The following is a 45,333-nucleotide window of genomic DNA, read 5'->3' as shown; positions in this document are numbered from 1 at the left end:
GGCCCTACCGCTCCTCGGCCGAACGAACCCAGGCCGTCGCAGCCTGGACCGACGCCTACAACCTCGATCGCCCACACTCCGGCATCGCAGGCCTCACACCCTGGCAGCGTGTGAACAACCTTCTTGGAAACGACAGCTAGGTCGCGGCCCCGCGCGCCGCCCCGTCCGTCATCGGGCCTCGTGGATGGGCAGTTTTAGCTCCAGGTTCGAGACCGCGATCGAGAACACCCCGTTGGAGGGGCGCAGGAAGGGTGCGTCCCGGCCCAGCAACTCGAGCTGAGCGAAGTGGCCGGGCGCGAAATGCCAGCCGTTCGCGGAGAGCTGGAAGGTCTGGCGACCGTTCGGCGCCTTCGGATCGATCCGGTAGGCGCCGCGCGCGACCAGCGTCTTGGTGTTGGTCACAGGATCGATGTCGACCAATCGCCCGGCAATGTAGGCGAACTCGCCGGTGACCTTCAGGTCGGCGGTCACCGTCGGCGATCCGAGCAGGGTGTAGCCCGATCCGGTGGGGGTCGGCAGCCGGTAGGTGGCGACGCCGCGCCCCTCGTCGGCCGCGGGCGCGGTCGTGCAGGACAGGCCCCCGGACACCGGGTCGAACGCCTTGGACACCTTGGGATCGCCGCCGGCGGACAGGATCGTCTGGGTCGGCTTGGCGCTGAAGCTGACAACGCCGGGGTGAAGGGCCGCCCAGGTCGCCGCGGTGTAGGGACCGCCGGACGGGGCGCTCTTCGGGCAGGTCTGGGTGAGCGCGGTCACGTCCGTCGCAGGCTGTGGCCCGGCCCCCTTGAGGTAGTAGGCCAGGAACGCGTGGATGCGGCCGCCCGCCAGCATCAGGTCGGCCGGCTTGCTCTGCGCGCGCTGGTGACCGATGTCGCCGAACAGCACCTCGACCGGCGCGGACGGGTAGAGCGAACGCAGCAGGTTGTAGTAGACCAGCACCTCGTCGGCCCAGAACACGTCGTCGGTGAAGCCGTTGACGAGGAACAGCGGCGCGGGCGCCCGCCGGGCCGTCCCGAAGGTTCCCGCCAAGAGGTCGTAGGACGAGTGGAATTGGGCGCCGGCCTTGAGCATGGCCCGGACCTGCGGCCGATCGTACGGCTCGCCGGCGGTGGCGAGCGCGAACTCCAGCATCATGTCGGGGTCGCCGCCGGGCGGCGCGTAGAAGGCGCCCTGCATGCCGACCGTGAACAGCCCTCGACCGATCGACATCTTCTGCACCCCCACCGGCGAGGCGCGGTTCGTCGCGGTGGTCTGGGTGTCCAGCCAATGCCCGTTCGGGGCCAGGGCCGTGTCGTCGCTCCAGCCGGCGAAGGGCGCGGCGGCGGCGATGTGAAGCGGCGTCCCCTTGGGGCTCGTCCAGGGGCTCAAGCTCCCATCGGCGTTCATCACCCGGTCGTTCAGGGTCGCCAGGGCGAGCGACGTGCCGGCGCCATAGGATTCGCCCTGGGCGCCGATGCGGCCCCCGTCGGCGATCCCCTCGTCGACCAGGAGCCCGGCCACGTACTGGGCGTCGCGGATCTCATAGCGGAAGTCGGCCCGGCGAACGTAGCCGTTCAGGCAGCCCGGCAGATCGAGCAGCCGCGAGTTGATGCTGCCGCAGGAGTCGCCCCAGCCGCGCGCCGCCAGCTGCACGACCGCGTAGCCCTCCTTCGCCCACTGGCGTGCGGTGGGGCCGCCATACTGCCCGTCGTCCGGCCCGGTCGGAGGGTCGCCCCAGCCGTGGCTCTGGATCACCAGGGGATAGTCGCCATCGGGTCCGGATGAGGGCGCCGGCGGCAGGGTGACGACCAGCGCCAGCGGCATGCCGTCGAAAGTCTTCAGGCGGAAGTCGTCTCCCTTTGGGCCTTTCCCGTCGCCATGGCAGACGCGCACGCCGTCCGCCTGCGCCACGCACGGGATCGGCTGGCCCTTCACCGTGAACCCGGCGAGCACCTCGCCGCGCGTCGCGGCCGCCGCCTGGCCCGCGCCCAACGTCAGCGACGCGCCCGCAAGCGCGACCGCCACCGATGCCCACCGGGCTGCTATCTTGATCATTTACGCCGTATCCCCCTGGCGCCACGCATCAGGCCCCAAGGTTCGCGAGCTTGTCTAGCCCGTCTTGTCCCAGACGATGTCCCAGGTCTCGCGCCGTTCGATGAAGCCGGTGACCTTGCCGCTTGCGTCATAGAGGAAGATCTTGCGGATGCGCGGATCGCCCTTGATGAAGAACACGTCGCGCGTCTCGGCATTCCATTCCGACGCCGGCCGGCCGGTCCGCTCGCCCATCAGCTTTCCGCCGACGACCTTCAGGGTGTAGGCCGGCTCGGAGTCCCGCAGCTTGTAGGTCCCGGCGAACTTCTGGAGGTCGCCCGCGGGCAGGGCGATCGACGGCGGGTCGGTCCGCTCGGCGATCACCTGACCCTCGATCTGCCGCCACCCGGCCGGGCGCTTCTTCCAGACCGTGTTGGTCAGATAGCTCGCGTGGATGGTCTGGCCGTAATAGCGCTCGACCTCATGCTGGCGGAACAGGGCGACGGCCGTGTCGCCGTCCTGGTGATAGGACAGAAGCTCGATCTTGATCTCGCCGCCGAGACCCTTGGGCAGGGGACGGACCTCCTTCACCATCTCGGCCTTGCCTTTGTAGGTCCCGTCCTCCTCGGCATAGATCACCGCGGGGTCGAGATAGCGCACCCACACCTGCGGCTTGCCGTCGGTGATCGCGTCGACGAGCTGCTGCTCGATGCCGGTGAGCAGGGTGCGATCGTCGGCGACGGCCGGCGTCGCCAGGGCCACAAGGGGGGCCATCAGGGCCGCAACCATGCAGATCGATTTCATCTGTCCTCCCGTCGCCGCGGGGCGTCCTAGGCGCCGATGAGGAGGCCCCAGTCCGCGGCGATGGATCAAGTCCACTCGTCGCACGGGCGGCGGGGTTGGTCGCAATGCGGGATTTCAGCGCCGATTTCGCCGGCGGGGCTGGCGGTGAGAGAGGGATTCGAACCCTCGTTACGGTTTCCCGTAAACACGCTTTCCAAGCGTGCGCCTTCAGCCACTCGGCCACCTCACCAGGCCCGCTCGGGGCGCGCCCCGTCGGAAGGCGCGTCATATACGAGAGGGGGACTAGCCGGGCAAGCGGCGCTTGGCCGCCTGCGCCAGCCGGGCCGGATCGAACAGCGAGAGCCCTTGGCGCGCGGCGAGTTCGGCTTCCAGCCGGGGCGAGGCCGCGAGCCAGGCGGCGATCTGCCGTTCGGCGTCGGGTCCATGGTCGTGCAGCACGGCCTGGATCGCCTCCAGCCGGCGGTCGGCGGCGCGCAGGCTGGCGCGCGGCGCGGCCAGGGCGGGGGCGGCGAAGCGTTCGTCGATCAGCCCCAGGCGGCTTCGGGCGCTGGCCACCATCAGCACCGCCGAGGCGTCGTCGCCGGCGCGGATGCGCTCCTGCCCGGCCTGCAGCGCGCGCCGCGCGTCGGCCATCAGCAGCGCCACCGTGAACGGCTCGCGCGCTTGGGCCGGGCAGGCTTCGGGACGGAGCGCGCGGACATAGGCCGCCAGGCCGTCGAGCACGGCCGGGGTCGGCTCCGGCCCGTCGAACTCCTCGGTGATGAGGCCGTGGATGAAGGGCTCCAGCTTCCGCTGGGCGAGATCCTGGTCAACCTTCAGCCTGGCCTTGGCCCCCGAAAGGTCGGGGATCGGCTTGGGATCGTCGATGCCGTTGTCGCGATGGGTCGAGAACAGCGAGTTGGTGACGTCGGCGGTACCCGGCGGGCCGGAGAGGCCCGGGAAGTGGAAGTCCGGGTTGGCGCGGCCGTCGCGGTGGCAGGTCTCGCAGTTGATCCCGGCGCGCGCCGCCTGGCCGCCCAGCAGGACCTGGGTGCGGAAGGCCGCGCGCCCGACCTCGATCCGGGCCGCCAGGGCCGGGTCGGCGGGGCGCTTCAGGCATTCCGTCGGGACCGAGCCCAGGGCGCGGGCCGGGTCGGCGCCGGGCGCCACCCACAACATGGCGCGCAGGGGCGCGTCGCCCAGCGCCGCGAGCGCGGTCGCGCCCGCGGTGAGGACCAGGCTCGCGAGGCCGAGGGCCGCTAGTGCTTCTGCGGGTCGCCGCCGGCGTCGATCCAACGGCGCAGCTCCTCAGCGTCGGCGCAGCCGAAGGCGCAGATCCTGTCCAGCTTGGCCAGCATGACCCGGGCGCCGGCGATGTCGCCCTTCGCCACCTTCAGCTCGCCATAGTACTCGGTGGCGCCGATGTGGTTGGGGGCGATGGCCAGCGCCTGCTGGTAGTAGGCCTCGGCGCGGGCGTAATCGCCCTTCTTGCGCCAGGTGTAGCCTTCGTAGGTCAGGATGTCCGGGTGCGGCCCGAAGGTCGCCTGGGCCTTGCCGAGCGCGGCCAGCGCCTCGTCGTAGCGCCGGTCGTTGATCAGGCCGACCGCCAGTTCGTAGGCCGCGTCGCCCGCCTTGGCCCCGCCGAACAGCAGCGAGCGGTCCAGCATGGCGCTGGGCTTGGGCGCGCCGGCCGCCGGGTTCATGGCCGCCTCGACCGTGCTGGTGAATTCCTTCAACCGCGCGGCGTCGGGGCAGCTATCGCCACAGGCCTGGGCCTTGGCCTTCAGCCAGTCGTCCTCCGCCTGGGCCTTCTTGTCCTTCAGGTTGGCGAGCGCCAGGCCCAGGCCGGCGTGCGCCGTGGCGTCGTCGGGGGCCAGCTTGACCATCTTCTCGTAGGCCCGGCGCGAGCCCTTCCAGTCATTGGCCCCGGCGGTGGCGACGCCCAGCACATGCCAGCCGTCCGGGTTCTTCGGCACGACGTCGGTCACGTGGCCCGCGGCGCGGGCGGCGTCCTTGTAGTTGTTGGCCTTCAGGGCCGCGATCGCCTTGGCGTATTCGATCGACGGATCGTAGCTCGGGCTGGAGGCGCTGGGCATGTTCCCACCGCCGCCCGCCGGCGTGCCGCCGCCGCCGCCCCCGCTCGCGAATGCGATGCCTCCGGCCAGCACCGTCAGGCTCGCGCCGACCACAGCGGCGCTCAACACGCGTTTCATGGACGCTTCTCCCTAACGAGGTTCGCCGAGAACACTGACACGGAATTGACCTAGCGTCACGCGCGGAAGCTTCCCTTTGCGGAACGTGCAAACCCAGGCGCGGATGACTATCTTGCGGACCTAGCGCCAGGAGGCCCCATGTTCGGACGCAAGACCCTCGAAATGCCCACGGACGCCGAGGCCCTGCCGGGCCGCGCCCATCCGATCCCCACCGCCACGACCCACTTCGTGAACGGCCATCCGCTGAAGGGCCCCTATCCGGAGGGCCTGGAGACCGCGGTCTTCGCCATGGGCTGTTTCTGGGGCGTGGAGCGGGTGTTCTGGCAGGTCCCTGGCGTCTGGACGACGGCGGTGGGCTATGTGAACGGGATCACCCCCAACCCGACCTACGAGGAGGTCTGCTCCGGCCGCACCGGCCATACCGAGGCGGTGCTGGTGGTCTATGACCCCAAGGTCGTCAGCTACAAGGACCTGCTGAAGGTGTTCTGGGAGAACCACGACCCGACCCAGGGCATGCGCCAGGGCAACGACGTCGGCACCCAGTACCGCTCGGGAATCTATCCGCAGAACGACGCCCAGGCGGCGGAGGCCGAGACCTCGAAGCTGGCCTACCAGGATGCGCTGGGCGCCAAGGGCTACGGCAGGATCACCACCGAGATCGCGCCGGCCGGCGCCTTCTACTTCGCCGAGGACTACCACCAGCAGTACCTGGCCAAGAACCCGGCCGGCTATTGCGGCATCGGCGGCACCGGCGTGGTCTGCCCGATCGGCGTGGGCGTCGAGGCTTAAGGGGCGTGACGCCAGCGCAGCTCGAGAAGGCGGCGCTGGCGCTGCCCGGCGCGGAGGTCTCCATCAAATGGGGCGCCGACCGCTGCTACACGGTGGGCGGCAAGATGTTCGCCGCCACCGACCCTTCGGGCGGCCATTTCTCCATGAAGATGACCGACATCGCCTATGAGGCCTTGACGCAGACCGGCCGCGCCCAGCCCGCGCCCTATGCCGCGCGGTTCAAGTGGGTGATGTTCGAGAACCTCTCGGCGCTGGATGAGGCCGAGGTGAAGGCGTGGCTGAAGACGGCCCACGGCCTGGTGGCCGAAAAGCTGACCAGGAAGCAGCGCGCCGAGCTCGGCTTGTGACCCGCGAGGAGATCGAGGCCTTCGCCATGGGCCTGCCCGCGGTGACCAAGGTCGTCCAGTGGGGCGGATCGGACGTCTACAAGGTGGGCGGCAAGGTGTTCGCCATCTGCGGCCTGTCGGGCGGGATCTCGTTCAAGGTGAGCCCCGTCGGCTTCGTGGTGCTGACCGAGGACGGCCCGGGCCGCCAGGCGCCCTATTGCGCCAAGGGCCACTGGGTGAACGTGGCGCTGGACGCCGCGCCCGACGATGACCTGCGCGACTGGCTGCGCACGGCGCACTCGCTGATCGCCGGCAAGCTGACCAGGAAGGCCCGCGCCGAGCTGGGCCTGGTCTAGGGCCGCCTCACCAGCCGCACTTCTGGCCGCGGTTCTGCTCGGTCAGCCAGGCGTTGAGCGGGGCGAAGTAGTCGGCGATGGCCGTGGCGTCGATGTCCTTCTCGCCGGTGAAGGCCTCCAGCGCTTCGGGCCACGGCCGCGACTGGCCCATGGCCAGCATCTTGCCGAACTTCGCGCCCACGGCCTTGTCGCCATAGACCGAGCAGCGGTTCAGCGGCCCCTTCCAGCCGGCCTGGCGGCAGGCGGCGCGGTAGAACTGGTATTCGTAGATCCGCGCCAGGAAGTAGCGGGCGTAGGGCACCGAAGTGGCGATGTGGTTCTTCGAGCCCGGGTCGAAGGCGTCGGCCGGCCGCGGCCCCGGCGGGACCAGGCCCTGGTACTGTTTCACCAGCGCCCACCAGGCGTCGTTGTAATGCTCCGGCGTCACCTGGCCGGAGAAGACTTCCCAGCGCCATTTGTCGACCAGCAGGCCGAAGGGCAGGAAGGCGATGCCGTCCATGGCCTGTTTCAGCAGATAAGGGATGTCCGCCTGCGGCCCGGGCACGGTGTCGATGAGGCCGAGCTGCTTCAGGTAGCCGGGGGTCAGGGCGTTCAGGCCCGCGAAGTCGCCGATCGCCTCGTGGAAGCCATCGTTGGCGCCGTTCTCGAACAGGAACGGCTGGCTCGAGTAGGCGCGCTGGTAGAGGTTGTGGCCGAGCTCGTGGTGGACGGTGAAGAAGTCGTCCGCATTGACGTGGATGCAGGCCTTCAGCCGGATGTCGTCCTTGTTGTCGATGTCCCAGGCCGAGGCGTGGCACTGCACCTCGCGGTCGCGCGGCCGGGTGATCATCGAGCGTTCCCAGAAGGTCTTGGGCCAGGGCGAAAAGCCCATGGAGACGTAGAAATTCTCCGCGGTCTTGACCATTTTCGCAGCGTCGTAGCCATGCGCCTCGAGCTGTTTGGTCAGGTCGTAGCCCATGCCGGGCGAGTTCGCCGGCGCCACCACGTCATAGATGTTGCCCCACTGCTGGCCCCACATGTTGCCCAGCAGGTCGGCGCGGATCGGGCCGGTCTTGGGCTGGACGGCGTCGCCGTACTTGGCGTTCAGCCGGGTGCGCACATAGCAGTGCAGGTTGACGTAGAACGGCTCGACCTGGCCCCACAGCTTGTCGGTCAGGGCGGCGAACTGGTCAGGGCTCATGTCGTAGCCCGCGCGCCAGAGCGCGCCGGTGTCCTTGTAGCCGATGCCGCGCGAGCCCTCGTTGGCGAGCGCGGTCAGCTTGACGTAGTCGGCCTTCATCAGCGGGGCGACCTCGCGCCACTTCTCCCAGATCTCCTTGGCCTTGGCCGGATCGCGGGTCTTGGCGAGTTCGTCCTCCAGGTCCTCCAGGTGCAGGGTCTTGCCGTCGATGGTCACCGTGCCGGTGGAATAGAGGCTGGCCAGGTGGGCCTCGATGTCGGCCATCTGCTGGGCCGCGCCGGGCCGGTCGGGCGCCGGCAGCACCAGGCCGTTCTTCAGCAGCATCAGCTTGCGGCGGGTGACGTCGTCGACCTGCACATGGTCGAAGCGGGCGGCCTGCTTGGCGTAGCGGGTCTGCATCGCCGTGGATTCGGCGTTGGCCTTGGCGGTCAGGAAGCCGGTGTCGACGGTGATGTCGGTCTCGTAGGCCCATTCGGCGTGGGCGCCGTAGACGCTCTCGTCGGCCAGGTCCTTCTCGGCCTTGGCGACGAAGGCCTTGGCCTCGGCGGCGGTGGGCGCGCCCTTTTTCGGAGCCGCCGGCGCGGCGAGCGCCGTGGCGCCGATCAGCGCGATGGCGGCGGCGGACAGGAACAGGCGCTTCATGGTGGCTCCCCGGATCGTTCGGCGCGCAATCGATCCGCGCGCGGCCGCCCCGTCAAGCGCGGCCAGCCGAACGGCGCCGATCAGGTGACCAGCGTCTCCTGGAAGCGGACCGGCTCGCCCGCGTGTGGCAGGACAACCTCGTCGTCGCGCATCACCACCCGGCCGCGGATGAGGGTGGCCATGGGCCAGCCCTTGACCTCCATGCCGTCGAAGGGCGTCCAGCCCACGCGGCTGGCCATCATGTCGTGGCGCAGGGTGCGCCGGGCCTTCAGGTCGACGATGGTGAGGTCGGCGTCATAGCCCTCGGCCATCCGGCCCTTGTCGGCCAGCTGGAAGAGCCGGTTGGCCCCGTGGCTGGTGAGGTCCACCAGGTGCTCCAGGCTGAGGCGGCCCTCGGCCACGTGGGTCAGCATCACGGGCAAGAGCGTCTGAACGCCGGGCATGCCGGAGGGCGAGGCCGGGTAGGGCCGGGCCTTTTCTTCGGAGGTGTGCGGCGCGTGGTCGGAGCCCAGCACGTCGGGGATGCCGTTGGCCAGCGCGGCCCAGAGCGCGGCGCGATGCTCGGCGGTGCGGATCGGCGGGTTCATCTGGGCGTAGCCCTTCAGCCGCTCATAGGCTTCGGGCCCCTCCAGGGTCAGGTGCTGCGGCGTGAACTCGACGCTGGCCACGTCCTTGTGGTCGGCCAGGAAGGCGACCTCCTGGGCGGTGGTCACGTGCAGCACATGGATGCGCTTGCCGAGCCGCTTGGCGATCCGCACCAGCCGCTCCGTCGACTGGATCGCCGTCTGGGCGTCGCGCACCTCGTAGTGGCTGGTCCAGTCGCCCTGCCGGGCCAGCGGGCGGCGATCGGCCAGGCGGTATTCGTCCTCGGAGTGGAAGGCCGCGCGCCGGTTCACGTGGCGCAGCACCTGCTCGATCCCCTCGTCGTCCTGCACCAGCAGGCTGCCGGTCGAGGCGCCCATGAACACCTTGATCCCGCAGCAGCCGGGCAGGCGCTCCAGCTCGCCCAGCCACGGGGCGTTGTTGTGCGTGCCGCCGACGTAGAAGGCGTGGTCGCAGTGCATTCGCCCCCTGGCGCGGGCGAGCTTGTCGGCCAACGCGTCGGGGTCGGTGGTGGTGGGCTCGGTGTTCGGCATCTCGAACACGGCGGTGACCCCGCCCAGAACGGCGGCGCGCGAGCCGGTCTCCAGGTCTTCCTTCCACTCCAGGCCGGGCTCGCGGAAATGGACCTGGGTGTCGATGACGCCGGGCATGACGGTCAGGCCCTTGGCGTCGAACACCTCCGCGGCCGAGGCCTGGGCGAGGTCGCCGATCTCGACGATCTTGCCGTCCTTCACGCCCACGTCGGCGGGGCCGCGGCCGGCGTGGTTGATCACCTCGCCGCCGCGGACGATCAGGTCATAGGTCTCAGGCATCGGTTTCCGTTTCGAAGCGGGTCGTGGTGGCGGCCAAGAGTTCCTCGGCAATGTCGCCCACGGTCTCGACCGGCAGGTCCATCATGTGACAGAGCGCCTGGCCGAAGCCTGGGTCAACGGCGCGGATCTGCTCATAGCTGCGCGGGCCGCGCGCCACCCGCACCGCCTCGCCCCAGGGGCCGTAGAGCCGTTCGTCGGACGGGCCGAAGACGCCCACGGTGGGCACGCCGGCCGCCGCGGCCAGGTGCATGGTCCCGGAGTCGTTGCCGATGAACAGCCGCGCCCGCTTCAGGCAGGCGAAGGCGGTGATCAGGTCGGTGTCCTCGGTCAGGTTGATGAACTGGTGGCGGGGCACCACGTCGCGCAGGCCCTTGGCGAGCTTGCCGTCCTCGGGCCCGCCCAGCACCATCAGCCGGCCGCCCTGCATCATCCCGCCGTCGTTCAGCAGGCGCATGGCGACCCGGCTGAAGCGTTCCAGCGGCCAGGTCTTGCCCAGCCAGTTGGCGGCGGGCGCGAGCGCCAGGATGGGGCCGTGGCCGGCGGTCAGCTCGTCGGCCCGGGCCTCGGTCTCCTCGGAGGTGAAGATGTAGGGCGCGGCCGGGTCGTCCTCGATCTTCAGCACCCGGGCCGCCTCGATCACCTTGTGGACCGGCGGGCCGGAACCCTTGCGCCAGATCGCCCGGCGCCGGGTGGAGACGAAGCGTGAGAGGCCCGAGCCGCGCAGGTCGACCACCAGGCCCCAGCGGGTCCGGCGCACCTCGCGCCAGAGGTCGAACCAGTGAGCGCGGTTCCTGGCCTTCTCCACGGTGATGATCCGGTCGAGGGTCGGGACCTCCTCGAACAGCGGCGCGGCCACCGGGCCGGCGGCGATGGTGAAACGGGCGTTGGGGATCTCGTCGGTCAGCCGCTTGAGCAGGCCCGAGGACAGCACCGCGTCGCCGATGCGGTTGGAAGTGATGAACAGGATCGGGAACGCGCCGCGCGACATCGATCCTCTATAGGACGCGTATGGCTGGCGCTCCAACGCCGGACGCCCCAAATTACGCGTGATGAGCCAGCCCCGGATCGAATCCATGACCTTTGCGTGGCTGAAGAGCCGCGCCCTGATCGCGATCGGCGGGCCGGACTGGCGCGACTTCCTGCAGGGGCTGATCACCCAGGACGTCGAGACCCTGGCGCCCGGCGAGGCGCGGTTCGGGGCCCTGCTGACCCCACAGGGACGGCTGCTCTACGACCTGTTCGTGGTCGCCCGCTCCAATTCGGCAGGAGCGGACGGCTGCTGGCTGGACGTGGCGGCCGAGCACCGGGCGGCGATGATCCAGCGGCTGGCCATGTATCGCCTGCGGGCCAAGGTGGAGATCGCCGCGGATGAGACGCCGGCGTCTGTCTTGTTTTCCGGGAGTCCCGGCGACGGCCGGGATCCGTATGGTGACTCAGCTTGGATTCCCGCCTTCGCGGGAATGAGCGGGTGGGTGAGAGACCCGCGACTGCCGGCCCTGGGCTGGCGGGGCTACGGGGTCGAGCCGCCGCCCGGCGCCGCCATCGCCGAGGAGTCGGTCCGCGATGCGGCCAAGCTGGGCCTCGGCGTGCCGGGGCCGGCGGACTGGGGATCGGACAAGGCCTATCCGATCGAGGCCAACTTCGACCTGCTGAACGGCATCGATTTCCGGAAGGGCTGTTTCGTCGGCCAGGAGACCACCTCGCGCATGAAGCGGCGGGGCCAGGTGAAGAGCCGCATGCTGCCGATCGTGTTTTCCGGACCGGCTCCCGAGCCCGGCGCCGAGGTGCTGGCGGGCGAACTGCGGGCCGGGGTGGTGACCTCGGTGGGCGCGGGCCGGGCCATGGCCCTGATGCGGCTGGACCGGGCGGAGGGCGCGGCGCTCTTGGTGGACGGCCGGGCGGTCACCCTGGAGCGCCCCGCCTGGTTCCTGGCGGCCCTGGGCCTGGAGGCCGCCTAGGCGCGCTGCGTCAGTTCGAAGCCTTCGACGCCCATCGAGCGATCTGCCGCTTGAACGGATCGGTCGGCTCGGAGAAGAGTGCGGCGCATGGCAGACACCCCGATCCGATGCGGCTGGCGCGGCATGGCCGGCGACCCGCTCTATGAGGCCTATCACGACACCGAATGGGGCGTGCCGGAGTACGACAGCCGCGCGCTGTGGGAAAAGCTGGTGCTGGACGGGTTCCAGGCGGGGCTGGCCTGGATCACCATCCTGAGGAAGCGCGAGGCGTTCCGCGCGGCCTTCGACAACTTCGATCCGGAGACGGTGGCCCGCTATGGCGCCGAGGACCGGGCGCGGCTGATGGCCGACGCCGGCATCATCCGCTCCAACGCCAAGATCGACGCGGCGATCGAGAGCGCGAAGATCTACCTGGCCATGCGCGACGCCGGCGAGGACTTCTCCGCGTTCTGCTGGGGCTTCGTTGACGGCAAGCCGATCCAGACCGGCTGTGGGGCGATCGCCGACGTGCCGGCCCAGACGCCGCTGGCGCTCGAGGTCTCCAAGGCGCTGAAGGCCAGGGGCTTCAAGTTCGTGGGCCCGGTGATCGTCTACGCCTGGATGCAGGCCGTCGGCATGGTCAACGACCACCTGACCTGCTGCTTCCGCCACGCGCCGGTGAAGGCGATGGGGCAGGGCCGATGAGGCCGCGCCTGATCGCCGCGCTGGCCGTCGCCGCCGGCCTCGCCGCCTGCCAGACCTCCGTCGGGCCGGTGCACATCGGCGAGATCAACCAGTTCAAGGCGCTGAAGCTGGCGCACGACGAACTGGTGCGCCGCCACATGGAGGCCTACGCCGACTGGCGCGCCCAGATCACCGACTACGACAAGGTCTGGGTGGTGACCTATTACCGCCCGGCCGGCCGCACCGACGGGCCGGCCCTGGTGCGGGTGAGCTTCAACAAGCACACCGAAAAGGTGGTCGCCGTGGACACCGCGGACTAGCTATGGGGCGGACTAGATTTGGGGCCGGACTAGCCATGGGGAATGAATAGCGTGGCCAGGGGCCCGACCTTCCTGCTCGAGAAAGCCTTCGTGGGCGGCCCGGTGTGCGGCGTGGACGAGGCCGGCCGCGGCCCCTGGGCGGGCCCGGTGAGCGCCGCGGCGGTGATCCTGAACCCGAAACGGATTCCCAAGGGCCTGGACGATTCCAAGAAGCTCAGCGCCAAGACCCGCGAGGCGCTGGAGGTGGAGATCAAGGGCAAGGCGCTCGCCTGGTGCGTGGCCTTCGCCAGCGTCGAGGAGATCGCCGCGCTCAACATCCTGCACGCCGCGGGCCTGGCCATGCGCCGGGCCGTGGAAGGGTTGTCGCTCGCGCCCGCCTTCGCCCTGGTGGACGGCAACTACCGCTTCGACCTGCCCTGCGAGGTGAAGACGGTGGTGGGCGGCGACGGCAAGTCGAAGTCGATCGCCGCGGCCTCGATCCTGGCCAAGGTCGCCCGCGACCGGCTGATGGTGGAGATGGACGGCCTCTATCCCGGCTACGGCTTCGCCAGCCACAAGGGCTATCACGCCGAGGTCCATGTGGAGGCGCTGCAGCGGCTGGGGCCGTGCGCGATCCATCGGACGGGATGGTCCCCGGTGAAGCTCGTGCTGGCGGGCGAGCCGCTGAAGCAGGCGGCGCTCGGCTTCGAGGATTGACCGGCTGAATCAATCTTGATCTGTCCCGGCGCCTGGCGCGCCATGGCGGCATGGACGAGCCCGAAATCCCCGCCGTGGCGAAGGCGCTGAGCCTGCAGGCCGGCATCTGCCGCAACATGGGCTCGCCGCTGAACGGCGAGCTGCTGGACCGGGCGGCGGCCGACTGGCTGGCCGGCGGACCGGTGAAGGCGCTGATGGCGCCGTGGGCGGACTCCAACCTACGGACACAGTTCGACGCGGCCGCGCCGCTGCGGCTGATCGGGTCCTGGCGCGAGCTGGCGCTCTCCGGCGACGACCCGGCGGTCTCTGTGGCCTATGACGCGCTGGACGCCGCGGCGATCTGGGCCGCGGTTCGCGTGGCCATGGTCGAGCATCGCCAGCGGCTGGCGCGGTTCATGGCGCACGAGCCGCAGACCAATGAGGTGCGCCGCTCCATCGCGCTCTTGGGCGGCTTCCTGGAGATCGCCAAGGCGACCGGCCTGCCGCTGCGCTGCTTCGAGATCGCCGCCAGCGCCGGGCTCAACCTTTCGTGGGACCGCTACCGCTACCGGATGGGCGACGTGACTTGGGGCGATCCGGCCGCCGCGGTCCGCATCGACACCGCCTGGGAGGGTGGATCCCCACCCGTGGAGGCGCGCGTGTCGGTGATCGAGCGCGCCGCCTGCGACCGTCGTCCCATTGACCTTCACGACCCGGATGAGCGACGCCGGCTTGTCTCCTACATCTGGGCCGACCAGACGGAGCGGCTGGTGCGGATCAACGCGGCCATCGACGTGGCGCTGGCCAACAAGGTCCATGTGGAAAGGGCCGACGCCATCGACTGGGTCCGCGCCAAGGTCGCGCCCAAGCCTGGGACAGCGAGCGTCCTGTACCACTCGGTCTTCTGGCAATACATGCCGGCTGAGAGCCGGGAAGCGCTCGCCGCCCTGATCGCCGAGATCGGCGCGCAGGCCACGCCGGATGCGCCCGTCGCCTGGCTGCGGATGGAGCCTCGCGGCGCCGCGCCCCTGATGGATGTGACCCTGACGCTCTGGCCCGGCGGCGAGGACCGGCTGCTGGCGAACGCCGGCGCGCACGCCGCCGAGGTGCGCTGGTTCGGCGCTAACCACTCGTAAAGTCTTCCAAAATCCCGGGTTAACCCGCGACGCTTAAGGTTACTCCGCCCGCAGAAGGCCGGGAGGGGACGACGTTGCACGAGAACAATCACTACGACCTGATCGTCATCGGGTCGGGTCCCGCCGGGCGCCGTGGCGCGATCCAGGCGGCCAAGCTCAACAAGCGCGTGCTGGTGATCGAACGCGGCCGCCGGGTCGGCGGGGTCTCGGTGCACACCGGCACCATCCCGTCCAAGACCCTGCGCGAGACCGTGCTGAACCTCTCGGGCTGGCGCGAGCGCGGCTTCTATGGCGCGGCCTATCGCGCCAAGAAGCATATCGGCGCCGAGGACCTGCGCCGGCGGCTGGACATCACCCTCAACCACGAGGTGGAGGTGCTCGAGCACCAGTTCGCCCGCAATGGCGTCGACACCATCGAGGGCGTGGCCCGTTTCACGGGCGCCCATTCGATCTCCGTGTTGGGCTCGGCCGGTATGTCCGACTACACCGCCGACAAGTTCCTGATCGCCGTCGGGACGCGCCCGTTCCGCCCGGCGCACATCGGTTTCGACGGCGAGCACATCGTCGATTCCGACGAGATCCTGGAGATCACCCGCATTCCGCGCCAGCTGGTGGTGGTGGGCGCGAGCGTGATCGGCGTGGAGTACGCCTCGATCTTCTCGGCCCTGGACGTGAAGGTCACCCTGATCGAGCCCAACAGCGTCCTGATGCCGTTCCTCGACCGCGAGCTGGCCGACGAATTCCTGCACGACCTGCGCGAACGCGGGGTGATCGTCCGCTTCGGGGCCAAGGTGGTGGCCGCCGACGTGGTCGGGTCGCAGCACTGTCACCTGAAGATGTCCGACGACCGCGAGCTGCACGCCGACATGGTGCTGTTCTCCGCCGGCCGCGAAGGCGCGACCGAGGGCCTGGACCTGGCCGCCTGCGGCCTGGAGACCGACGCCCGCGGCCGCCTGAGCGTCGACAAGGACAGCTTCCAAACCGCCCAGCCGCACATCTATGCGGCCGGCGACATCATCGGCTTCCCGAGCCTGGCCTCCACCTCGATGGAACAGGGCCGGATCGCCGCCTGCCACGCCTTCGGCGCGCCCACCCAGCATGCGCCGGAGTTCTTCCCCTATGGCATCTATTCGGTGCCGGAGATCTCCACCATCGGCATGAACGAGGAGCAGGCGCGCGAGCGCGGCATCCCCTACGAGTGCGGCGTGGCGCGGTTCCGCGAGACCTCGCGCGGCCACATCATGGGCATCTCGTCCGGCTTCATGAAGATGCTGTTCGCGCTTGAGACGCGCCGCCTGCTGGGCGTCCACATCGTGGGCGAAGGGGCGACCGAGCTGATCCACATCGGCCAGGCGGTGCTGAACCTGGAGGGCACGCTCGACTACTTCGTCGAGAACACCTTCAATTATCCGACGCTGGCCGAGGCCTACAAGGTCGCCGCCCTGGACGCCTGGAACCGCATGCCGCGGGTTCAGCCCAGCCGCGAGACCACCGTCAAGGCGCTGGAGCGGGCCAGGAAGGTCGTCGGCGGCTGACGCCGGCGGCGCAGCAGGGCGCCCGCCAGACCGCAACCTCCGATCAACTCGACCCAAGTCGAGGGCTCCGGCACGCCCGCCGGCGCGACGATCGGTGTGCTGCCGCCCGGCGGAGACAGACCCGGATCGCCCGTGATCGGCGGCGTTCCCGGATCGCCGGGATCGGTGGGCGTGGTGACGACCACCACGGGCGGGCCGTCCGGCGGGATAACCGTCGGCGGCGAGACGATCGGGTTTCCGTCGTCGGGCGGCGTCGGCGTCGTAGTGGGCGGGGTGACGATCACCGGCGGGTTCGGGCTGACGCCCGGCGTGCCCGGATCGATCGGATTGGTCGTGACCGGCGGCGTCACCGGCGTCGGCGGCGCGCCCGGATTGGAGATGAAGGGCCCGGTGACCAGGCTCGGCAGGCTGGTGAACGGCAGGTTCGGGAACGAGAAGGCCGCCGCCGTCGCGGGATTGGCGCCCAGCAGCGAGGTCGAGACCGGCATCGGGTCGGAGACGCTGAGCGGGCCGATGTCCTGCACGGCCTGCGGGACATTGCCGGCCAGCCCGGATTGCAGCGCAAGTTCGGTTGGCCCGGCTTCACGGAGCGCGCCATAGTTGACCGGCGCCGGCCGGGTCGTCGCCGCCGCGCTGGCCCGGCCGCGATGGCGGCCGCGGCGCGGGCCGCCGGATGCGCCGTCGGCCTGACCCAGGACCCGCAGGGCGTCGAGGCGCGCCCCGCGCGGGGGCTCGATCTGCAGCATGCTGGGCAGCAGCGCCAGGATCAGGGTCCAGAGCATCGTATAGGCCGCCAGGCGCCGGCGACGCCGCCGCTCCAGCGCGGCGTCGGCGGCGGAATCGGCCGAGGCGGTGGTCTCGTCTGACATGGTGGCGCCCGTTGCCCCCGACTCGCCTGTTCGCGTGTCGAGCGAGCGCAGCACCTATCTTGAATTGTAGCGCTACAACCTGTGGCGCCACGCCCCTGCGGCAATCCGAAGCTTGGCCATGGGGACCGGCTTAAGGTCTCGTTCACCAAGTCTGGCAACGGACCCTTCACCATAAGGGCCGCAGATTCTGACTCCGGGTTTCGAACCATCGGGTCAGACATGAGCGTATCGGCCGACACCATCCTGCAGGGCGACTGCCTGGCGGAGCTTCAGAAGCTCCCCGACCGTTCGGTCGACCTGGTGTTCGCCGACCCGCCCTACAACCTGCAGCTCGGCGGCGACCTGCTGCGGCCCGACAACTCCAAGGTCGATGCCGTCGACGACGACTGGGACCGTTTCGACAGCTTCGAGGCCTATGACGCCTTCACCAACGCCTGGCTCAAGGAATGCCGCCGGGTGCTGAAGGACGACGGCGCGCTGTGGGTGATCGGCAGCTACCACAACATCTTCCGGGTTGGCGCGACGCTGCAGGACCTGGGCTTCTGGATCCTGAACGACATCGTCTGGCGCAAGTCCAACCCGATGCCGAACTTCAAGGGCACGCGCTTCACCAATGCGCACGAGACCCTGATCTGGGCGGCCAAGTCGCGCGGCGGCAAGCGCTACACCTTCAACTACGACGCCATGAAGATGGCCAACGACGAGCTGCAGATGCGCTCCGACTGGAGCCTGCCGCTGTGTACCGGCGAGGAGCGGCTGAAGGACGCCGCCGGCCAGAAGGCGCACCCGACCCAGAAGCCCGAGGCCCTGCTGCACCGGGTGATCCTGGCCTCCACCCGGCCGGGCGACGTGATCCTCGATCCGTTCTTCGGCACCGGCACCACGGGCGCGGCCGCCCGGCGGCTGGGTCGCCGCTTCATCGGCATCGAACGCGAGAGCGACTATGTGGCGCTCGCCAAGGCGCGGATCGCCACCGTCACCCCGGTCGCGCCGGAGGACCTGGCGGTGATGGGCTCCAAGAAGACCGAGCCGCGCATCCCCTTCGGCCAGATCGTCGAGGCAGGGCTGCTGCGCGCCGGCGACGTGCTCTACGACGACAAGGGGCGCCATGCCGCGCGCGTGCGCGCCGACGGCAGCCTGGTGGCCGGCGACCTGACCGGCTCGATCCACAAGGTCGGCGCCATGGTGCAGAGCCAGCCGGCCTGCAACGGCTGGACCTACTGGCACTTCAAGACCGACAAGGGTCTGGCCCCGATCGACGTGCTGCGCGCCAAGGTCCGCCAGGGGATGGCGGCTTAGGCGCATCGGCATCCAAGCGTCCTCCTCCCCCTGTGGGAGGAGGGTCGCGAGCTGCCCGGTCCTAGCGCGAGCTCAGCACGAACTCGTTGCCCTCCGGGTCCTTGAAGACCGCGAAGGTTCCCCAGGGCTGCTTCTCCGGCGGGCCGCGGAACTCCACGCCGCGTTCGGACAGCTGGCGGTGGGTCTGCTCCACGTCGTCGCAGGCGAAGGAGCCGTTGAAGAAGGTTCCGACGCGGTCTTCGTGACCCTCCGGGGTGAACAGCACCAGGCCGGTCTGGCTGCCGCCGATCGCCAGCTCGATCCAGCGCTGGCCGCCCATGGGCTGGTCGGTGGTGACCCGAAAGCCCATCTTCTCGGTCCAGAACTTGAGCTGCAGCTCCTGGTCCCGGCAGGGCAGGCCCGCGAACTTCAGGTGGGTGATCATGCGGCGCTCCGTGGTTTTCGCGGAAGCTTTGCCGGATCGCGGAGCGGGGCGGCAATCCGTCCGATAATTGCTATAGTAACGATCATGACTCGCAAGATCGAACTCGATCCCTATGTGGTCGACATCCTGATGCGCGACCTGGTCGGCCATGACCACACGCCCTCGGCTTTCCTGGTCTATCTGTGGCTCTGGGCCCGCACCGACGGCGGGCGCCGGCGGTTCGCCGCCAGCCTGGCCGGCATCGCGCTGGAGACCGGACTGTCGAAATCGTCCGTACAGAACGCGGTGCGCCAGCTGACGAATCGGCGTCACCTGATCGACGTCACGCGCGACGGGCCCACGACGCCCCCGATCTACCAGGTCCTGAAACCCTGGGTCCGCGCGCCTGCGGCAGGTTGACGCGCGCGGGGACCTCGAACCGCTCGCTCGCGTTCTAACCGACGGAGTGAAGGAGGGTTCCGATGACCGCCAGCGTCTCACGTCTGATTCCAGCCCATCCTGCGGAGGTGTGGGAGACCCTGACGTCCCGCGACGCGATGAAGGAGTTCATGATGGGCGCCGAGGTCCGCACCGACTGGACCGTGGGCCACCCTATCACCCTGCGCCGCGAGGCGGACGGCAAGCCCTTCGTGGACCGCGGCGAAATCCGGTCCTTCGAGCCCCGCAAGCGGTTGAGCTACACCCATGAAAGCTCCGCCGCGCCGGGCAAGACCCATCTGGTGACCTTCGAGCTTTCCGACAGGGGCGCGGGCACCAGGGTCACCGTGACCCAGGCGCCGGCCGAGGGTGTCGACCCTGACGCCGACGCCAAGATGAAGGCCCAGTACGAGAAGACCTGGGCCGCCCTGCTGAAGGACCTCGAAAAGGCGGTGATGAACTAGAGCAGGTTCGACAGCCCGGCTCGCGCCGCCTTCAGGAAGACGCTGGGCAGGGCGTCGAGACCCCGCCGCGGCGTCCAGATCACGTCCTTCGCCTCGCCCTCCGCGCGATAGAGCTGCAGGGTGAGCGTGAAGTGGGTGAAGCCGTGCTCCACCTCGCCCACGCCGCGCCAGGCGGCCTTGACCTGGGCATGGGCCGGGGCGGCGGCCAGCGCCTCGGCTTCGCTCCAGCGCCCGGCCCGCCAGTCGCTGGTGGGGAGGCCCAGCATGCCGCCCAAAAGGCCGCTTGGCGGGCGGCGCACCAGGGCCACCTCCTCGCCCCGCGTCAGCACATAGGCCACGCCGTGCCGGTGCGGCCGCTCGGCCTTGGCGCTCTTGCGCGGGAAGGCCTCCGGCGCGCCGGTTCCCAGCCCCGCGCAGTGGGCGGCGATCGGACAGCGCTCGCAGAGCGGCGCCTTGGGCCTGCAGACCGTCGCGCCCAGGTCCATCAGCGCCTGGGCCCAGTCGCCGGGGCGGAGATCGCGGATCAGCTCGCCGGCCAGGCGCTTCAGCTCCGGCTTGGCCTCCGGCAGGGGCGCCTCGAGCGCGAACAGCCGGGCCATCACCCGCTCGACATTGCCGTCGACCACATTGGCCGGCCGGTCGAAGGCGATCGCCGCCACCGCCGCGGCGGTATAGGCGCCGAGCCCCGGCAGGGTCCGAAGGGCCTCTTCCGTGTCGGGGAAGACGCCGCCGTGGTCGCCGGCCACCGCCCGGGCGCAGGCCAGCAGGTTGCGCGCGCGGGCGTAGTAGCCGAGCCCCGCCCAGGCGGCCATCACCTCGCCGTCGTGCTCCGCCGCCAGGGCTGAGACCGTCGGCCAGCGGGCGGTGAACTTCAGGAAATAGGGGATGACGTGCGGCACGGTGGTCTGCTGCAGCATCACCTCGGACAGCCAGACCCGATAGGGATCGGGGCGCACCCCGGCGGCGTGGGCTTTCGGCCCCACGCGCCAGGGCAGGTCGCGGGCGTTGGCGTCGTACCAGGCCAGGAGTTGGGCGCGGAGAAGGTCGGGGTTCACGTTCGGTCCCTAACATTCCCGCCCATCCCCGCGAAGGCGGGGATCCAGGCTGAGGCGCCGCATGGATTCCCGCTTCCGCGGGAATGAGCGGAGGTTAGAGTGGCCCATGCCCCGCCGCCGCGACCTTCCCAGCCACGAAGAGGCGCTAGAGATCCTCGGCCGCAAGCGCACGCGCCCGCAGCGCCGTCCGCCGCCGCCGCTCAGCCGGGCGGTGAACCGCAGCCTCAAGCCGCTCGACGCCCGGTTCAGCCAGGGCGGCGGCGCGCTGGAGGCCCGCTGGCGCGAGGTGGTGGGCCCGGAGATCGCCAAGCGCACCGAGCCGGTGAAGCTGGTCCGCGGCCGCAACGGCGGGCCGTCCTCGCTGGAGATCCGCGTCGCCGGGCCGGCGGCGGCGATCATCCAGCACCAGGCGCACGAGATCCTGGCGCGGGTGAACATCTTCCTGGGGGCGGACGCGGTGCAGAAGCTGCGCATCGTCCAGGGGCCGCTGCAGAACAAGGCCGAACTCCCGGCCAGTCGCCCTCGTCGCCTGCCGCCGCTGGACGCCGCCGCCGAGGCGGGGCTGCAGCAGGACCTGGCCGCCGCCCCGGAGGGCAAGCTCAAGGCCGCCCTGCTCGCCCTGGGTCGCGGCGTCCTGCGCCAGGCGCGCACGCCCAAGGCCGGCAAGTTCGACGATTGACCCACAGGAGTCTGGCCCCTGGGGCGTTGCGCCGTCTTGGGCGCGGTGGGAATCGGTCTTAACTCGGCTCCCTCTGGGAGACTCCCTAGACGCATGGCCGAGCGCCGCATCATCGCCGTCCTTCTCGCCGCCGGGCTTTCGCTGAGCGGGGTCTCCGCCTGCGCGCCGCGCGCCCAGGACCCGGCCTCGGTGGCCCAGGCCGACGACATGAGCCTCGGCGATCCCAAGGCGAAGGTGCAGGTGGTGGAGTACGCCTCGGCGAGCTGCCCGCACTGCGCGCGCTGGGACATGGAGGTCTTTCCCGCCTTCAAGGCCAAGTATGTGGACACCGGCAAGGTCCGCTACACCCTGAAGGAGTTCCTGACCGAGCCGGAGGCCCTGGCGGCGGCGGGCTTCCTGCTCGCCCGCTGCGCCGGCAAGGACCGCTATTTCCCGGTGCTGGACGCGGTGTTCCGGGGCCAGGAGGAGATGGTCGCCACCAAGGATCCCAAGGGCGTGCTGCAGCGGATCGCGGCCAATCCGGGCGGCATGAGCGACGCGCAGATGGAAGCCTGCCTCAAGGACATGAACGCCGAAAAGGCCCTGGAGGCGCGGGTCGAGCGGCACGAGAAGGTGGACAAGGTCACGTCTACGCCCACTTTCATCATCAATGGGCGGCGCATCGAGGGCGAGATGACCTTGCCCGAACTGGACGCCGCCATCGCCAAGGCGGCGGGATAGGACGCCGATGCTGGACCGCCGCACCTTCACGATCGCCGCCACCGTCCTCGCCGGCGCGGGCGCCGCGATCGCCTCGGCCGCCCGGGCGGCCGCTCCGCCCGCCTCGCGGCCGGACGACATGAGCCTGGGCAATCCCAACGCCAGGGTGCAGGTGATCGAATACGCCTCCATGGCCTGCCCGCACTGTGGCCACTTCAACGAGACGGTGTTCGCCCCGTTCAAGGCCAAGTGGGTGGACACCGGCAAGGTCCGCTACACCCTGCGCGAGATGCTGACCGAGCCGGTCAATGTCGCGGCCGCCGGCTTCATGATCGCCCGCTGCGCCGGGCCGGATAAGTACTTCACCGTCGTCGACCAGGTGTTCCGCAGCCAGGCGCGCTGGACCCAGGGCGACATCAAGCCGATCTTCAAGGACATCGCCGCCGCCAACGGCGTCGACGAGGCGCACTTCAACGCCTGCCTTTCGGACGAGGCCGCGGCCCAGGCGGTCGCCGGCCGCGCCCAGCGCGCCGACGAACAGGATGACGTCCATTCCACCCCGACCATCTTCGTCAACGGCAAGCGGCTCGATCCCACGCCGACCACGCCGGCCGAGATGGACGCCGCCATCCAGGCGGCCCTGAAGGCGGGAGGCCGCTAGACCTCCCGTGCATTTCCAGCGGCTGCGCCTCTCGGGCTTCAAGTCCTTCGTCGATCCGACCGAGTTCCGGATAGAACCCGGCGTCACTGGCGTCGTGGGCCCGAACGGCTGCGGCAAGTCGAACCTGCTGGAGGCGCTGCGCTGGGTGATGGGGGCCAACTCCGCCAAGGCCATGCGGGCCGGCGGCATGGACGACGTGATCTTCGCCGGCGCCGCGGGCCGGCCCTCGCGCAACCACGCCGAGGTGGCGCTGACCATCGACAACGCCGACCGCCGCGCACCCGCCGCCTTCAACGACGCCCCGGTGCTGGAGGTGGTGCGCCGCATCGACAAGGGCGAGGGCTCGACCTACCGGATCAACGGCCGCGAAGTCCGCGCCCGCGACGTGCAGCTGCTGTTCGCCGACGCCTCGACCGGCTCCAACTCCCCCGCGCTGGTGCGCCAGGGCCAGATCAGCGAGCTGATCGCCGCCAAGCCGCAGAATCGCCGGATGATCCTGGAGGAGGCGGCCGGGGTCAGCGGCCTGCACTCGCGCCGCCATGAGGCGGAGCTGCGCCTGCGCGCCGCGGAGGCCAACCTGGCGCGGCTGGAGGATATGGCGCGCGAGCTGGAGTCGACGCTCGGGAGGCTGAAGCGCGAGGCGCGCCAGGCGGAGCGCTACAAGAAGCTGTCGGCCGAGATCCGCGCCCTGCAGGGCGCGGTGCTCTACGCCCGCTGGGCCGAGGCGGCGCAGTCCGCCGAGCGCCTGGCCGCCGAAGCCGCCGCCGCCGTCCGCGCGGTGGAGGAGACGGCCGCCGGCGCAGCGGCCGCCACGACCCGGGCCGCCGCCGCCGACGAGGCGATCAAGCCGCTCAGGGAGGCCGAGACCGTCGCCGCGGCCATCCTGCACAAGCTGGCCATCGACAAGGACCGGCTGGACCGCGAGCACGAGGCGCATGCCGCGGAGGTGGAGCGGCTGACCGGCGACACCGCCCGCATCGACGCCGACCGCGCGCGCGAGGAGCACATCGTCGAGGACGCGGCCGCCGCGCTCGCCCGGCTGGCGGAAGACGTGGCCGCGCTCGAGGCCGCCATCGCCGCCGCGCCGGAGCGGACGCCGGAGCTGGAGGCCGCCGCCAAGGCCGCCGAAGCCGCCCGCGCCGCCGCCGACGCCGAGGTCGAGGCGCTCGCCGCCCAGGCCGCGGCGGAAGAGGCGGTTCGCGCCGCCGCCGCCCACCGCGTGGAGGAGGCGCAGACCCGGCTGTCGCGCACGCGGCGCGCCCTCGACCAGGCCAAGGGCGAGCGCGCCGCGCTGGGCGAGGTCGCCAACCCCCAGGCCGCCCAGGCCAAGGCCGAGCTGGAGGCCGCCGAGGCCGCGCTCGCCGCCGCCCGCCTGGCCCTGGAGAAGGCCGAGGAGGAACGGGTCGCGGCGCAGGCCGCCGAGGCCGCCGCCCGCGAGGCGGCCCGCAAGCAGGACGAACAGCTCGGCCGGCTGACCGCCGAGGCCCGTGCGCTGGCGGCGCTGGTCGCCCAGGCCAAGCGCGGCGGCTTCGCCCCGGCGCTGGATTCCGTGTCGCCGGACCGCGGCTACGAGAAGGCCCTGGCCGCGGCGCTGGGCGACGACCTGGACGCCGCCCTCGATCGCTCGGCGCCGGCCTTCTGGGGTGGCCGGGACGCCGAGCCGCCGGCGTGGCCCAAGGGCGCGACCCCGCTGATCGGCCTGGTCAAGGCGCCCGCGGCCCTGGCCGCGCGCCTGGCCTTCACCGCCCTGGTCGACCGCGCCGAGGGCGATGCGCTGCAGGCTGCGCTCCAGCCCGGCTGCCGCCTGGTCTCCCGGGAAGGCGATCTCTGGCGCTGGGATGGCTTCACGGCGCGCGCCGAGGCGCCCAAGCCCGCCGCCGTGCGCCTGGAGCAGAGGACGCGCCTGGCCGAGGTCGAGCACGACATTGAGGCGCTGTCGCCCAAGGCCGAGGCCGCGCGCGCCGCCGCCAAGGACGCCGCCGGCGGCCTGGCCGCGCTCGAGGAGGCCCTGCGCGCCGCCCGCCGCGAGACCCCGGCCGCCGAGCAGAAGGCGCTGGCCGCCCGCGCCGCCCTGGAGCGCTTCGACCGCGAGGCGGCCCGCAAGGAGGCCCATGCCGCGTCGCTGGACGACGTGATCGCCCGCTTCGTGGCCGAGGTCGCCGAGCTGGAGCAGGCTTTCGAGGCAGCCCAGGCCGCCGCGGCCAGCGAGAGCGACAGCGAGGAGTTGGCCCAGCGCCTGGCCGCCGCCCGCGCCGCCGCCGGTCCAGCCCGGGACGCCGCCGCCGCAGCCCGCGCGGCCCTGGAGCTGGAGGTCCGTGAGAAGGGCGGCCGCGCACGGCGGCTGGAGTTGCTCGTCGCCGACCGCGAGGACTGGACCCGCCGCTCGGCCGCCGCCGCCAAGCGCCTGGATGTGCTGGCCGCCGCCCGGACGAAGACAGAAGCTGAACTCGCCAGAGCGCGGCAGGCGCCGGCGACGCTGGAGACCCGCCGCGCCGCCCTGCTGGACGAGCTGGCGGTGGCCGAGGCCCGCCGCGCCAAGTCGTCCGACGCGCTGGCCGGCGCCGAGCACGAACGCGCCGAGGCGGACCGCGCGCTGCGCGCCGCCGAAACCGCCGCCTCCGAGGCCCGCGAAGTCCGCGCCAGCCTGGCCGCCCACGCCGAGGCCGCGGCCAGCCGCCTGGCCGAGGTCTCCACCCAGATCCGCGAGACCGCCCGCATCGAGCCCGAGGCCCTGGCCCGCAAGCTGGCCGACGAGGCCGTCGCCATCCCCACCGACGCCGGCGGCGTCGAGGCCCACCTCTACAATCTGGAGCGCCAGCGCGACGGCATCGGCCCGGTGAACCTGCGCGCCGAGGAAGAGGCCGCCGAGCACGCCCAGCGGCTTTCGGTGATGCAGGCCGAGCGCAGCGACCTCACCGGCGCGATCGCGCGCCTGCGCCAGGGAATCGACGAGCTGAACGGCGAGGGCCGCGATCGCCTGGTCGCCGCCTTCGACGTGATCAACGACCACTTCAAGACCCTCTTCCAGGCCCTGTTCCAGGGCGGCCAGGCGGAGCTGCGGCTGGTGGACTCGGAGGACCCGCTGGAGGCCGGCCTGGAGATCTACGCCTGCCCGCCCGGCAAGCGGATGGCGACCATGAGCCTGATGAGCGGCGGCGAACAGGCGCTGACCGCCACGGCCCTGATCTTCGCGGTCTTCCTGGCCCAGCCGGCGCCGATCTGCGTGCTGGACGAGGTGGACGCGCCGCTCGACGACGCCAACGTCGACCGCTTCTGCAACATGCTGGACGAGATGCGCCGGCGCACCGAGACCCGCTTCATCGCCATCACCCACAACCCGGTGACCATGTCGCGGATGGACCGGCTGTTCGGGGTGACCATGGCCGAGCGCGGCGTGTCCCAGCTGGTCAGCGTCGACCTGCGCCAGGCGGAGGCCATGGCGGCCCAATAGGCCGCGGCCGGCGCGGGGCCGGACGCGGGCGGCGCCCCACCGACCGCCCCTTGTGCTGCAACCTCACAAAAGCCGTTAGAAAACAAGGTGATAAACGACATTCGCCCAGCCTTGACGCGCCGCAACACGGTCTATAGGTTCCGCGCGACCCGAAAGCCCCCGCCGTGGCGGCGACGTCATGGTCTTGCCGGCCGTCTGACGTATGCCTCACCCCAATGAATCGCCGGACGAGGCCCTAGCCAGCCTCGATCAGCGCTTGGGAGCGGCTGAGGCGGCCCAGACCCGCAAGGTGAGTGGCGACACTTACGCGGCCATGGCGCAGGGGTACCGCTTCTTAGGCGAAGTGGTGGGCGGGGTGCTCGGGGGTGTCGGCCTAGGCTGGCTCGTGGATCACTTCGCGGGAACATCCCCCTTCGGCCTGATCGGCGGATTGCTGATCGGCGGAGGGGTTTCGATCTTCGCGGCGGTCACCTCCGCGGCGAAGGCGAGCCGGATTGCAATGGAACGCCAGGCGTCTGCGCCGAGCGTCCCCGATGACGAAGACGAGGACTAAGGCCGAACATGGCGACCCAACCCGCCATCGACCCGATGGAGCAGTTCGCGATCTACAAGATCGTGCCCCTGCCGCCCCTGCACGTCGGCGGGCTGACGATCGACATGTCGATCACCAATTCCGTCGTGAGCATGTTCGCGGCCGCGATCCTGATCATGCTGTTCTTCGCGCTCACCGCCCGGCGCGAGATCGTGCCGAATCGCGGGCAGGCCACCGCCGAGGCGCTCTACAACGTCATCGACCGGGTGCTGGTCGGGCCGATCCTGGGGCCCGACGGGCGGCGATACGTGCCCTATCTCCTGACGCTCTTCATCTTCATCCTGGTGCTCAACCTGATGAGCGTGCTGCTGCTGTTCGGCAATCTGGCCGGCGTCAGCCTGGCCTTCGCGGTGACCTCGCAGATCGCGGTGACCGCGACCCTGGCCGTCCTGACCTTCTTCAGCATCTTCTTCCTGGGCTTCGTGAAGCACGGACCGAAGTTCCTGACCCTGTTCGCGCCCTCCGGCATGCCCAAGGTCATGCTGATCTTCATGGTGCCGATCGAGATGCTGTCCTACTTCATCCGGCCGGTGACCCTGGCCTTGCGTCTGTTCGGCAACATGCTGGGCGGCCACGTGGTGCTGAGCCTGTTCGGCTCCTTCGTGGTGGCGCTCGGCATCCTTGGCCTCTCCGGCGGCCTGTCCTCCATCTATCTCGTCCCGAGCGCGCTTTCCTTCGCGATGATCGTCATCCTGACCGGCCTGGAGCTGGTGGTGGCGGCCTTGCAGGCCTTCGTCTTCGCGGCGCTGGCCACCGTCTATCTCAACGAGGTCGTGAACTTCGGTCACGGCCACTAGCCCCAACCCAACAGACTTCCGACAAGAGGACTATCCCAATGGATCCCACCCACGCCGCTTCCGTCATCGACTTCCACGTTTCCGCCAAGCTCATCGGCGCCGGCATGGCCGCCTCGGGCATGATCGGCGCCGGTATCGGCCTGGGCGTGCTGTTCGGCAATTATCTGCAAGCCGCCATCCGCAACCCGGCGGGCGCGGCCAGCCAACAGACCATGCTGTTCCTCGGCATGGCGCTCACCGAAACCATGGGCCTGTTCTCGTTCGTGGTCTCGCTGATCCTGATCTACGGCGTTAAGTAGCCGGAGCCAGATCGCCGATGGCGACCGAGACCCAAGCCAGCACGGCGCCGGCCGATTCCGGCAGCGGCCTGCCGCAACTCGACCTCCAATGGTGGCCGGGCGAGATCGTCTGGCTGGTCATCGTCTTCGTGGCGATGCTGCTGTTCGTGCGCCTGTTCGCGGCCCCGCGGGTCGGCGGCACCATCGGCGCGCGCGAGGGCAAGATCAGTGGCGACATCGCCGACGCGCGGCGGTTGAAGGACGAAGCCGAGGCCCAGGCCGTGGCCGCGGCGGCGGAGACCGCCCAGGCTCGCGCCCAGGCCCAGCGGGTCGCCGCCGAAGCCCGCGCCAGGGCCCAGGCCGAGGTCACCGCCCGGCTCGCCGAGGAAGAGGCCAAGCTTGCCGAGAAGGGCGCCGAGGCCGAGGCGCGGATCGCCAAGTCGCGCGACGCGGCGATGAGCAATGTGGCCGCCATCGCGTCGGACGCGGCCGGCGCCATCGTCGGGCGGCTGACCGGCAAGGCCGCGACCGCGGTGGAACTCACCGCCGCCAGGAGAGCCTAGGACCATGGACCTGCTGACTTCCGCCCACTTCTGGGTTGGCGCGGCCTTCGTGGTCTTCGTGGTGGTCCTGGTGGTCGCCGGCGCGCACAAGCTTGCCTGGAAGACCCTGGGCGACGCGGGCGACAAGGTCCGCGCCCAGCTCGACGAGGCGACCCGCCTGCGCCAGGAGGCTCAAGGCCTGCTCGACCGCATCCAGGCCGACCGCGAGAACGCCGAGCAGTTGGCCAAGGAGATCCTGGCCAACGCCGAGGAGCAGGCCCGGCGCATGCACGCCGAGGCCCAGGAGAAGCTCGCCGAGCAGATCCAGCGCCGCGGCGAACTGGCCGAGCGCCGCATCGCCACCGCCGAAGCCCAGGCCACCGCCGAGGTGAAGGCCGCGGCCGGCGAACTCGCCGCCCAGATGGCCGAGCAGGTGCTGGCCTCGCGCATCGCCGGCGCCAAGGCCGACCCGCTGATCGACACGGCCATCGGCCAGCTGGCCGGCAAGCTGCAGTAAGGTCGGCCGCTCATCCCGGCGAAAGCCGGAACCCAAGCGGCGTTCGAAGAAAACGCCCCGGAGCCTGAGCTTCCGGGGCGTTGTCATTTCTGAAGCGTCGTATGGATCCCGGCTTGCGCCGGGACGAGCGGCGAAGTCAGGCGGTGGCCAGCGGGCGGCGAAAGCGCTGCTTGAAGCGCCGGCGCGAGCGGACCGCGAAACGGTAGCGGCGCGGCAGAACCACGCGCTCGACCCGCAGGTACTGCTGCCAGAACACCAGCATCACCTCCGGCTCGCGTCGCAGGAGCCGGCGCATCGGGAAGACCACCTTCGGGTGGGCCCGCTGCATCTCGACGAAGCGGCGACGCGCCTTGAAGGAGTTGCGCAGCACCATCATCAGCCCGATGACGATCAGCGGCATCCCCATGAAGTGGATCGGCGGTGGGACCACCTCGGCCACGATCCCGACCAGGATCAACAGGCCGCCCAAGCCCAGCAGCAGCCAACGGGTCATCCGCGCGAGCAAGTCGCGGGCAAACTCGTCGGAGGCGCGGTGCACGCGCAGCGAAGGCATGGCGAAAGTCACGGATCTAACCTGATGACGCGCGCACGACTCAAGGGGAGGTCGAACCGCCGCTGCGTAAACCTGATATGCGAACGCACCTTGGACTCGTAAAGGCGCCGGCTGGGTTAAATTTCGGCCAGATTGTGGATTTGGCCGGCGATGGCGCCGGCGCCACACTCCGATGCACGCCAGACACAAGAAATTCGCCTCTGGCGCGAAGATTCCTTCCGCGAACGGAAGGGGATCATTCCGCGGCGAGCGGCGTCCCGGCTTCCGCGCGCCACACAAGCTTGGGCTTGCGAGCCGCCTGGGTCTCGTCGAGTCGGCGCAGCGGGGCGAGGTAGGGCGCGCCGGCGAAGCGGTCCAGGTCATTGCCGGTCTTGGCCGCGCGGGCCAGCGCCAGCAGGGCGTCGCAGAACCGGTCCAGCTCGCGCTTCGACTCCGTCTCCGTGGGCTCGATCAGCATCGCCCCATGCACGACCAGCGGGAAATACATGGTCATGGGATGGAAGCCCTCGTCGATCATCGCCTTGGCGAAGTCGAGCGTGGTGACGCCTGTGCCGTCCAGCCAGGCGTCGTCGAACAGGGCCTCGTGCATGCAGGGACCGTCCGGGAAGGCCGGCGTCATCTCGGCCGACAGGCGCGCCTTGATGTAGTTGGCGTTGAGCACCGCGTCCTCGGCCACCTGGCGCAGGCCGTCGGAGCCGTGGCTGCGCATATAGGCGTAGGCGCGCACGTACATGCCCATCTGGCCGTGGAAGGCGCACATGCGCCCGAAGGCCTGGGCCGCCTCGCCGATCGCTTCCTCGACCAGGCCGAAGCCGTCGGCGTGGTGGACGATCCACGGCGCAGGCGCGAAGGCCGCGAGCGCCTTGGACAGCACCACCGGGCCCGCGCCCGGACCGCCGCCGCCGTGCGGGGTGGAGAAGGTCTTGTGCAGGTTGATGTGCATGGCGTCGACGCCGAGGTCGCCGGGGGCTACGCGGCCGACGATGGCGTTGAAGTTGGCGCCGTCCGCATAGAAGTAGGCGCCGGCCTCATGGGTCAGGCGGCCGATCTCGATCACGTCGCGCTCGAAGAGGCCGCAGGTGTTGGGGTTGGTGACCATGATCGCGGCGACGTCCGGGCCGAGCTTGGCAGCGAGGTCGGCGAGGTCGACGCGGCCGTCCGGGGTCTGGGCGATCTCGGTCACCGAATAGCCGACGAAGGCGGCGGTGGCGGGATTGGTGCCGTGGGCCGAGGTCGGGACCAGCACGGTGCGGCGGTGGCCTTGGCCCGCGGCCTCATGGGCGGCCTTGATGCAGAGCAGGCCGCAGAGTTCGCCGTTGGCGCCGGCCTTGGGCGTCATGGCCACGGCCGGCATGGCGGTGAGCGTCTTCAACCAGTGGGCCAGGCGGTCGATCAGGTCGAGCGCGCCCTGGGTGGTCGAGACCGGCTGCAGCGGGTGCAGGTCGGCGAAGCCCGGCAGCCGCGCCATCTTCTCGTTGAGGCGCGGGTTGTGCTTCATGGTGCATGAGCCCAGCGGATAGATCGCCAGGTCGATGGCGTGGTTCTTCTGGGAGAGACGCACGTAGTGGCGCATGGTCTCCGGCTCCGACAGGCCGGGCAGGCCGATCGGCGCGGACCGCACCAGGTCGCCGAGGTCGGCGGCGTCATGGTCGGCCGGATCGAGGTCGACGCCGGTCTTGTCCCACCCGCCGAGTTCGAAGATCAGCGGCTCGTCCTGCAGCAGGCCGCGGCCGCCGCTTAGCGTCGTGTGCGCGGTCGTTTCGGACGCGGCCCCGGGCTGGGTGGGGCGGCCCACGTTCGACATGGCCATCAGCCGAGCCTCCGCTTCAGGGCGGCAGACAGGGCCGCGATATCCTCGGACGTGGTCGTCTCGGTCGCCGCCAGCAACAGGACGTCGTCCAGGCCGGCGTGCGGATCGAGGCGCGAATAGGGGACGCCGGCCACGATGCCGTCGGCCAGCAGGTCCTCGACGACCGCCGCCGCGCCCCCGCTGTTTGGCGGCACGCGCACGGCGATCTCGTTGAAGACCCGCGGGGTCAGCACCTCGGCCACGCCCTTCAGCGCGCCCGCCAGTTCGCGCGCGCGGCTGTGGTTGAGGGCGGCGAGCTGGCGCAGGCCCGTCTCGCCCAGCAGCGACAGGTGGATGGTGAAGGCGAGCGCGCAGAGGCCGGAGTTGGTGCAGATGTTCGACGTCGCCTTCTCGCGGCGGATGTGCTGCTCGCGGGTCGACAGGGTCAGCACGTAGCCACGGCGGCCGTCGGCGTCGAGGGTCTCGCCGCAGAGCCGGCCGGGCATCTGGCGCACCAGCTTTTCTCTGGCTGCGAACAGGCCGACGTAGGGGCCACCGAAGTTCAGCGCATTGCCGATCGACTGGCCCTCGGCCACGGCGATGTCGGCGCCCATCTCGCCTGGGGATTTCAGCAGGCCGAAGCTGACCGCCTCGGTGGTGACCACGATCAGCAGGGCGCCGGCGGCGTGGGCGGCCTCGGCGATCTTCGAAACGTCGGTGACCACGCCGAACACGTTGGGCGTCTGGACGACGACGCAGGCGGTTTCCGCGTCGATGGCGTCGATGACCGCGGCCTCGGCGTCGATGGCGGCGGCCAGGCGGTTGATTTCCATGCCCTCGGCGTGGGCGATGGTCTGGGTGGTGGCGGCGTAGTGCGGATGCAGGCCGCCGCTGAGCACCGCCTTTTCGCGCCGCGTGACCCTCTGGGCCATCATGACGGCTTCTGCACAGGCCGTGGAGCCGTCGTACATCGAGGCGTTGGCCACATCCATGCCGGTGAGCGCGGCGACCTGGCTCTGGAACTCGAACAGCACCTGCAGCGTGCCCTGGGCGATCTCCGGCTGGTAGGGCGTGTAGCTGGTCAGGAACTCCGAGCGCTGGATGATGTGGTCAACGCTGGCCGGCACGTGGTGGCGATAGGCCCCAGCGCCGCAGAAGAACGGCCCCGCGCCGGCCGGGCGGTTCCTGGCCGCCAGGCCCGAAAGCTCGCGCTCCACCTCGAGCTCACCGGCCCGCTTGGGCAGGTCGAACAAGGCCGCTCGGCGCGCGGCGGCGGGCACGTCCTTGAACAGGGCGTCGATGCCATCGGCGCCGATCACGCCCAGCATCTGGGTGCGGTCATCGGGGGTGAGGGGCAGGTATCTCATGCGATTTCTACTTTCCGCTCATCCCGGCGAAAGCCGGGACCCATGCGGCGTCTGGGTTGAGGCGAAGGCGGTGGATCGAGATCGGACTCAGCTTGGGTCCCGGCTTTCGCCGGGATGAGCGGCGCTAGAGGGTGGTGAGGTACTGCTCGTAGGCGTGGCGATCCATCAGGGCGTCGACTTCGGCCGGGTTGGCGAGCTTGACCTTGGCGAACCAGCCGGCGGCTTCCGGGGCGGCGTTGACGGTCTCCGGCGCATCGCCAAGCGCGGCGTTGGCCTCGACCACCTGGCCGGAGACCGGGGCGTAGACGTCCGAGGCGGCCTTGACGCTCTCGACCACCGCGAAGCCGTCGCCGGCCTTCACGGTCTTGCCGACGTCCGGCGTCTCGACGAACACCACGTCGCCCAGCTGTTCGGCGGCGTAGGCGGTGATGCCGACGGTGGCGACGTCGCCATCGACCTCGACCCACTCGTGATCCTTGGTGAAGCGCATGGGAGGATGCTCCTGGGGCTTAGGGGCGGAGTTGAAAAACGGATGTCATCCCGGTTTCGCGAAGCGAAGACCGGGACCCATAGACACCGTGGCGAACGGCTGTTCGCAGCGTCGCCGCCAGGCTTTTTCCGGCCTCACGGCGTTGATGGGTCCCGGACAAGCGCTGCGCGCTTTCCGGGATGACACGGAAGGGTGGGCGCATCATCCTCCCGCCTTCCGCACGTAGCGGTGCGGGACGAACGGCAGCTTCACGACCTCGCAGGCCTGGGTCTTGCCGCGCACGATGACGCTCAGGCGACCGCCGGGCTCGGCGTGGGCGGGCGGGACGAAGCCGATGGCGATGCCACCCTTCAGGATGGGCGAATAGCCGCCGGAGGTGACGACGCCGATGACCCGGCCGGACGCGTCAGCGATTTCCGCCCCTTCGCGGGCGGGCGCGCCTTCCAGCACCTTCAGGGCGACGCACTTGCGGGCCGGGCCTTCGGCCAGTTCCTTGACGATGCGGGCCGCGCCCGGGAAGTCGCGCTGTTCGCGGCGGTTCTTGTTGACCGCGAAGGTCAGGCCCGCCTCGACCGGGCTGACGGTCTCGTCCAGGTCGTGGCCGTAGAGCGGCAGGCCGGCCTCCAGGCGCAGGGAATCGCGGGCGCCCAGGCCGATGGGCTTCACGCGGTGGTCGTCGAGCAGGGTGTTCCAGATCCGCGCGGCGGCGTGGCCGGGAATGGAGATCTCGAAGCCGTCCTCGCCGGTGTAGCCGGAGCGGCTGACGATCAGGTCCTCGCCGAAGGCCTTCACCCAGCGGATGTCCATGAACACCATGCCCGCGACCTCGGGCGCGTGGGCGGCCAGCACGGCGGCGGCCTCCGGGCCCTGCAGGGCGACCAGGGCGCGGTCCTCGTAGCGTTCGATCTGCACTTGGGGACCGAGCTCTTCACTTATGACCGCGAAGTCGTTCTCCTTGCAGGCCCCGTTGACCACCAGGAACAGGCCGTCGTCGTCCGGCCGCGACGCCATCAGGTCGTCGATGATGCCGCCGGCCCGGTTCAGCAGCATGGAATACTTCTGCTTGCCGGCCTTCAGGCCGATGAAGTCGCCGGGGACCACTTCCTCGAAGGCGGCCAGGGGCGCGACACCGCGCAACCGGCCCTGGCCCATGTGGGAGACGTCGAAGGCGCCCGCGTGCTCGCGGGTCCACAGGTGCTCCTTCAGCACGCCGTCTGTGTACTGCACCGGCAGCTCGTAGCCCGCAAAAGGAACAAGTTTGCCGCCCAGCGCGATGTGCGCCGCGTGCAGCGGGGTGGTCTTGAGCGGGGCGTCTGCGGGGTCGTGGGACACGGGAGGCTCCGGAGCGACGATGGGGCGAGCGCCGGAATCGCTCCCGCCGCTATCGCGCCCCCGCTGTCCCTGGGCCTGAGAGATTTCGAGCCGCGCGATGGCTACGCGGCCCCCTGCTCCTTCGGCGTTCCTTCTTCGCGTGAAGCTTCGAAGGACACTTTCCAGCGTTTGTCAGCCCGTCGCGGTCCTTTTGCCTGAGCGTTTCCGGGGCGGTTGCGCCTTCGGCTCCGGGGCGGCGAACCACCCCGATCTCTCCCGCGAGAGTCGGGGGAGGGATGCGGGAAGGTGGCGGGGGAGTCAAGGCGGGGGAAACTCACCCGCCTAGGATTAGATGCTCAGCGGAAATTTCTGGATAGGACGCCTTGTGCCAAGCCCAAATCGCCGACAAGGCTCAGGGCCCGGGCTTTGCCCGGCCGCTGCGCGGCGCGCCGGAGGCGCTAAGTACGGCCCTCCGCTTGCGCTACGGGCGTTCGTTGCTGCCATCGCTCCACTGGAGCGATGGCTCGCCTACGGCGACCGCGCCTCACCTTGACACGCCGAGGCCCCAAGGCTCGCATCATCCATGGGATTTAAGGCGAGGTGTGCCCCCTGTGGGGCCACCTCCCTCATCCGCTCATCCCCGCGGACGCGGGGACCCAGGTTTTTTGGGTTCCAGAGTCTCGGGGCAGCTTCGTGATCGCGGATAGATTCTCACGAAAAACGCCTGGGTCCCCGCGTCCGCGGGGATGAGCGGTGGTGGTTGCGGTACGTTCTTCGGTGGTGAGATGGACATGCCTATGGCTGACGATGCCCTGACGGCCGTGCGCCAGGCCTACGCCGAGACGGTGTGCGCCAAGGGTGGCTGCGCCGACCCGCGGGTCGTGGCGGCGTTCGCGGCGACGCGGCGGGAGGCCTATTCGCCGCCGGGGCCTTGGCAGGTCTATCGGCCATCGCAGGCGCCGCCCTATTTCGACTATGAGCGGACCCCGAGCGCGCAGGCGCGGGCGCTTTACGCGGACCTGTCGGTGGAACTGGCGGCGGGCAGTTTCATCAACGCCGGCCTGCCGAGCGTGATCGCCTCGTGGCTGGCGGACACCGCGCCGCCGGCGGGCGGGTCGGTGGTGCAGGTGGGCGCGGGGCTGGGCTACTACACGGCCATCCTGGCGGCGCTGGTCGGGCCGGGCGGCCGCGTGCGGGCCGCCGAGATCGATCCGCGGCTCGGGCGGCAGGCCAAGCGCAACCTGGCGCACCTGCCGCAGGTGGCGCTGGCGGTGGGCGACGGGGCGGCGCTGCCGGTCGAGGCGGCCGACCTGGTGCTGGTCCACGCCGGCATCTCGGACCTGCCGCTCGCCTGGTTGCGGGGGCTGTCTCCGCGCGGGGCGCTGGTGGTGTCGCTGACCTTCACCGACCAGGGGTTCAAGACCATCGGGCTGGGCGTGACGCTGAAGGTCCGGCCGGCTGGGCGGGACCGGTACGCCGCGCGCTTCGTCTCCATGCCCTACATCACCACCAGCGCCAGCCTGAGGTCCGCGCGCGGCGAAGCGGAGCTGCGGCGGGCGATGGAGGGCGCCTTCGACTATTCCGACATCGCCTCGATCCGGCTGGACGCCCATGCCCGGGACGGGTCGTGCTGGCTGCACCGCGACGGCTGGTGCGTGAGCCGCAGGCCGGCGGAGCCGGCGCGTCCTTAGAGACGCCGAGGCCCCAAGGCTCGGGCTGGCACGGGCTGACAGCGACGGCCGAGCCCGAAACCGCACACGATCATCGAGCGCAGGGCGTGCGCGGCGGGGCGACCGCTAGCGAACCTGCGCCGGAAAGTATTCCCACAGCTTGACCTTAGAGACTGGAGAATGTTTTAATATACAATGTATTCCAACCGAGTCCGATTGAAGTTTTTGGAAGTTCATGACGCCCAAGGACTCGAACGAGAATAAAATACAGTCGGAGTGATTGACGGCGGAGGAGGACGGTATCCTAATGGTGAACGCGAATTCTATTGGTATCGCGACATCATATTCATCTTGGAAAGAATCCCGGGGGATTACGCAAATGCGCACGCCGAAAATTACCTTGGCCGCAGCCGTCGCGACGATAGCTATCGGGTGCCTCGGGGCCACGGCGGCGTCCGCCGCGGCGGTGATCGTCGACCAGACCTTCGACCTTGGCGCCGCCATCGTCACCCCGACCTCGGTGACCTCGAACAACAACACCGGGTTCAACCCGACCTTCAGCAATTCCAACCTGGAACTGATCTCGAACGGCGACTCCGTCGATTACACGGTCTCGTTCCTGCCTGGGCAGGGGCTGGCGTTCACCGGCCCGACCTTCGGCCTCTTCCGGATCTCGCTGATCTCGCCGGACTTCGTCTCCGTCCAGGAGAACCCGAACGAGATGCTGAAGCTGTTCGACAACACCGGCGCCCTGATCACCACCCTGGGGGTCAATGGCTTCACCAGCACCCAGCCCACCCTGGTGGGTTCGACCTTCGGGAACATCGGCGTGCCGCTTTCCGGGACGATCGGCTCGATCGAGTACATCAACCCGGACGTCACAGGGTTGAACTCGCCGACCCACTTCAACTCCGCCGCGCTGTCGCTGACCGCGACGTCGTTGGGCGGATTCCAGGTGGTCACGGTGCCGATCCTGACGCCGGAGCCGGAAGCCTGGGCGCTGATGCTGATCGGCTTTTTCTCAGTCGGCGGCCTGATGCGGTGGCGCGTCCGCAAGCCGGCCTGAGGCGGTCCGCGGCGGCCTGACGGTCGCCGCCCCTTCACCGCGGCAGGAAGATGAGGTTGTTGACGTAGTGCTCCGACCACGGGTCGCCGTGGTGTCTGGCGAGGTCCAGGCGGGCGAAGGGGGTCAGCACGCCGTCGACGAGGGCCAGGGCGTCGTAGCCGTGGGCGGTGACCGCGGCGACCATCTGCGGCAGCGGCCGGCCGGTGTGGCGCTCCTCCATCTCCACCAGCAGGTTGGGGCGGTCGCGGGCGAGCGTCGCGGCGGCGCCGGCCAGCACCTGCAGCTCGAAGCCCTCGACGTCGATCTTGATGAAGCCCACGCCTTCGATCCCCAGGTCGTCGAGGCGGGCGGCCTGGACGGTGAGCTTGCGGTGCTCGCCGCTGACCTTGACGGCGCTGAGCGAGGCGCCCTGGTTGGAGAAGCCGCGCCCACCCATGGGCACCAGCAGGTCGGCCGGGCCGCTGACGTCGCCGAGCGCCTCGGCGTGCAGCACGACGCCGGTCCTGGCCTTGGCCCAGGCGCGGAGCATGCGGAACAGCTTTGGATTCGGCTCGAAGGCGTGCACCTGGCGGCTGTGGGGCAGGAGCGCATAGGCGTAGACGCCCTGGTTCGCCCCGACGTCGATGGAGACGCGGGCCCGGTCGGCCAGGAACGCGACCAGGCGCAGTTCCGCCTCGCCCTTGCGAAGCCGCTTGCGGTGCAGATAGGCGATGCGGGCGGCCGGCGGGACCAGGGCCTTCAGCCGCTCCTCGAACTTGAGCGGCGGCTCCCAGGGCTCGCCAAGCCGCGCGCGCGGTTGATCGCCGTTCATGCCGTCCCCAGCGGAGGTTCGCGGTTCGCTATCGCTAGCCGGACTCGGCGAGCCTCAGCAATGGGCGAGCCCCCGGCGGGCCAGGCTAGGCCTGGGGCTTGGGGACCGACGGGGTGACCAGGCAGATGTCGCGCAACTGGCGCAGCAGGCTGGGGCCAGTGATGTGGTTGGTGCTGTGGCCTTCCTTGCGCAGGCGTTCGCGAATGTCCGCGACACCGGCGCATTCGCCGGACTGCGCCAACTCGAAGGCTCGTTCGATCGGGGTGGGTTTGAAGTCCAAGCGCTTGTCCTTCCGCGTGACGTCCACAGACCATAACGCGCCGGCGAAGCTTACGTTCGATCCGGCCATCATTCGACCTGCCCCTCATTGGCGATCCCCCCTCGTTGGCGATCCCGCCTTCACGGTCGCGCGACCCGGCGCGCCTTCACCACCGCCGCATCCAGGGCCTGGAGGAAGCGGGAGCGGTCGGCTGGCGTGAAGGCCGAGGGGCCCCGGGTGACCTCGCCCATGGAGCGCAGGTGCTCGCCGACCGCGCGGCCAGCCAGGGCCCCGCCGATGTTGTCGGGGGTGAACGGCCGCCCGGCCGGATGCAGCGCCTGGGCGCCGGCGGCCAGCGCGCGGCCGGCCAGCGGGATGTCGGCGGTGACCACGACGTCGCCGGGGCCGGCGCGCTCGGCGATCCAGTCGTCGGCGACGTCGGGGCCTTCGTCCACCACGACCAGGGTGACCCGCGGACCGCCCGGCGTGCGCATCCAGCTGTTGCAGACCACGAACACCACGAGGCCGTAGCGGGCGGCCACGCGATAGGCCTCCTCGCGGACCGGGCAGGCGTCGGCGTCGATGTAGAGGGTGGTCATCGGGCCAGCTTACACGCGCCGGCGATGGCGTCAGGCGGCTTCGGCGATGGCCTCGGGGAAGCGGTAGACCACGCGCTTGGCGCCGCGCACGATCCGATAGGCCGGCGGCGTGCGCTCGTCGCAGGCATAGAGGATGGCGGCTTCCAGCTTGGCGTCCTCCAGGCTGTCGGCGATCAGGGCGAGCGGGGTGGGACGGGCGGCGCCGGCGCGTGGGCGCAGCGGCTTCCGCGGCCACTCGTAGTGCAGGGTGAAGCGGGCCGGCGGGTCGATGGACCAACTCATGCCGCGGCCTGTGCGGACGGCGGGGCGGCCGGCGAGCCGCGGGTGTAGGCGCGGCGGCGCCAGTCCTGCGCGCGCTCCATGGCCACCTGGGCGGCGGCGATTGACACCGGCTTCGGCAGGACGCCGTTGAACCGGTTGGGCAGGTCGGTGAGGTCGGTGGACCACGCCAGCACGAATTGTTCGGCCGGCAGGCGTTCTGCGACGTCGTCGCCCGACAGGCCCGGCATGTGCCGATCCAGGCAGATCAGGTCGAAGTGGTCCACCGTCGATGAGGAAAGCGCCTGCGCGCCGTCCTCGGCCATGCAAACGCAGCAGCCGAGATAGGTGAGAATTTCCGACAGCACCAGCCGGTTCACCGGGTGGTCGTCGACCACCAGGACGCGCAGGTCGTTCGACACCTTGCCCTCCCAAGGGCCTCCAGAGCCCGTTGTCAGGGTTAAGTGTTTCGCCCCGGCCCGACAATTTCGGGGCGATCCCTACGGGTCGATACGGATGGCGCGCGCGGGGCGCGGTTCGGTCGCGGCGCGGGGGGCTTCCCTCGACGCGCGGGCCGCATAATACTGCGCAGGCTGGTGAAGTGACGGGCGCCGGCGAGACATGTGACGCGCCCAGGACGCCCGCCGATGCTGCAGATCAACCTCTCCGCCCTGAACACGCGCGAGCTTCGCCAGTTGCTCGATGCGAGCCGCCGGCGCGGGGACGCGACGCTTTCGTACAAGGTGCTGCAGGAGATGCAGGTGCGCCGCGAGGGCACGGCCAAGGGCCGCGACGGCGAGCCGCGCGAGTTCGTGGTGGCCCTGGACGAGGCGGACGAGGCCGAGGCGGACGACCTGCCGCCGGCGCCGCTGTGGTCGCCAGCCAGGGAGGGGCCGGCCCACGCCGCCGCGCCGCCGGAGCCCGAGGTTGAACCCGAGCCCGATCCCGAGCCGGCCCTGACGCTGGCCTCCGCGGCGCCGCCGAAGCGGCGCGGCGCGCGGCGCAAGGGCGCGGCGCAGGACCTGGGCCCCGGCCCGCTGAACCTGGACGGGTTCGACGCCGCGCCGGCGCAGATGGCGGGCGCGGACTTAGAGGAGACGGACCTGGGAGACGTGGACCTGCGGCTGGGGGCCGGCGCGCCGCAACCGCCGCCGCGCATGGCGCGAAACCGGGCGCAGGGTGGCCCGCCGCGGCCGAGGAAGCCGCCGCCGCGCGCGCCGCTGGGCTTCGCGCTCGGCCTGGCGCTGGGAGCGGCGCTGGGCTGGGGCGTGGCGGTCTATCGCGAAGGGCCGCCGGCGCTGCCCGTGCAGACCGCGGCGCTCAACCCGCCGCCGGCCCCCGCCGCCCAGCCGAACCCGGCTGAGGCCGCCCCGGCCGCGCCAACGGTTGGCGTCGATGGCGCGCTCACCCCGAACGCGGCGCCCACGGCGGCCTCGAACGCCGCTCCCAACGCCGCTCCAACCGCCGCCGACCCGGCCCATGCCGACAACCCGGCGGCCGCTGCGCCCCCACCCACGCCGCTAGCCGTGGCCGCCGCGCCCGCGCCGGCCGCGCCGGCCGCGGCGGGACGGCTCGCCGAGGCGACGGGCGGCGGCGAGGCGGATGCGGCCGACGAGCGGCCGATCCGGGCCAGCGCGGCCGGCGGCTGCACGGCGGCGCCGACGCCGGCGGACCGCACGATCTGCGGCGACGCGGACCTGCAGAAGCTGCAACGCGAACTGCGGCGCGCCTATGCCGAGGCCCTGGCGGCGCACGAGGACCGCGCCCTGCTGCGCCAGCGCCAGCTCGCCTGGCGCGACGCCCGCAACACGGTCAGCGACCCGGACAAGCTCTCCAGGCTCTACCAGGAGCGCATCCGCAAGCTGGACGCCGCCACGGCCGATGCGCGGCGGCTGAAGGGCGAGGAGCCGGCGACCTAGCGGCCCGCCGCGAGGCCGGCGAGGGCCTCGCGCACCCGGGCGATGACGCTGTCCCAGTCGCCGGGTGTGGGCTGGCGGAACAGGCGGGCGGTCTCGTACCAGGGGCTGTCGTCGCGGCCGTCCAGCCAGCGCCAGCAGGCGTCGAAGCGGTTCAGCACCCAGACCGGCCGGCCCAGCGCCCCGGCCAGGTGGGCCACGGCGGTGTCGCAGGTGATGACCAGGTCGAGGGCCGCGACCAGGGCGGCGGTGTCGGCGAAGTCGGCGAGTTCGCCGGTGGGGTCGACGATGGCCGGCCCGGCCCATCCCGCGCCCTGAAGGTCGGCCAGCCGGGCGGCCGGCGGGCCCTTCTGCAGGCTGTAGAGGGTGAGCCCGGGGATGTCGGCCAGGGGCGCGAAGGCTTCCAGCGGCAGGGAGCGGCGCCGGTCGATGCGATCGGCGACGAACTGTCCCGGCCGCACGCCGCCGGCCCAGCAGAGCCCGACACGCAGGCCGGGCGCGTCCGCCAGGCGCGCGGCCCAGGCCGCTGCGGCGTCCCGGTCGGCGCTGAGATAGGGCTGGCCGCCGGGCGCGCCCGCGCCCAGCGCCAGAGGCAGGCTCATCAGCGGGACCTGCAGGTCGTGCGGCGGCAGGGGCGCGCCGCGGACCGGCGCCTGGACCACGCCCTCCAGCCGCGCCAGCAGGCGCTCCAGGCCCGGCTGCACCGCCAGGGTCACCGCGGCGCCGCGGGCGGCCAGGTCGCGGACGTAGCGGCAGAACTGCAGGGTGTCGCCCAGGCCCTGTTCGGCGCGGACCAGGACGCGGCGGCCGACCACCTCGCCCTCGCCCAGCCAGACCGGCGCGGGGGACGGTGAGCGGTCCCAGCCCAACTGCTCGGTCGCCCAGCGCCATTCGTACTGCGCCCAGCCGGCGGCGAAATCGCCCAGCATCAGGCGGCACATGGCCTGGTGATGCTGCGCCTCGGCGAAGGTGGGCCTGAGCGCGATCGCGCGGTCGTAGCCCGCCATGGCCTCGTCCAGGCGGCGCAGCTCATGCAGGACGACGGCGCGGTTGTCGTGGACCTCGGGACGCTGGGGCTCGAGCGCGAGCGCGCGGTCGTAGCTCGCCAGCGCCTCGTCCAGGCGACGCAGGTCGTAGAGGGCGCCGCCGCGGGCGACGTGGGCCTCGGCATGGTCCGGCCGCAGCGCCAGCGCCCGTTCGGCGTCGGCCAGGGCCTCGCCCGCCCGGTCCAGGCTGCGCAGCGGGGCGGCGCGGTTGGCCAGGGCCTCGGCGAAGTCGGGCCGCGCGGCCAGGGCGCGATCGAAGCTCTCGAGGGCTTCGGCATGGCGGCCCATCCCACTCAGCACATTGCCGCGGCCGGCCCAGGCCTCGGCGTAGCCCGGCCGCAGCGTGAGCGCGCGATCGAAGCTCTCCAGCGCCTCGCCAGGCCGGCCGAGTTCGCCCAGCACGATGGCGCGGCTGCGCCAGGCTTCGACGAAGGCGGGATCCAGGGCGGTCGCGCGGTCGCAGGCCGCCAGCGCCGCGTCCAGGGCGCCGAGTTCGCGCAGCGTGGTGGCGGTGTTGAAGTGGGCCTGGGGCGTGGGCCCGAGCTCGGCGGCGCGGGCGTAGCTGGCCGCGGCCTCGTCCAGGCGGCCGAGTGCGCGCAGCGCCTGGCCCCGGTTGCCGTGCGCCTCGGCGAAGCTGGGGTTGAGCGCCAGCGCCCGGTCGGCGGCGTGGGCGGCCTCCTCGAAGCGGCGCAGGCCGTTCAGCGCATTGGCCAGGTTGCCGAACACGCCGGGCGCGTCGGCGCGCACGGCGATGGCGCGGCGCAGGAGCTCGACCGCCTCGTCCAGCCGCCCGGTCTGGATGCGCTGGACGCCCAGGAACTGCAGGGCGTCGAAGTGGCCGGGGTCGGCCGCCAGCACCTGCTCATAGGCCTGTGCGGCCTCGGCCAGGCGCCCGGCTTGGTGGTGGGTGAGGCCCTGCTGGCAGAGCGCGTGCAGCGCGGCGGGGTCGCTCATCGGCGCAGATGAGCGCGACCGCCGCGGACTGTCCAGGGCGGCCGTCACCGCGGCGACCCTTCGACAGTTGTCGAAACGAAGGACGGATGCGGTGGGTCAGGCGTCGGGTCGCGAGGGCCGCCGGGCCGCCTGAAACCCGATCGGCCGGGATTCGGTGAACATGTTTCACAAGATACCGGTGTTTCGAAATAAAGGCGCCATCTGAACAGGCGATGGATTGCGTCGATAGAGCGCAGATCCTCCCCGATCCCGCCCCGAGGCCGCTATGAGCCTGACGTTCCGCTGCCCGAAGGAGCTCGAGGGGCTCCTGCCGCCGCCCGTGCCCGCCGCGCAGGGGCTGCCGGGCTGGGTCAAGACCATGCCGGCCCACGCCTGGTCGGCCGTGACGGGCGGCGACGACGACACGGTCAAGCGCTGCCCGCCGTTCATCGACGCCATGACCAGCGGCTTCCTGATCCCGCTGTTCTGCGACGTGACGGTGGAGGACGGAGCCTTCTCCTGGGACTTCGACCTGCCGGCGGGTCGCTCGGTGAATTTCGTGCGCGCCCCGATCGGGCTGCACGACTCCAGCCAGGTGACCGGCACGCCGCTGTTCGAGCCGGACCGGGTGCTGATCAAGTTCCACAACCTCTGGACCATCGAGGCGCCGCCGGGCTGGTCGCTGCTGTTCACCCATCCGGCCAACCGCTTCGACCTGCCGTTCACCACCCTGACCGGGATGGTGGACTGCGACCGCTTCCACGACGCCTGGATCAACTTCCCGGCCCATTGGCATGACACGGGCTTCGCGGGCGTGCTGCCCAAGGGCACGCCGATCGCCCAGTGCTATCCGATCAAGCGCGAGGCCTGGGACGTGCGCACCGCCCCGTTCAGCGACGCCCAGGCGCAGCGCGCGCACGAGGTGGTGAGCGAGATCGGCCGCGAGAAGGGCGTCTACCGCAAGCGCTACCGGGCCTAGGGCGGGCGCTCAGGCCGCGGCGCAGAGGTAGGCGGCGGCGGCGCTGGGGCGCAGGAACATCCGCCCGCGCGGGGTGGCGGCCAGCGCCGCCGTCGCCATGGCGGCGAGTTGCGGGCCGGCCCCGGCGGCGGCGCGCAGCAGGGCCTCGCCCTCGTCGCGGCGGCCGAGCTCAAGCAGGGATTTGGCGAGGCCGATCTGCAGCACCGCGTCGTCGGGCCGCGCCTGCAACGCCTGGCGATAGAGCCGGGCGGCCTCGGCGTGGTCGCCGTCCAGCGCCAGGACGCTGGCGAGGCCCGCGGCGGCGTCGCGCCGGGCGGGCTGGGCGGCCTGCGCCGCCTGGAATTGCCGCCGCGCCTGGGCGCGGTCGTTGCGGGCCAGGCAGAGGTGGCCCAGGCCCACGCGCAGCACGACCGCATCCGGGGCCGCGGCCAGCCCGGCCTCGAAGACTTCGGCGGCCTCGTCGAACCGGCCCGCCTCGCCCAGCCGCGCGCCGAGTTCGAGGAAGGCCGGCGGATAGGCCGGGCGGCGAGCGGTCGCCGCGCGCAGCGGCGCCCAGGCGTCCTTCGGCCGTCCGGCATCGATCAGGGCCAGAGCGAGCAGGGTCTCGACGGCCGGGTCTTCGGTGTGGCGGGCGGCCTGTTGCAGGGGATTGAGCGCCGCCTCGGCGCGACCCAGCCGCAGCAGCGCCTGGCCCAGGATCCGCGCGGCCCGCGCGTCGGCCCCGTCGGCGGCCAGGATCGAGCCGGATATCCGCGCGGCATCCTCGAGACCGCCGGTCCGCAACGCCACATCCGCCCGCTCCAGGGCGTCCTGGACGAGGTCAGGCCGAGCGGGGCGCGGCTGCGCCGAAGGGGCAAACGAACGCTGCGACATCACGCGAACTAGGGGGAGGGTCGCGGACCCTCGCGCCGGTCTTTTGCCGCCGGATTTCAAACTGGGGTTGTGCCCATAAAGAAAGCGCCCCCGCGGCGGGGGCGCTCCCTCTAGCGATCGGGATCGGGTCTAGAACGGGATCCAGACGCCGCCGCGGTAGTAGCCGCGGCCCTGATGGTAGTCGCGGAAGTGGCGGCGATCGTCCCAGCGCTGGTGGAAGTACCAGTCGTCCGGGTGGATCGTGACGCCGAAGTTGGGTTGATAGTGGTAGTGGCGATCCGCGTGCCAGCAGTCGCCGTCGCGGTTACAGACCACCTCAGCCGACGCCGGGGCGGCGCTCAGCGCCACGACCGAGGCGGCGCCGGCGGCGGCCAGTCCGATCAGCAGAGTCTTCATGGGGGTCTCCAATCTTCTCGGGTGTGTCCCTGGGGTCGGAAACGGGCTTCGGCGGACCCCGGTTCCGGGAAAGCGGCGGCGCGGCGGCGGCAGCCCACGGCGGCGCATGACTAAGGCGCCGTTCCTGTGGCGTGTTCAGTCCCGAGGTCAAGTGGACGGGATCGATCCTGAAGCGATCCGGCTTATCCGCCCAGGCCTTGCAGATGGCTTCGTAGGGTGTGAGGCCCTGTAGGGTCTTCAGCCGCTTGGCGAAGTTGTAGGCGTCGAGGAAG

The 45,333-nt window shown here is 71.0% G+C and carries 49 protein-coding genes, 1 tRNA gene, 1 pseudogene and 1 riboswitch; of the genes and pseudogenes, 26 read left to right on the top strand and 25 right to left on the bottom strand.

The annotated features are described in order from the left end of the window. Positions 1–140, top strand: a 140-nt coding sequence (locus tag VGL85_RS05840; RefSeq protein ID WP_331585989.1) for an integrase core domain-containing protein, incomplete at its 5' end; no start/stop codon positions are given. A gap of 28 nt (positions 141–168) precedes the next feature. Here VGL85_RS05840 and VGL85_RS05835 read toward each other — a convergent pair. The 5 genes from VGL85_RS05835 to VGL85_RS05815 form a co-directional block, all read right to left on the bottom strand. Beyond that, the gene (locus tag VGL85_RS05835; protein WP_331586959.1) at positions 169–2,004 is read right to left on the bottom strand and encodes a CocE/NonD family hydrolase; all 1,836 of its coding nucleotides are present in this window, start codon (positions 2,002–2,004) and stop codon (positions 169–171) included. A gap of 84 nt (positions 2,005–2,088) precedes the next feature. Continuing rightward, complete coding sequence (locus tag VGL85_RS05830) at positions 2,089–2,814, bottom strand: nuclear transport factor 2 family protein (protein WP_331586957.1); 726 nt, start codon at positions 2,812–2,814, stop codon at positions 2,089–2,091. A 139-nt stretch (positions 2,815–2,953) separates the two neighbouring features. Continuing rightward, a tRNA-Ser gene (locus VGL85_RS05825) sits at positions 2,954–3,043 on the bottom strand. Positions 3,044–3,096: 53 nt separating this feature from the next. Continuing rightward, positions 3,097–4,089: a hypothetical protein gene (locus tag VGL85_RS05820; RefSeq protein WP_331586955.1), complete on the bottom strand. Its 993-nt coding sequence runs from the start codon at positions 4,087–4,089 to the stop codon at positions 3,097–3,099. Further along, positions 4,053–5,006 carry a tetratricopeptide repeat protein gene (locus VGL85_RS05815; protein ID WP_331586953.1) on the bottom strand — a complete coding sequence of 318 codons (954 nt, stop codon included), beginning with the start codon at positions 5,004–5,006 and terminating at the stop codon, positions 4,053–4,055. The genes VGL85_RS05820 and VGL85_RS05815 overlap by 37 nt, the downstream gene beginning before the upstream one ends. Positions 5,007–5,144: 138 nt before the next feature. On the opposite strand from VGL85_RS05815, the gene msrA reads away from it, so the two are divergent. The 3 genes from msrA to VGL85_RS05800 are packed head-to-tail and all read left to right on the top strand — an operon-like array spanning position 5,145 to position 6,477. Then, positions 5,145–5,795: a peptide-methionine (S)-S-oxide reductase MsrA gene (gene msrA / locus VGL85_RS05810; RefSeq protein ID WP_331586951.1), complete on the top strand. Its 651-nt coding sequence runs from the start codon at positions 5,145–5,147 to the stop codon at positions 5,793–5,795. 5 nt (positions 5,796–5,800) lie between these two features. Further along, a complete protein-coding gene (locus VGL85_RS05805) occupies positions 5,801–6,142 on the top strand; it encodes an MmcQ/YjbR family DNA-binding protein (RefSeq protein WP_331586949.1) in 342 nt (113 codons plus the stop codon). After that, positions 6,139–6,477, top strand: coding sequence for an MmcQ/YjbR family DNA-binding protein (locus VGL85_RS05800; RefSeq protein WP_331586947.1), 339 nt, complete (start codon positions 6,139–6,141; stop codon positions 6,475–6,477). The genes VGL85_RS05805 and VGL85_RS05800 overlap by 4 nt, the downstream gene beginning before the upstream one ends. A gap of 7 nt (positions 6,478–6,484) precedes the next feature. Here VGL85_RS05800 and VGL85_RS05795 read toward each other — a convergent pair whose 3' ends face one another. From VGL85_RS05795 to VGL85_RS05785, 3 genes are all read right to left on the bottom strand, one after another. After that, positions 6,485–8,299, bottom strand: a complete 1,815-nt coding sequence (locus tag VGL85_RS05795) for a M2 family metallopeptidase (RefSeq protein WP_331586945.1) — start codon at positions 8,297–8,299, stop codon at positions 6,485–6,487. Positions 8,300–8,379: 80 nt separating this feature from the next. Continuing rightward, positions 8,380–9,714: a dihydroorotase gene (locus VGL85_RS05790; protein ID WP_331586942.1), complete on the bottom strand. Its 1,335-nt coding sequence runs from the start codon at positions 9,712–9,714 to the stop codon at positions 8,380–8,382. Further along, a complete protein-coding gene (locus VGL85_RS05785) occupies positions 9,707–10,702 on the bottom strand; it encodes a glycosyltransferase family 9 protein (RefSeq protein ID WP_331586940.1) in 996 nt (331 codons plus the stop codon). Before VGL85_RS05785 ends, VGL85_RS05790 begins: the two co-directional genes overlap by 8 nt. Before the next feature lie 61 nt (positions 10,703–10,763). Between VGL85_RS05785 and VGL85_RS05780 the strand changes: the two genes are divergently transcribed. The 6 genes from VGL85_RS05780 to sthA all read left to right on the top strand — a co-directional run bounded on the left by VGL85_RS05780 (position 10,764) and on the right by sthA (position 16,001). After that, complete coding sequence (locus VGL85_RS05780; protein WP_331586938.1) at positions 10,764–11,672, top strand: folate-binding protein; 909 nt, start codon at positions 10,764–10,766, stop codon at positions 11,670–11,672. Between the two features lie 87 nt (positions 11,673–11,759). Beyond that, the gene (locus VGL85_RS05775) at positions 11,760–12,356 is read left to right on the top strand and encodes a DNA-3-methyladenine glycosylase I (protein ID WP_331586936.1); all 597 of its coding nucleotides are present in this window, start codon (positions 11,760–11,762) and stop codon (positions 12,354–12,356) included. Next, positions 12,353–12,655: a hypothetical protein gene (locus VGL85_RS05770; RefSeq protein ID WP_331586934.1), complete on the top strand. Its 303-nt coding sequence runs from the start codon at positions 12,353–12,355 to the stop codon at positions 12,653–12,655. The genes VGL85_RS05775 and VGL85_RS05770 overlap by 4 nt, the downstream gene beginning before the upstream one ends. 51 nt (positions 12,656–12,706) lie before the next feature. Further along, positions 12,707–13,351 carry a ribonuclease HII gene (locus tag VGL85_RS05765; RefSeq protein ID WP_331586932.1) on the top strand — a complete coding sequence of 215 codons (645 nt, stop codon included), beginning with the start codon at positions 12,707–12,709 and terminating at the stop codon, positions 13,349–13,351. 50 nt (positions 13,352–13,401) lie between these two features. Continuing rightward, a complete protein-coding gene (locus tag VGL85_RS05760; protein ID WP_331586930.1) occupies positions 13,402–14,466 on the top strand; it encodes a DUF2332 domain-containing protein in 1,065 nt (354 codons plus the stop codon). A 74-nt stretch (positions 14,467–14,540) separates the two neighbouring features. Then, positions 14,541–16,001, top strand: a complete 1,461-nt coding sequence (sthA, locus tag VGL85_RS05755) for a Si-specific NAD(P)(+) transhydrogenase (RefSeq protein WP_331586928.1) — start codon at positions 14,541–14,543, stop codon at positions 15,999–16,001. On the opposite strand, the gene VGL85_RS05750 is transcribed toward sthA, so the two are convergent. After that, on the bottom strand, positions 15,938–16,870 hold the full coding sequence (locus tag VGL85_RS05750) for a PEP-CTERM sorting domain-containing protein (RefSeq protein ID WP_331586926.1): 933 nt from the start codon (positions 16,868–16,870) through the stop codon (positions 15,938–15,940). The two genes, sthA and VGL85_RS05750, sit on opposite strands and share 64 nt — an antisense overlap. 219 nt (positions 16,871–17,089) lie before the next feature. On the opposite strand from VGL85_RS05750, the gene VGL85_RS05745 reads away from it, so the two are divergent. Then, a complete protein-coding gene (locus VGL85_RS05745; protein ID WP_331586924.1) occupies positions 17,090–18,169 on the top strand; it encodes a site-specific DNA-methyltransferase in 1,080 nt (359 codons plus the stop codon). A gap of 61 nt (positions 18,170–18,230) precedes the next feature. Here the strand turns inward: VGL85_RS05745 and VGL85_RS05740 are convergent, their stop codons facing one another. Continuing rightward, on the bottom strand, positions 18,231–18,593 hold the full coding sequence (locus tag VGL85_RS05740) for a VOC family protein (RefSeq protein ID WP_331586922.1): 363 nt from the start codon (positions 18,591–18,593) through the stop codon (positions 18,231–18,233). Between the two features lie 84 nt (positions 18,594–18,677). Here VGL85_RS05740 and VGL85_RS05735 point away from each other — a divergent pair, with 84 nt between their 5' ends. Together VGL85_RS05735 and VGL85_RS05730 are read left to right on the top strand one after the other, a co-directional pair. After that, on the top strand, positions 18,678–18,992 hold the full coding sequence (locus VGL85_RS05735) for a helix-turn-helix domain-containing protein (protein WP_331586920.1): 315 nt from the start codon (positions 18,678–18,680) through the stop codon (positions 18,990–18,992). A 62-nt stretch (positions 18,993–19,054) separates the two neighbouring features. Next, positions 19,055–19,474 carry an SRPBCC domain-containing protein gene (locus VGL85_RS05730; RefSeq protein ID WP_331586918.1) on the top strand — a complete coding sequence of 140 codons (420 nt, stop codon included), beginning with the start codon at positions 19,055–19,057 and terminating at the stop codon, positions 19,472–19,474. Here the strand turns inward: VGL85_RS05730 and mutY are convergent. Beyond that, on the bottom strand, positions 19,471–20,529 hold the full coding sequence (gene mutY / locus VGL85_RS05725) for an A/G-specific adenine glycosylase (protein ID WP_331586916.1): 1,059 nt from the start codon (positions 20,527–20,529) through the stop codon (positions 19,471–19,473). The two genes, VGL85_RS05730 and mutY, sit on opposite strands and share 4 nt — an antisense overlap. 106 nt (positions 20,530–20,635) lie before the next feature. On the opposite strand from mutY, the gene VGL85_RS05720 reads away from it, so the two are divergent. The 9 genes from VGL85_RS05720 (at position 20,636) to VGL85_RS05680 (ending at position 28,745) form a co-directional block, all read left to right on the top strand. Continuing rightward, on the top strand, positions 20,636–21,208 hold the full coding sequence (locus tag VGL85_RS05720; protein ID WP_331586914.1) for a DUF721 domain-containing protein: 573 nt from the start codon (positions 20,636–20,638) through the stop codon (positions 21,206–21,208). 93 nt (positions 21,209–21,301) lie between these two features. Next, the gene (locus VGL85_RS05715; protein WP_331586912.1) at positions 21,302–21,928 is read left to right on the top strand and encodes a DsbA family protein; all 627 of its coding nucleotides are present in this window, start codon (positions 21,302–21,304) and stop codon (positions 21,926–21,928) included. 7 nt (positions 21,929–21,935) lie between these two features. Further along, positions 21,936–22,568 (top strand): DsbA family protein, encoded by a 633-nt coding sequence (locus tag VGL85_RS05710; protein ID WP_331586910.1) that lies wholly within the window; start codon positions 21,936–21,938, stop codon positions 22,566–22,568. Between the two features lie 7 nt (positions 22,569–22,575). Beyond that, positions 22,576–26,019: an AAA family ATPase gene (locus tag VGL85_RS05705; protein WP_331586908.1), complete on the top strand. Its 3,444-nt coding sequence runs from the start codon at positions 22,576–22,578 to the stop codon at positions 26,017–26,019. A 289-nt stretch (positions 26,020–26,308) separates the two neighbouring features. Next, positions 26,309–26,572, top strand: coding sequence for an AtpZ/AtpI family protein (locus VGL85_RS05700; protein ID WP_331586906.1), 264 nt, complete (start codon positions 26,309–26,311; stop codon positions 26,570–26,572). An 8-nt stretch (positions 26,573–26,580) separates the two neighbouring features. Next, complete coding sequence (locus tag VGL85_RS05695) at positions 26,581–27,408, top strand: F0F1 ATP synthase subunit A (protein ID WP_331586904.1); 828 nt, start codon at positions 26,581–26,583, stop codon at positions 27,406–27,408. A gap of 38 nt (positions 27,409–27,446) precedes the next feature. Next, positions 27,447–27,707, top strand: coding sequence for a F0F1 ATP synthase subunit C (locus VGL85_RS05690; protein ID WP_331586902.1), 261 nt, complete (start codon positions 27,447–27,449; stop codon positions 27,705–27,707). 17 nt (positions 27,708–27,724) lie between these two features. After that, entirely contained in the window at positions 27,725–28,249 is a 525-nt protein-coding gene (locus tag VGL85_RS05685) for a hypothetical protein (protein ID WP_331586900.1), read from the top strand. 4 nt (positions 28,250–28,253) lie between these two features. Further along, complete coding sequence (locus VGL85_RS05680; RefSeq protein ID WP_331586898.1) at positions 28,254–28,745, top strand: ATP F0F1 synthase subunit B; 492 nt, start codon at positions 28,254–28,256, stop codon at positions 28,743–28,745. A gap of 136 nt (positions 28,746–28,881) precedes the next feature. Here VGL85_RS05680 and VGL85_RS05675 read toward each other — a convergent pair whose 3' ends face one another. The 5 genes from VGL85_RS05675 to gcvT form a co-directional block, all read right to left on the bottom strand. Next, a complete protein-coding gene (locus tag VGL85_RS05675; protein ID WP_331586896.1) occupies positions 28,882–29,298 on the bottom strand; it encodes a hypothetical protein in 417 nt (138 codons plus the stop codon). Between the two features lie 235 nt (positions 29,299–29,533). After that, entirely contained in the window at positions 29,534–31,108 is a 1,575-nt protein-coding gene (gene gcvPB, locus VGL85_RS05670; RefSeq protein ID WP_331586894.1) for an aminomethyl-transferring glycine dehydrogenase subunit GcvPB, read from the bottom strand. Continuing rightward, positions 31,108–32,454, bottom strand: coding sequence for an aminomethyl-transferring glycine dehydrogenase subunit GcvPA (gcvPA, locus tag VGL85_RS05665; protein WP_331586892.1), 1,347 nt, complete (start codon positions 32,452–32,454; stop codon positions 31,108–31,110). Before gcvPA ends, gcvPB begins: the two co-directional genes overlap by 1 nt. Positions 32,455–32,578: 124 nt before the next feature. Then, positions 32,579–32,944 carry a glycine cleavage system protein GcvH gene (gcvH, locus tag VGL85_RS05660; protein WP_331586890.1) on the bottom strand — a complete coding sequence of 122 codons (366 nt, stop codon included), beginning with the start codon at positions 32,942–32,944 and terminating at the stop codon, positions 32,579–32,581. A gap of 201 nt (positions 32,945–33,145) precedes the next feature. Continuing rightward, complete coding sequence (gene gcvT, locus VGL85_RS05655) at positions 33,146–34,276, bottom strand: glycine cleavage system aminomethyltransferase GcvT (RefSeq protein ID WP_331586888.1); 1,131 nt, start codon at positions 34,274–34,276, stop codon at positions 33,146–33,148. 172 nt (positions 34,277–34,448) lie between these two features. After that, positions 34,449–34,544, bottom strand: a riboswitch (glycine riboswitch). 508 nt (positions 34,545–35,052) lie between these two features. Here gcvT and VGL85_RS05650 point away from each other — a divergent pair. Both VGL85_RS05650 and VGL85_RS05645 read left to right on the top strand, forming a co-directional pair. Continuing rightward, entirely contained in the window at positions 35,053–35,946 is an 894-nt protein-coding gene (locus tag VGL85_RS05650) for a hypothetical protein (RefSeq protein ID WP_331586886.1), read from the top strand. A 379-nt stretch (positions 35,947–36,325) separates the two neighbouring features. Further along, complete coding sequence (locus tag VGL85_RS05645) at positions 36,326–36,991, top strand: hypothetical protein (protein ID WP_331586884.1); 666 nt, start codon at positions 36,326–36,328, stop codon at positions 36,989–36,991. A gap of 34 nt (positions 36,992–37,025) precedes the next feature. Here the strand turns inward: VGL85_RS05645 and VGL85_RS05640 are convergent, their stop codons facing one another. The 5 genes from VGL85_RS05640 to VGL85_RS05620 all read right to left on the bottom strand — a co-directional run bounded on the left by VGL85_RS05640 (position 37,026) and on the right by VGL85_RS05620 (position 39,340). Further along, complete coding sequence (locus tag VGL85_RS05640) at positions 37,026–37,802, bottom strand: FkbM family methyltransferase (RefSeq protein WP_331586882.1); 777 nt, start codon at positions 37,800–37,802, stop codon at positions 37,026–37,028. An 85-nt stretch (positions 37,803–37,887) separates the two neighbouring features. Continuing rightward, positions 37,888–38,082, bottom strand: coding sequence for a hypothetical protein (locus tag VGL85_RS05635; protein ID WP_331586880.1), 195 nt, complete (start codon positions 38,080–38,082; stop codon positions 37,888–37,890). Positions 38,083–38,201: 119 nt separating this feature from the next. Then, the gene (locus tag VGL85_RS05630) at positions 38,202–38,660 is read right to left on the bottom strand and encodes a YaiI/YqxD family protein (RefSeq protein WP_331586878.1); all 459 of its coding nucleotides are present in this window, start codon (positions 38,658–38,660) and stop codon (positions 38,202–38,204) included. Positions 38,661–38,690: 30 nt separating this feature from the next. Then, positions 38,691–38,942: a hypothetical protein gene (locus VGL85_RS05625; protein ID WP_331586876.1), complete on the bottom strand. Its 252-nt coding sequence runs from the start codon at positions 38,940–38,942 to the stop codon at positions 38,691–38,693. Then, positions 38,939–39,340, bottom strand: a complete 402-nt coding sequence (locus VGL85_RS05620) for a response regulator (RefSeq protein WP_331586874.1) — start codon at positions 39,338–39,340, stop codon at positions 38,939–38,941. The genes VGL85_RS05625 and VGL85_RS05620 overlap by 4 nt, the downstream gene beginning before the upstream one ends. A 225-nt stretch (positions 39,341–39,565) precedes the next feature. Between VGL85_RS05620 and VGL85_RS05615 the strand changes: the two genes are divergently transcribed. Continuing rightward, positions 39,566–40,837 (top strand): hypothetical protein, encoded by a 1,272-nt coding sequence (locus VGL85_RS05615; RefSeq protein WP_331586872.1) that lies wholly within the window; start codon positions 39,566–39,568, stop codon positions 40,835–40,837. Here VGL85_RS05615 and VGL85_RS05610 read toward each other — a convergent pair. Next, positions 40,834–42,834 (bottom strand): tetratricopeptide repeat protein, encoded by a 2,001-nt coding sequence (locus VGL85_RS05610; RefSeq protein WP_331586870.1) that lies wholly within the window; start codon positions 42,832–42,834, stop codon positions 40,834–40,836. The two genes, VGL85_RS05615 and VGL85_RS05610, sit on opposite strands and share 4 nt — an antisense overlap. A 265-nt stretch (positions 42,835–43,099) precedes the next feature. On the opposite strand from VGL85_RS05610, the gene VGL85_RS05605 reads away from it, so the two are divergent. Further along, entirely contained in the window at positions 43,100–43,792 is a 693-nt protein-coding gene (locus VGL85_RS05605; RefSeq protein WP_331586868.1) for a hypothetical protein, read from the top strand. A gap of 9 nt (positions 43,793–43,801) precedes the next feature. Here the strand turns inward: VGL85_RS05605 and VGL85_RS05600 are convergent, their stop codons facing one another. The 3 genes and pseudogenes from VGL85_RS05600 to VGL85_RS05590 all read right to left on the bottom strand — a co-directional run. Then, entirely contained in the window at positions 43,802–44,665 is an 864-nt protein-coding gene (locus VGL85_RS05600; protein WP_331586866.1) for a tetratricopeptide repeat protein, read from the bottom strand. A gap of 129 nt (positions 44,666–44,794) precedes the next feature. Next, entirely contained in the window at positions 44,795–45,061 is a 267-nt protein-coding gene (locus tag VGL85_RS05595; protein ID WP_331586864.1) for a hypothetical protein, read from the bottom strand. Between the two features lie 130 nt (positions 45,062–45,191). Continuing rightward, positions 45,192–45,333: pseudogene (locus tag VGL85_RS05590) on the bottom strand (IS481 family transposase); the annotation flags it as partial.

The sequence above is a fragment of the Phenylobacterium sp. genome (genome assembly GCF_036501465.1).
GTDB lineage: Bacteria > Pseudomonadota > Alphaproteobacteria > Caulobacterales > Caulobacteraceae > Phenylobacterium.
The sequence above is the reverse complement of the archived record's forward strand: the minus strand, read 5'-3'. Positions and strand labels throughout refer to the sequence as shown.

Excerpts from the sequence above, each read along its gene's own strand:
- VGL85_RS05610 (WP_331586870.1), bottom strand. The coding sequence starts at position 42,834 with ATGAGCGACCCCGCCGCGCTGCACGCGCTCTGCCAGCAGGGCCTCACC.
- VGL85_RS05795 (WP_331586945.1), bottom strand. The coding sequence starts at position 8,299 with ATGAAGCGCCTGTTCCTGTCCGCCGCCGCCATCGCGCTGATCGGCGCC.
- VGL85_RS05675 (WP_331586896.1), bottom strand. The coding sequence starts at position 29,298 with ATGCCTTCGCTGCGCGTGCACCGCGCCTCCGACGAGTTTGCCCGCGAC.
- gcvH (WP_331586890.1), bottom strand. The coding sequence starts at position 32,944 with ATGCGCTTCACCAAGGATCACGAGTGGGTCGAGGTCGATGGCGACGTC.
- VGL85_RS05695 (WP_331586904.1), top strand. The coding sequence starts at position 26,581 with ATGGCGACCCAACCCGCCATCGACCCGATGGAGCAGTTCGCGATCTAC.
- VGL85_RS05830 (WP_331586957.1), bottom strand. The coding sequence starts at position 2,814 with ATGAAATCGATCTGCATGGTTGCGGCCCTGATGGCCCCCCTTGTGGCC.
- VGL85_RS05690 (WP_331586902.1), top strand. The coding sequence starts at position 27,447 with ATGGATCCCACCCACGCCGCTTCCGTCATCGACTTCCACGTTTCCGCC.
- VGL85_RS05715 (WP_331586912.1), top strand. The coding sequence starts at position 21,302 with ATGGCCGAGCGCCGCATCATCGCCGTCCTTCTCGCCGCCGGGCTTTCG.
- gcvPB (WP_331586894.1), bottom strand. The coding sequence starts at position 31,108 with ATGGCCATGTCGAACGTGGGCCGCCCCACCCAGCCCGGGGCCGCGTCC.
- VGL85_RS05745 (WP_331586924.1), top strand. The coding sequence starts at position 17,090 with ATGAGCGTATCGGCCGACACCATCCTGCAGGGCGACTGCCTGGCGGAG.
- VGL85_RS05595 (WP_331586864.1), bottom strand. The coding sequence starts at position 45,061 with ATGAAGACTCTGCTGATCGGACTGGCCGCCGCCGGCGCCGCCTCGGTC.
- VGL85_RS05730 (WP_331586918.1), top strand. The coding sequence starts at position 19,055 with ATGACCGCCAGCGTCTCACGTCTGATTCCAGCCCATCCTGCGGAGGTG.
- VGL85_RS05815 (WP_331586953.1), bottom strand. The coding sequence starts at position 5,006 with ATGAAACGCGTGTTGAGCGCCGCTGTGGTCGGCGCGAGCCTGACGGTG.
- VGL85_RS05785 (WP_331586940.1), bottom strand. The coding sequence starts at position 10,702 with ATGTCGCGCGGCGCGTTCCCGATCCTGTTCATCACTTCCAACCGCATC.
- VGL85_RS05710 (WP_331586910.1), top strand. The coding sequence starts at position 21,936 with ATGCTGGACCGCCGCACCTTCACGATCGCCGCCACCGTCCTCGCCGGC.
- VGL85_RS05615 (WP_331586872.1), top strand. The coding sequence starts at position 39,566 with ATGCTGCAGATCAACCTCTCCGCCCTGAACACGCGCGAGCTTCGCCAG.
- VGL85_RS05735 (WP_331586920.1), top strand. The coding sequence starts at position 18,678 with ATGACTCGCAAGATCGAACTCGATCCCTATGTGGTCGACATCCTGATG.
- VGL85_RS05640 (WP_331586882.1), bottom strand. The coding sequence starts at position 37,802 with ATGAACGGCGATCAACCGCGCGCGCGGCTTGGCGAGCCCTGGGAGCCG.
- VGL85_RS05750 (WP_331586926.1), bottom strand. The coding sequence starts at position 16,870 with ATGTCAGACGAGACCACCGCCTCGGCCGATTCCGCCGCCGACGCCGCG.
- VGL85_RS05720 (WP_331586914.1), top strand. The coding sequence starts at position 20,636 with ATGCCCCGCCGCCGCGACCTTCCCAGCCACGAAGAGGCGCTAGAGATC.
- VGL85_RS05605 (WP_331586868.1), top strand. The coding sequence starts at position 43,100 with ATGAGCCTGACGTTCCGCTGCCCGAAGGAGCTCGAGGGGCTCCTGCCG.
- VGL85_RS05760 (WP_331586930.1), top strand. The coding sequence starts at position 13,402 with ATGGACGAGCCCGAAATCCCCGCCGTGGCGAAGGCGCTGAGCCTGCAG.
- VGL85_RS05770 (WP_331586934.1), top strand. The coding sequence starts at position 12,353 with ATGAGGCCGCGCCTGATCGCCGCGCTGGCCGTCGCCGCCGGCCTCGCC.
- VGL85_RS05600 (WP_331586866.1), bottom strand. The coding sequence starts at position 44,665 with ATGTCGCAGCGTTCGTTTGCCCCTTCGGCGCAGCCGCGCCCCGCTCGG.
- VGL85_RS05625 (WP_331586876.1), bottom strand. The coding sequence starts at position 38,942 with ATGAGTTGGTCCATCGACCCGCCGGCCCGCTTCACCCTGCACTACGAG.
- VGL85_RS05780 (WP_331586938.1), top strand. The coding sequence starts at position 10,764 with ATGAGCCAGCCCCGGATCGAATCCATGACCTTTGCGTGGCTGAAGAGC.
- gcvPA (WP_331586892.1), bottom strand. The coding sequence starts at position 32,454 with ATGAGATACCTGCCCCTCACCCCCGATGACCGCACCCAGATGCTGGGC.
- VGL85_RS05775 (WP_331586936.1), top strand. The coding sequence starts at position 11,760 with ATGGCAGACACCCCGATCCGATGCGGCTGGCGCGGCATGGCCGGCGAC.
- VGL85_RS05740 (WP_331586922.1), bottom strand. The coding sequence starts at position 18,593 with ATGATCACCCACCTGAAGTTCGCGGGCCTGCCCTGCCGGGACCAGGAG.
- msrA (WP_331586951.1), top strand. The coding sequence starts at position 5,145 with ATGTTCGGACGCAAGACCCTCGAAATGCCCACGGACGCCGAGGCCCTG.
- VGL85_RS05790 (WP_331586942.1), bottom strand. The coding sequence starts at position 9,714 with ATGCCTGAGACCTATGACCTGATCGTCCGCGGCGGCGAGGTGATCAAC.
- VGL85_RS05650 (WP_331586886.1), top strand. The coding sequence starts at position 35,053 with ATGGCTGACGATGCCCTGACGGCCGTGCGCCAGGCCTACGCCGAGACG.
- VGL85_RS05630 (WP_331586878.1), bottom strand. The coding sequence starts at position 38,660 with ATGACCACCCTCTACATCGACGCCGACGCCTGCCCGGTCCGCGAGGAG.
- VGL85_RS05685 (WP_331586900.1), top strand. The coding sequence starts at position 27,725 with ATGGCGACCGAGACCCAAGCCAGCACGGCGCCGGCCGATTCCGGCAGC.
- VGL85_RS05680 (WP_331586898.1), top strand. The coding sequence starts at position 28,254 with ATGGACCTGCTGACTTCCGCCCACTTCTGGGTTGGCGCGGCCTTCGTG.